The 55,733-nt window shown below is 64.3% G+C and carries 56 protein-coding genes (2 of these 56 cut by a window edge); 20 read left to right on the forward strand and 36 right to left on the reverse strand.

The annotated features are described in order from the left end of the window. The 3 genes in view from HNO88_RS09900 to HNO88_RS09910 are tightly spaced (each overlapping or abutting the next) and all read right to left on the reverse strand, a layout consistent with a single transcriptional unit that may run on beyond the window. On the reverse strand, positions 1–1,068 hold the 5' portion of the coding sequence (locus HNO88_RS09900) for a DUF3526 domain-containing protein (protein WP_184244603.1). Its footprint begins 192 nt before the window's first position; 1,068 of the gene's 1,260 nt are visible here — the first part of the coding sequence; it begins with the start codon at positions 1,066–1,068; its stop codon lies off the left edge, out of view. Beyond that, positions 1,065–2,504: an ABC transporter permease gene (locus tag HNO88_RS09905; protein ID WP_184244605.1), complete on the reverse strand. Its 1,440-nt coding sequence runs from the start codon at positions 2,502–2,504 to the stop codon at positions 1,065–1,067. Before HNO88_RS09905 ends, HNO88_RS09900 begins: the two co-directional genes overlap by 4 nt. Continuing rightward, positions 2,501–3,283 (reverse strand): ABC transporter ATP-binding protein, encoded by a 783-nt coding sequence (locus HNO88_RS09910; RefSeq protein WP_376768767.1) that lies wholly within the window; start codon positions 3,281–3,283, stop codon positions 2,501–2,503. The genes HNO88_RS09905 and HNO88_RS09910 overlap by 4 nt, the downstream gene beginning before the upstream one ends. Positions 3,284–3,422: 139 nt before the next feature. On the opposite strand from HNO88_RS09910, the gene HNO88_RS09915 reads away from it, so the two are divergent. The 5 genes from HNO88_RS09915 (at position 3,423) to HNO88_RS09935 (ending at position 8,960) form a co-directional block, all read left to right on the forward strand. Then, positions 3,423–5,573: a TonB-dependent siderophore receptor gene (locus HNO88_RS09915; RefSeq protein ID WP_221419932.1), complete on the forward strand. Its 2,151-nt coding sequence runs from the start codon at positions 3,423–3,425 to the stop codon at positions 5,571–5,573. Positions 5,574–5,585: 12 nt separating this feature from the next. Further along, a complete protein-coding gene (locus HNO88_RS09920; protein ID WP_312857045.1) occupies positions 5,586–7,394 on the forward strand; it encodes a M14 family metallopeptidase in 1,809 nt (602 codons plus the stop codon). An 85-nt stretch (positions 7,395–7,479) separates the two neighbouring features. Beyond that, complete coding sequence (ubiA, locus tag HNO88_RS09925) at positions 7,480–8,379, forward strand: 4-hydroxybenzoate octaprenyltransferase (protein ID WP_184244607.1); 900 nt, start codon at positions 7,480–7,482, stop codon at positions 8,377–8,379. Between the two features lie 98 nt (positions 8,380–8,477). After that, positions 8,478–8,693, forward strand: coding sequence for a hypothetical protein (locus HNO88_RS09930; protein WP_184244609.1), 216 nt, complete (start codon positions 8,478–8,480; stop codon positions 8,691–8,693). Between the two features lie 24 nt (positions 8,694–8,717). Further along, positions 8,718–8,960: a hypothetical protein gene (locus HNO88_RS09935; RefSeq protein WP_184244611.1), complete on the forward strand. Its 243-nt coding sequence runs from the start codon at positions 8,718–8,720 to the stop codon at positions 8,958–8,960. 60 nt (positions 8,961–9,020) lie between these two features. Here HNO88_RS09935 and HNO88_RS09940 read toward each other — a convergent pair whose 3' ends face one another. The 5 genes from HNO88_RS09940 to HNO88_RS09960 all read right to left on the reverse strand — a co-directional run bounded on the left by HNO88_RS09940 (position 9,021) and on the right by HNO88_RS09960 (position 15,818). Next, positions 9,021–9,692, reverse strand: coding sequence for a TadE/TadG family type IV pilus assembly protein (locus HNO88_RS09940; RefSeq protein ID WP_184244613.1), 672 nt, complete (start codon positions 9,690–9,692; stop codon positions 9,021–9,023). Further along, entirely contained in the window at positions 9,689–10,279 is a 591-nt protein-coding gene (locus tag HNO88_RS09945) for a TadE/TadG family type IV pilus assembly protein (protein ID WP_184244615.1), read from the reverse strand. Before HNO88_RS09945 ends, HNO88_RS09940 begins: the two co-directional genes overlap by 4 nt. Continuing rightward, positions 10,276–11,931: a TadE/TadG family type IV pilus assembly protein gene (locus HNO88_RS09950; protein WP_184244617.1), complete on the reverse strand. Its 1,656-nt coding sequence runs from the start codon at positions 11,929–11,931 to the stop codon at positions 10,276–10,278. The genes HNO88_RS09945 and HNO88_RS09950 overlap by 4 nt, the downstream gene beginning before the upstream one ends. A gap of 432 nt (positions 11,932–12,363) precedes the next feature. After that, a complete protein-coding gene (locus HNO88_RS09955; RefSeq protein ID WP_184244619.1) occupies positions 12,364–13,179 on the reverse strand; it encodes a hypothetical protein in 816 nt (271 codons plus the stop codon). Then, on the reverse strand, positions 13,179–15,818 hold the full coding sequence (locus HNO88_RS09960) for a TonB-dependent receptor (protein ID WP_221419933.1): 2,640 nt from the start codon (positions 15,816–15,818) through the stop codon (positions 13,179–13,181). The genes HNO88_RS09955 and HNO88_RS09960 overlap by 1 nt, the downstream gene beginning before the upstream one ends. Before the next feature lie 135 nt (positions 15,819–15,953). On the opposite strand from HNO88_RS09960, the gene HNO88_RS09965 reads away from it, so the two are divergent. Further along, entirely contained in the window at positions 15,954–17,501 is a 1,548-nt protein-coding gene (locus HNO88_RS09965) for an alkaline phosphatase D family protein (RefSeq protein WP_184244621.1), read from the forward strand. A 75-nt stretch (positions 17,502–17,576) separates the two neighbouring features. On the opposite strand, the gene HNO88_RS09970 is transcribed toward HNO88_RS09965, so the two are convergent. After that, positions 17,577–17,831: a hypothetical protein gene (locus HNO88_RS09970; protein WP_184244623.1), complete on the reverse strand. Its 255-nt coding sequence runs from the start codon at positions 17,829–17,831 to the stop codon at positions 17,577–17,579. Between the two features lie 116 nt (positions 17,832–17,947). On the opposite strand from HNO88_RS09970, the gene HNO88_RS09975 reads away from it, so the two are divergent. Further along, entirely contained in the window at positions 17,948–19,378 is a 1,431-nt protein-coding gene (locus HNO88_RS09975) for an MFS transporter (RefSeq protein WP_184244625.1), read from the forward strand. 39 nt (positions 19,379–19,417) lie between these two features. Here HNO88_RS09975 and HNO88_RS09980 read toward each other — a convergent pair whose 3' ends face one another. The 6 genes from HNO88_RS09980 to HNO88_RS10005 form a co-directional block, all read right to left on the reverse strand. Then, positions 19,418–20,275: an alpha/beta fold hydrolase gene (locus HNO88_RS09980; RefSeq protein WP_184244627.1), complete on the reverse strand. Its 858-nt coding sequence runs from the start codon at positions 20,273–20,275 to the stop codon at positions 19,418–19,420. A 94-nt stretch (positions 20,276–20,369) separates the two neighbouring features. Beyond that, complete coding sequence (locus HNO88_RS09985; RefSeq protein ID WP_184244629.1) at positions 20,370–20,786, reverse strand: isocitrate lyase/phosphoenolpyruvate mutase family protein; 417 nt, start codon at positions 20,784–20,786, stop codon at positions 20,370–20,372. Continuing rightward, positions 20,737–21,567: an aldehyde dehydrogenase family protein gene (locus tag HNO88_RS09990; protein WP_184244631.1), complete on the reverse strand. Its 831-nt coding sequence runs from the start codon at positions 21,565–21,567 to the stop codon at positions 20,737–20,739. Before HNO88_RS09990 ends, HNO88_RS09985 begins: the two co-directional genes overlap by 50 nt. A 41-nt stretch (positions 21,568–21,608) precedes the next feature. After that, on the reverse strand, positions 21,609–22,766 hold the full coding sequence (locus tag HNO88_RS09995; protein WP_184244633.1) for an FAD-dependent monooxygenase: 1,158 nt from the start codon (positions 22,764–22,766) through the stop codon (positions 21,609–21,611). 4 nt (positions 22,767–22,770) lie between these two features. Then, a complete protein-coding gene (locus HNO88_RS10000; RefSeq protein WP_184244635.1) occupies positions 22,771–24,087 on the reverse strand; it encodes an MFS transporter in 1,317 nt (438 codons plus the stop codon). A gap of 687 nt (positions 24,088–24,774) precedes the next feature. Next, the gene (locus HNO88_RS10005) at positions 24,775–25,146 is read right to left on the reverse strand and encodes a winged helix-turn-helix transcriptional regulator (RefSeq protein ID WP_184244638.1); all 372 of its coding nucleotides are present in this window, start codon (positions 25,144–25,146) and stop codon (positions 24,775–24,777) included. A gap of 143 nt (positions 25,147–25,289) precedes the next feature. Between HNO88_RS10005 and HNO88_RS10010 the strand changes: the two genes are divergently transcribed. The 3 genes from HNO88_RS10010 (at position 25,290) to HNO88_RS10020 (ending at position 27,358) form a co-directional block, all read left to right on the forward strand. Next, the gene (locus HNO88_RS10010; RefSeq protein WP_246381519.1) at positions 25,290–26,192 is read left to right on the forward strand and encodes an NmrA/HSCARG family protein; all 903 of its coding nucleotides are present in this window, start codon (positions 25,290–25,292) and stop codon (positions 26,190–26,192) included. Positions 26,193–26,291: 99 nt separating this feature from the next. Next, positions 26,292–26,822 (forward strand): VOC family protein, encoded by a 531-nt coding sequence (locus HNO88_RS10015; protein ID WP_184244640.1) that lies wholly within the window; start codon positions 26,292–26,294, stop codon positions 26,820–26,822. A gap of 95 nt (positions 26,823–26,917) precedes the next feature. Further along, positions 26,918–27,358, forward strand: a complete 441-nt coding sequence (locus tag HNO88_RS10020; protein ID WP_184244642.1) for a nuclear transport factor 2 family protein — start codon at positions 26,918–26,920, stop codon at positions 27,356–27,358. Here the strand turns inward: HNO88_RS10020 and HNO88_RS10025 are convergent. From HNO88_RS10025 to HNO88_RS10055, 7 genes are all read right to left on the reverse strand, one after another. Next, complete coding sequence (locus HNO88_RS10025) at positions 27,355–27,687, reverse strand: winged helix-turn-helix transcriptional regulator (protein ID WP_221419935.1); 333 nt, start codon at positions 27,685–27,687, stop codon at positions 27,355–27,357. The genes HNO88_RS10020 and HNO88_RS10025 overlap by 4 nt on opposite strands. Before the next feature lie 219 nt (positions 27,688–27,906). Continuing rightward, entirely contained in the window at positions 27,907–28,599 is a 693-nt protein-coding gene (locus HNO88_RS10030) for a CPBP family intramembrane glutamic endopeptidase (protein ID WP_184244644.1), read from the reverse strand. Next, the gene (locus HNO88_RS10035) at positions 28,596–28,991 is read right to left on the reverse strand and encodes a hypothetical protein (RefSeq protein ID WP_184244646.1); all 396 of its coding nucleotides are present in this window, start codon (positions 28,989–28,991) and stop codon (positions 28,596–28,598) included. The genes HNO88_RS10030 and HNO88_RS10035 overlap by 4 nt, the downstream gene beginning before the upstream one ends. A gap of 83 nt (positions 28,992–29,074) precedes the next feature. Further along, a complete protein-coding gene (locus HNO88_RS22845) occupies positions 29,075–30,382 on the reverse strand; it encodes a sensor histidine kinase (protein WP_184244648.1) in 1,308 nt (435 codons plus the stop codon). After that, on the reverse strand, positions 30,379–31,053 hold the full coding sequence (locus HNO88_RS10045; protein ID WP_184244650.1) for a response regulator transcription factor: 675 nt from the start codon (positions 31,051–31,053) through the stop codon (positions 30,379–30,381). The genes HNO88_RS22845 and HNO88_RS10045 overlap by 4 nt, the downstream gene beginning before the upstream one ends. 114 nt (positions 31,054–31,167) lie before the next feature. Then, a complete protein-coding gene (locus HNO88_RS10050; RefSeq protein WP_221419936.1) occupies positions 31,168–31,860 on the reverse strand; it encodes a CPBP family intramembrane glutamic endopeptidase in 693 nt (230 codons plus the stop codon). A 92-nt stretch (positions 31,861–31,952) separates the two neighbouring features. After that, entirely contained in the window at positions 31,953–32,348 is a 396-nt protein-coding gene (locus HNO88_RS10055) for a RidA family protein (protein WP_184244652.1), read from the reverse strand. Between the two features lie 108 nt (positions 32,349–32,456). On the opposite strand from HNO88_RS10055, the gene HNO88_RS10060 reads away from it, so the two are divergent. After that, the gene (locus HNO88_RS10060; RefSeq protein ID WP_184244654.1) at positions 32,457–33,047 is read left to right on the forward strand and encodes a TetR/AcrR family transcriptional regulator; all 591 of its coding nucleotides are present in this window, start codon (positions 32,457–32,459) and stop codon (positions 33,045–33,047) included. 142 nt (positions 33,048–33,189) lie between these two features. On the opposite strand, the gene HNO88_RS10065 is transcribed toward HNO88_RS10060, so the two are convergent. Continuing rightward, the gene (locus HNO88_RS10065; RefSeq protein WP_184244655.1) at positions 33,190–34,197 is read right to left on the reverse strand and encodes a zinc-dependent alcohol dehydrogenase family protein; all 1,008 of its coding nucleotides are present in this window, start codon (positions 34,195–34,197) and stop codon (positions 33,190–33,192) included. A 216-nt stretch (positions 34,198–34,413) separates the two neighbouring features. Between HNO88_RS10065 and HNO88_RS10070 the strand changes: the two genes are divergently transcribed. From HNO88_RS10070 to HNO88_RS10080, 3 genes are all read left to right on the forward strand, one after another. Further along, a complete protein-coding gene (locus HNO88_RS10070; protein ID WP_221419937.1) occupies positions 34,414–35,325 on the forward strand; it encodes a LysR family transcriptional regulator in 912 nt (303 codons plus the stop codon). Between the two features lie 75 nt (positions 35,326–35,400). Next, the gene (locus tag HNO88_RS10075; RefSeq protein ID WP_184244657.1) at positions 35,401–36,453 is read left to right on the forward strand and encodes an NAD(P)H-dependent flavin oxidoreductase; all 1,053 of its coding nucleotides are present in this window, start codon (positions 35,401–35,403) and stop codon (positions 36,451–36,453) included. 18 nt (positions 36,454–36,471) lie between these two features. Next, positions 36,472–37,488: an alpha/beta hydrolase gene (locus HNO88_RS10080; protein WP_246381495.1), complete on the forward strand. Its 1,017-nt coding sequence runs from the start codon at positions 36,472–36,474 to the stop codon at positions 37,486–37,488. Between the two features lie 278 nt (positions 37,489–37,766). On the opposite strand, the gene HNO88_RS10085 is transcribed toward HNO88_RS10080, so the two are convergent. From HNO88_RS10085 to HNO88_RS10105, 5 genes are all read right to left on the reverse strand, one after another. Continuing rightward, a complete protein-coding gene (locus tag HNO88_RS10085) occupies positions 37,767–38,663 on the reverse strand; it encodes an SDR family NAD(P)-dependent oxidoreductase (RefSeq protein WP_184244659.1) in 897 nt (298 codons plus the stop codon). Positions 38,664–38,735: 72 nt separating this feature from the next. Beyond that, positions 38,736–39,152 carry an EthD domain-containing protein gene (locus HNO88_RS10090; RefSeq protein ID WP_184244661.1) on the reverse strand — a complete coding sequence of 139 codons (417 nt, stop codon included), beginning with the start codon at positions 39,150–39,152 and terminating at the stop codon, positions 38,736–38,738. Between the two features lie 33 nt (positions 39,153–39,185). Next, complete coding sequence (locus HNO88_RS10095; RefSeq protein ID WP_184244663.1) at positions 39,186–39,680, reverse strand: nuclear transport factor 2 family protein; 495 nt, start codon at positions 39,678–39,680, stop codon at positions 39,186–39,188. Next, entirely contained in the window at positions 39,667–41,028 is a 1,362-nt protein-coding gene (locus tag HNO88_RS10100; protein ID WP_184244665.1) for a hypothetical protein, read from the reverse strand. The genes HNO88_RS10095 and HNO88_RS10100 overlap by 14 nt, the downstream gene beginning before the upstream one ends. Further along, positions 41,025–41,489: a nuclear transport factor 2 family protein gene (locus HNO88_RS10105; RefSeq protein ID WP_281384003.1), complete on the reverse strand. Its 465-nt coding sequence runs from the start codon at positions 41,487–41,489 to the stop codon at positions 41,025–41,027. Before HNO88_RS10105 ends, HNO88_RS10100 begins: the two co-directional genes overlap by 4 nt. Positions 41,490–41,580: 91 nt before the next feature. Here HNO88_RS10105 and HNO88_RS10110 point away from each other — a divergent pair, with 91 nt between their 5' ends. The 3 genes from HNO88_RS10110 to HNO88_RS10120 are packed head-to-tail and all read left to right on the forward strand — an operon-like array spanning position 41,581 to position 45,781. Next, positions 41,581–43,263, forward strand: coding sequence for an ABC transporter transmembrane domain-containing protein (locus HNO88_RS10110; RefSeq protein ID WP_184244669.1), 1,683 nt, complete (start codon positions 41,581–41,583; stop codon positions 43,261–43,263). Further along, complete coding sequence (locus HNO88_RS10115) at positions 43,260–44,324, forward strand: efflux RND transporter periplasmic adaptor subunit (protein ID WP_184244671.1); 1,065 nt, start codon at positions 43,260–43,262, stop codon at positions 44,322–44,324. Before HNO88_RS10110 ends, HNO88_RS10115 begins: the two co-directional genes overlap by 4 nt. Positions 44,325–44,326: 2 nt before the next feature. Continuing rightward, positions 44,327–45,781, forward strand: coding sequence for a TolC family protein (locus tag HNO88_RS10120; protein WP_184244673.1), 1,455 nt, complete (start codon positions 44,327–44,329; stop codon positions 45,779–45,781). A gap of 696 nt (positions 45,782–46,477) precedes the next feature. On the opposite strand, the gene HNO88_RS10125 is transcribed toward HNO88_RS10120, so the two are convergent. Genes HNO88_RS10125 through HNO88_RS10140 form a run of 4 tightly spaced genes read right to left on the reverse strand, consistent with a single transcriptional unit; the run spans position 46,478 to position 49,473 of the window. Next, positions 46,478–47,032, reverse strand: coding sequence for a nuclear transport factor 2 family protein (locus tag HNO88_RS10125; protein WP_184244675.1), 555 nt, complete (start codon positions 47,030–47,032; stop codon positions 46,478–46,480). A gap of 13 nt (positions 47,033–47,045) precedes the next feature. Beyond that, positions 47,046–47,642 (reverse strand): carboxymuconolactone decarboxylase family protein, encoded by a 597-nt coding sequence (locus tag HNO88_RS10130; RefSeq protein ID WP_184244677.1) that lies wholly within the window; start codon positions 47,640–47,642, stop codon positions 47,046–47,048. Positions 47,643–47,697: 55 nt separating this feature from the next. Continuing rightward, positions 47,698–48,564: an SDR family NAD(P)-dependent oxidoreductase gene (locus tag HNO88_RS10135; protein ID WP_184244679.1), complete on the reverse strand. Its 867-nt coding sequence runs from the start codon at positions 48,562–48,564 to the stop codon at positions 47,698–47,700. A 3-nt stretch (positions 48,565–48,567) separates the two neighbouring features. Then, positions 48,568–49,473, reverse strand: a complete 906-nt coding sequence (locus tag HNO88_RS10140; protein ID WP_184244681.1) for an SMP-30/gluconolactonase/LRE family protein — start codon at positions 49,471–49,473, stop codon at positions 48,568–48,570. A 108-nt stretch (positions 49,474–49,581) separates the two neighbouring features. On the opposite strand from HNO88_RS10140, the gene HNO88_RS10145 reads away from it, so the two are divergent. Continuing rightward, positions 49,582–50,850 carry a cytochrome P450 gene (locus tag HNO88_RS10145; protein ID WP_184244683.1) on the forward strand — a complete coding sequence of 423 codons (1,269 nt, stop codon included), beginning with the start codon at positions 49,582–49,584 and terminating at the stop codon, positions 50,848–50,850. Here the strand turns inward: HNO88_RS10145 and HNO88_RS10150 are convergent. From HNO88_RS10150 to HNO88_RS10165, 4 genes are all read right to left on the reverse strand, one after another. Then, entirely contained in the window at positions 50,847–51,794 is a 948-nt protein-coding gene (locus tag HNO88_RS10150; protein WP_246381498.1) for a cytochrome P450, read from the reverse strand. The genes HNO88_RS10145 and HNO88_RS10150 overlap by 4 nt on opposite strands. Positions 51,795–52,122: 328 nt before the next feature. After that, on the reverse strand, positions 52,123–52,932 hold the full coding sequence (locus tag HNO88_RS10155; RefSeq protein ID WP_184244687.1) for an SDR family NAD(P)-dependent oxidoreductase: 810 nt from the start codon (positions 52,930–52,932) through the stop codon (positions 52,123–52,125). Between the two features lie 150 nt (positions 52,933–53,082). After that, entirely contained in the window at positions 53,083–53,838 is a 756-nt protein-coding gene (locus HNO88_RS10160) for an SDR family NAD(P)-dependent oxidoreductase (protein WP_184244689.1), read from the reverse strand. Between the two features lie 5 nt (positions 53,839–53,843). After that, positions 53,844–54,611, reverse strand: coding sequence for an SDR family NAD(P)-dependent oxidoreductase (locus tag HNO88_RS10165; protein ID WP_184244691.1), 768 nt, complete (start codon positions 54,609–54,611; stop codon positions 53,844–53,846). 189 nt (positions 54,612–54,800) lie between these two features. Between HNO88_RS10165 and HNO88_RS10170 the strand changes: the two genes are divergently transcribed. Further along, complete coding sequence (locus HNO88_RS10170; protein ID WP_246381500.1) at positions 54,801–55,328, forward strand: TetR/AcrR family transcriptional regulator; 528 nt, start codon at positions 54,801–54,803, stop codon at positions 55,326–55,328. A gap of 212 nt (positions 55,329–55,540) precedes the next feature. Then, a protein-coding gene (gene cysD, locus HNO88_RS10175; RefSeq protein WP_184244693.1) for a sulfate adenylyltransferase subunit CysD crosses the window boundary here: on the forward strand, positions 55,541–55,733 show its beginning. 710 nt of this gene lie beyond the right edge of the window; 193 of the gene's 903 nt are visible here — the first part of the coding sequence; the start codon lies at positions 55,541–55,543; the stop codon falls past the right edge of the window.

Below are 55,733 nucleotides of genomic sequence, written 5' to 3' on the forward strand. Positions count from 1 at the left end.
TGGGAGTATCCAACCTGTCGCTCGCGCCGCCGCATCCCGGGCTTCCAGTCCCGCGCGGTAGGCACGTACGCGCCCGGCCACGCTCTCGTCGCCGTTCTGGTGGAAGGCCAGGTACCACTTGTAGTGAAACTCGGGGCCAAGAGGCGCCGAAGGGCTCCACTCGGGATGACGGGCGTAGAAGCGCCGCATCGTATCCTCCCGCGGGATGTCCCACGCCCGGTTCACCTCCTCGCGGTGAGCCAGCGCGATCTCGGCGCCCTGGTCGATCGGCAGCGCCGCGTTGATCGCGACGTTCGCCAGGGTCGGGACGATCAAGACAAGAAGCAGCCAGGCCGACGCCAGCACCGCCGCGTTGGTGACCGAACTGCAGCGCAAGCGGCTGACGAGAGCCGCTACCCCTGCCCAGAACAGCAGGTAAGCCATGGCCACGGCGAGCACGGCCAGGATCGCGCCGACCGCCACTTGCTCCCATGCAGCCGCAAGCATGAACGGGAGCGCCAGGGCCGCCCACAGCAGCGACAGGCGCAGGGCACTGCGCCGCCGCCACAGGCTCCGGCCACCGCGCGGAAGGGCGTCCAGAGTGCGCTGGCGCCCAGCCTCGCGTTCGCCCGAGACAAGATCGTGGAACAGCGCGATCACGAACAGAGGCGCCAGAAACACGAGCACGAAGGCGAAATCGAACCTGCCCGGTAGCGCCAGTTCCGGATTGAACGTGTCCCCGTCGTAGATCTGCGCCTCGAGCCCCAGCGCCCGGACTCGCAGGATGTAGGGCGAGACGTCGCGCATCCCGAGCGCGGCGAAGGCCAGCGCGGAAGGGGCGTCCCAGGTCGGGTGGAAGCTGTAGTAAGCGGCGCTGCCGGCGTCCTTGGTGCGATCGACGTAGTCCGCGACGGCGGCGATGTCCTCGGCCTGCGCGGCAGGGATCGCTGCGATCGCGTCACGTTGCCGCTGCACCTCGCTCATGCCCAGGATCAATGAGGCTGCGGAAAGTGTCGCCAGCAAGGCAAGCGCCATTACCGAGAGGCGTTGGCGCAGCAACAGTCGAAGCTCATGCGCAAGCAGGATCATCGGCGTGCCCCCAATCGGCGGGTGACGAGGCCCAGCGCAGCCAAGGCAAGGACCAGCCAGCCCAGCACCACGGCAAGGCCGGGCAGGGCCGCCCCCGCCAGTGTCGCACCGTCCGGCGCGACGAAACGGAAGTCTGGCGCCGCCTGCCAGTGAGAGGCCGAGACGCGCTTGCGGCGATCGGCGTCGGCATCCGTGGCGGTGTCGTCGGCGAACCTGACGGCTTGCGCCTGCATCGCGTTCAAGCGCTGCACCAGGGCGTAACGGTACGCTTCGGCCTGGTCGAGGAAGCGGCGATGCCCTTCAAGGTCCGTGCCCGCTGCCGCCATCGACAAGGAGCGCAGCGCGATTGCGGGGCTCAGCAAGCCGATCCGGTCGACGTAGGCATTCTGCCGTGCCTGCGCGGCGTGACTCGCGGCGGCGTAGCGATTGAACAGAGACGACGTCATGCGCTCGCCCTCGATGGCGACGATGCCCTTGTAGTTGAGCGGCAGGTCTTCGACCCGGCTGACGCCATGACGATCCAGCACCGATTGCTTGAAGGCGGCGAAGTGCGGGTCGTCCGGGTTGTGGCTATCGCCCATCGCCCGCAGATCGCGGGCGATGGCGACGTCTGATTGCAGGCGGTTCGCCAGCGGTACCGCGGCGCTCGCCAGGTCGGCCGCGGCACGCGGCAGCAGGATGGTCGAGACCGTCCACAAGGCGGTCAGCGCCAGCAGGGCATCGCGGCCGCGGCGAACGAAGCCCGAGACCACGACGATCAGGATCGTCCAAAGCGCCAGATAGGCGGCGTAGCCGGCTGCGATCGCCAGCATCGGCAGGGTGAGAGCTCCAGGCTGGCGCGCCATGGCGACCAAGCCGATCATCGCCGGCGCACCTGCGATCAGCGCCACCAGGCCCAGCGCCAGCAGCTTGCCGCCAACGACCTGCCAGCGCCTCGCCCCTTGCAGCATCAGCACCCGCAGCGTGCCCTGCTCGGTTTCGCGGGCGAGTACGCCATAGCCCAGGAAGATCAGCAGCAGCGGCGCGATCACCTGCAGCACGAAGGCAGGCGTCAGCTGGCCGAAACGGATCAGCAGCGAGCTTTGCCGCACGTCGCCGAAGTTGGCGGTATTCTGGCGGTGGCCTTCCAGGAACATGCTGTTGCCGGTGAACGCGTCCACGCCCGGGTCGAAAGCGGCGAGCGGGCCGAGCGGGCGGAAGATGAAGGTGCCGTAGTGCACCATGCGATGTGGGTGACGATCCGGCTGGGCGTCGAACGCCGCTTCGGCAGCTTGGGCATGGCGCGCGCGCAATTCGGCGATGCCGCGCTGGTGGGCCCAGGCACTGACCACGGCGGTCAAGGTGAGAAGGAGGAGCAACCCCATGCCGATCATGGCGAGCCGGTTGCGAACCATCATGCGCAACTCGTCGCGCGCGATGAGCCAAGCCGTGCTCATGCCGCGAGGCGTCCGGCGCCGAGCTGGAAGCGCGCATGCAGCTTCCGTACGTCGAACCGCTCCTCACCACTGGCGGCGACCTCGTGTTCGACACGGCCGGCTTCGAGGAATGCGATGCGATCCGCGATATCCGCAGCGGAGAGCAGGTCGTGCGTGACCATCAGCACGGCGGTGCCACGCGCTCGGACCTCGGCCAGCAACGCGTTGAAATCCGCCGTGGCGCGCGGGTCCAGTCCCGAAGTCGGCTCGTCGAGCAGCAGAACCGGGACTTGCCGCAGCAGCGCGACGGCTATGGCGACTTTCTGCCGCATGCCCTTGGAGAAGCCGCCGAGCCGCCGATGCCATGCCCGGTCCTGAAGTCCTGCGGCCGACAAGGCATCCTCGATCGTGCCGCGCTTCGGACGCTCTCCGGAGAGCGCCAGCAGATAGTCTGCGTTCTCGAATGCCGAGAGATGATCGTACAGTGCCACGTTCTCGGGCAGATAGGCGATGAGACGGCGCGCTTCGTCAGGGTCGGCAGCAGGATCGATCCCGCACACCGTGATCGTCCCAGTCCGTGCACGCGCAAAGCCGAGGAGAGCCGACAACGTGGTCGACTTGCCGGCTCCGTTGCCACCCAGCAGCGCGGTGATGCTGCCCGCCGGCACGGCGAGCGACAGACCATCCAGAACCGTATGCGTGCCGTAACCGAGCGTCAGGTCGCTGATCAGGATCGGGTCTGTCGTCGGCATCGGTACCTCGCGTTGCTCGCCTGCGGCAGGGTCATGGTCGTGACTCATGGCGACCCCTGTGCCGGATCCCTCTGGCGGATCTCAGGCGATGTAACAAGATATCATTGACGATGTTATATCATCACGAGCATAGGCGCGTCGCGGCACCCGGCGTCGCTGCTCAATTCCATCGCCGAAAGGAAGCACCTTGCGATCGTCACCTCGCACCGGCCCGGCCACCGTGGCCATTCCGTTGTTCCTCGCACTCACCGGCTCGCCCGCGCAGGCCGAGGCAGAGGAAGCGGAGCAAGCCGATCGCGGCGAAATCATCGTCAGCGGCGTGCGCCAGCCCTATCGCGGGAACTTCGAATTGCGTGAGATCCCGCAGGCCATCGCCACCATCGACGGCGCCGAGATCGAGAAGAACGCCATCCTGCGCCTGACCGACGCGCTGGACCTCAACGCCTCGGTCGTGCGGCAGAACACGCTGGGCGACCTCTGGGACAGCTTCGCCGTGCGCGGCTTCGCGGGCGACGAGAACCTGCCGAGCGGTTACCTGGTCAACGGGTTCAACGCCGGGCGCGGCTTCAGCGGACAGCGCGACGTTGCCGGGATCGAGCGGGTCGAGGTGCTCAAAGGTCCCGCAGCCGCCGTGCTCGGCCGGGGCGAACCGGGGGGATCGATCAACCTGGTCACCAAGCAGGCCCAACTGGGCAGCACCTTCGGCAGCGCATCCCTCCAGTTTCGCAGCTTTGACACTGTCCGCGCCGAGGCCGACGCGAACCTGGCGGTGACCGGCAAGCTCAGCGCCCGGCTGATCGGCTATGCCGAAGCAGGCGATACGTTCCGCGACACCGTGCAGCAAAGGCGCTGGGGCATTCTGCCGTCAATCGGCGTGTCGCTGGGCACCGCGACCCGGCTGACGTACGATTTCGAATGGACGCGGGTGGAAGTGCCGTTCGACCGCGGCATCGTGGCGCTGAACGGCGATTTGCGAGCCGTTCCCCGGTCGCGGTTCCTGGGCGAGCCTGCCGACGGAGACACCGTAGCACGGGCGACCGGGCACCAGCTGCGTTTGCAGCATGATTTCAGCGATCGCTGGAGCCTCCTGGTAGGCGCCAGCCACCGCGACACGCTGCTGACCGGCGCATCGTCCGATGCCGAGACGGCGCGGGCTCGCCAGAAGCTCTATGTCGATGGCCGCTCGCTGTCTCGCCAACGGCGGACCCGGCGCTATACGTCGGAACACAGCGTCCTACGCGCCGAGCTCACGGGCGAGTTCGCGACCGGCCCCTTGCGCCATCGCGTTCTCGTGGGGGCCGACTTCGATGACTTCGCCACCGACCAGTTCTTCACCCGCTATCGTGGTCCGGTGGTCACGCCGACGACGAGCGACCAGGCCGGCTACGTGCTCGATCTGCAGAACCCCGTGTACGGGCGCTATCCGGTGCCTGTCACTGCCCCGATCACCAACCGCCTCGACGTACAGCGCGCGATAGGCGCTTACGTGCAGGACCAGATCAGCCTGACCGACCGCTTGCAGGTCCGCATCGGTGGACGCTTCGACGACTTCCTGCTGCGTGTCGACAATCGGCTGACGAACGTACAGGGCCGTCGCAAGCGCAGCCGGTTCAGTCCGCAAGCCGGGATCGTCTATGAGCTGAGCAAGCCGCTTTCGCTCTACGCGGCCTATGGCGAAGGTTTCCGCGCGAACATCGGCGCCGATGCGTTCGGGGAGGTGTTCGAGCCCGAGACGAGCAAGTCGATCGAGGCGGGCGTGAAGCTGACCGCGCTTGGTGGACGGCTGACGGGCACGCTGGCGGTCTATCAGCTGGAAAAATCGAACGTGCTTGCCACCGACACGCTCAACCCCGGCTTCTCGGTCGCCATCGGCAAGGCGCGCAGCCGCGGCATCGAACTCGACGTCATGGGCAAGCTGCCCGGCGGCTTCGATGTGCTGCTGAGCTATGCCTATACCGATGCCGAGGCCCGATCGCGCGTTCTGGACCCGAACTTCTCGTTCCAGATCGAGCCGGGCGATCCCCTGATCAACATTCCCGATCATAACCTCAACGTCCAGGCCACCAAGGGCTTCTCGATCGGCAACCGCAAGGCGATGCTGGGCGCCGGCGTCCAGTACGTGGGAGAGCGCAACGGCGAGACCGGGACCGATTTCCAGCTTCCCTCGCACACGCTGGTGCGCGTTTTCGGGCAAATCGATTTGATCGAGGATGTCGCGCTGTTCGGTTCGGTAACGAACCTGTTCGACACGCATTGGTATGCCAACAGTTATTCACCCGTCTGGGTTCAACCCGGCGCGCCGCGCACCGCCTCCTTCGGTGTGCGCGCCAGCTTCTGAAGCAAGGACCTCATGCGATTTCTACATTCCCTGAGTATGGTGGCTTTGCTCACCGCGTCCGGCGCCATCGGCCAGGCGACCACGATGCTGCCGGACATGCCCGCTGCGGCACTGCCGCCCGCGTTGCCTTGGTCCGGTGCGAGCGAGCGGTTGATCGCTGCACCGGAAGATCCTTGGATCACGCCGGCCGAACGGGCCGGGTTCGTCACCACCCCTCGCTATGACGAGACGCGCGCCTGGCTCGAGCGCCTCGATACCGCGTCGCCGCTCATCACGATGGAAACCTTCGGCTCCAGCGGAGAGGGCCGCGATCTGCTGATGGTGCGCGCCAGCAAGGGGGGAGCGGCCAAGCCCGTCGTGCTGATCCAGGCCGGCATCCATTCGGGCGAGATCGACGGCAAGGATGCCGGGCTCATGCTGCTGCGCGATATCGCCATGCGGGGCAAGCACGCCCTGCTCGACCGGGTCGATCTGGTCTTCGTGCCGATCTACAACGTCGACGGGCACGAGCGGATGAGCCGCTGGAACTTCCCGGCCCTGCGCGGCCCGTCTGAAAAGGGCACCATCGGCAACGCCCGCAACATCAATCTCAACCGCGACTACGCCAAGGCGGACGCGCCGGAGACGCGTGCGATGATCGGCCTCCTGCGCCGCCTCGACCCCATTCTCTATATCGACTGCCACGTCAGCGACGGCTTCGACATGCAGTACGATGTGACCTTCACCTACGCCGGATGGGGCCGCTACGCCTACCATCGCGCCACGGCCGACTGGCTGATGGAGCGCTTCGGGCCGCACGTCTCGAAGGCCTTGGCAGGCGCGGGCCACGTTCCGACCATCTACCCCAGTCCGATCGACACGCGCGCACCCGGGAAGGGCATCCGTCAGGCTCCCGAAGGCCCGCGCTACTCCACCGGCTACGGCGACTTCATCGCGGTCCCGACCGTGCTGGTCGAGAACCACATGCTCAAGCCATACCGCCAGCGCGTGCTTGGCACTTACGTGCTGATGGAAGCGGCCCTCAAGCTGGCAGCGCAGGATCGGGATCGAATCCAGGCGGCAAAAGCTCGCGATCGTGGCAGCCGGCCCACGACGATGCTCGCGAGCTGGAAGCCGTCGCCCAAGCCGATCGGCTGGATCGATGACTTCAAGGGCATCGCTTTCGAGACATACCGCTCCCCCGCAAGCGGCCGCCTGGAACAGCGCTGGACCGGCAAGCCGATCAGCATGCGCATGCCGATCATGGGGCAGGATCCGGTTACGACCGTCGCGCTCCCGAAGGCATGGTGGGTGCCCCAAGAGCAAGCCGAGGTCGTCGATCGCTTGCGTCTGCACGGGATCCGCTTCGACACGCTGGCGGCGCCACGAACCATGACGCTCGATCGCGTCCGCCTGCGCGATGCGACGGTGCAGCGCGCGCAGGACGGCCGGATGCCGCTGAAGGCATCCTTCGTGCACGAGACCGTGCGCCGGACGCTACCGGCCGGAACCATCCGGGTGGAGTCGGACCAACCCCTCGGCCTGCTGGCGGCGGCGCTGCTCGAGCCCGAGGCGCCGGACTCGTTCCTCGCATGGGGCTTCTTCCCGGAGTTGCTCTCTGCGCCATCCTCGGCCGAGGACTTCGTGCGGGCGCCGACGGCGGACGCTCTGCTGGCGAGCGATGGAGCGATCCGCAGCGCCTTCGAGGCGAAATTGGCAGCCGAGCCCGCGTTCGAGGCAGACGCGCAAGCGCGGCTCGCCTGGCTTCTCGCTCATGTGCCCGGCGATCAGGGGCATGCCGCGACCTATCCCATCCTGCGAGAGACAGAGACCGACCGCTGAGATGTAACGGCTACGATCCGGGTCCTCCGCTGCGGCAAGATCGAGAAGGTGGCGCACGGGGCCCATGCCCGCTAATCACGCCGCCATGTCTCAGATCGTTCCCGACACCCAGCATCGCGGGCTGGTCGCCGCGCTGCCGCCGACCTTGCGGGATCTGGCGCTGCTCGCGCGGTTCGATCGGCCGATCGGGTGGTGGCTGCTGTTCTGGCCGGGCGCATGGGGCGTGCTGCTGGCTGGCGGCGAGGGACGCTGGGGCCTGATCGCCTGGCTGCTGCTGGGCGCCATCGTCATGCGCGGGGCGGGCTGCGTCTACAACGACATCGTCGATGCCGACATCGACCGGCAAGTGGCGCGCACCGCCGCCAGACCGGTGGCGAGTGGCCGGGTGAGCGGCAAGACGGCCTGGGCCTGGCTGGTCGCGCTGTGCCTGGTCGGGCTCGTGGTGCTGCTGCAGCTGCGATGGCAGGCGCAGCTGGTGGCGCTGGGGAGCCTGGCGCCGGTCGCAGCCTACCCCTTCATGAAGCGGATCACCTGGTGGCCTCAGGCCTGGCTGGGGCTGGTGTTTTCCTGGGCGGCGCTGGTCGGATGGGTGGAAATGCGCGGCGATGCCTTGGCCACGCTGGCGCTGCTCTATGCCGGCTCGATCGCCTGGGTCGTGGGGTACGACACCATCTACGCGCTGCAGGACCGCGAGGACGATGCGCTGGTAGGTGTGCGCTCCTCTGCGCTGCGGATGGGCTCGCACGTGCGCGGCGGCGTCGGCGCGTTCTACGTGCTGGCGGTGCTCTGCTGGGCCGGCGCGTTCTGGCTGCTGCGGCCGGATTGGCTCGCTCTCGCGGCACTGCTGCCGATGGCGCTGCATCTGCTGTGGCAGGTGGCGACCCTGAACCTGAGCGGCGAAGGCAACGCGCTCGATCGGTTCCGCTCCAACCGCTTTGCAGGCTTGCTGATGACGCTGGCGTGCTGGGTGGTCGGGAACGCCTGACCGCCGGCACGAGCCAGGGCGGACGATAGCCGGGATCAGCCGACCGGCACTTTCCGGCGGTTCCATGCGTTGCTCCTGCTCAACACCAGGAGTGAAGCATGCTCGTCAAACTCGCTGCCCTCGGGGCACTCGGTTATGCCGGATACCGTTACCTGCAGAAGAACCAGGCCGTACAAGGCGGCGGTTCCGGCAGTACGGGCCATGTCGCCCTGGCCGGCGGCCCGCTGAGCGACCAGGCCCGCATTCAGTCGGATCCGGACGCGCCGCCCGCCAGCTCATCCGCCGCAGCCGATGTCCTGCGTACGATGCCCTGACGGCGAAAGGCCAGGAACAACGCAATGGCGCAAGACAAGCCCAGCGACGGGGCGCCTCAAGAACCGACCGCGGCACCGGACGACTTGCCCGAGCACGTAAGCGACGATCTTGGCGGTGTGCAGGGCGAAGGGCCCGACGAACGCTCCGAAGATAGCATCGTCGCCAGGCCTCCGGTCGGCGAACCCACTTCCGAGCCCGTGCCGGATGCAGGCGAGATCGAGTGGGCGGGGCAGGTCGTCAAGAAGCCGCCGACGCCCTCGACGTGATGGAACCGCCGCCTCGGAGTTGATCCGGGGCGGCGACCTATCCGGTCGTTCCGCTTGCGATCATGCGACCGCGTTGGTGAACTTGTTGCAGGTCATCGACGGGCTCGCAGGCGTGGTCTGGTACAGCTGGCTGATGTCGCGGCTGGCGCGCACCGTGAACGAGGAAATCGAAACGAGCTTGGGCGTGCCGATGAAGGTCGCGCTGACGAGCGGCAGGTAATCGTACTGCACCTCTACGAACATCACCGCTTCCTTGTCGTCGAGCGCGTAGACCTCGTTACCCATCGGACCCATGCCGACCGCACGCGTGTCGCCCTGGACACCATAGCTTGAGGTGACGTTCTTCTTGCCCAGGCACCGCTGCCAGTGAATGTACTGCTGGCCGGTCGTCTTCTTTTCCAGACTGCTGATGATGATCCGGCCGCGATTGAACAGGTCCATCTGCGTTCCCGCCTGCAGCCCGGCGCCGATCAACAGGTCGTCGATGTCGCTTTCATAGACCTTGCGGTTCTGTAGCTTCGAGTAGTCGCCGATGCGCGAGGCGTTGTCGGCGATCTGGGCCGCGAGCTGGCCCACGCGCATGTTCATGTACGAATAGTTGGCCAGCTCCACGCCCCACAGTCCGGCGGTGAGGAAGAACGGCATGATCAGCGCGAACTCGGTCATGGCGAGGCCGCCGCGGTCGCCGCGCAGCGCTTGCAGGCGGCGCTTGATGGTGCGCAGACGGCTCACGTGCAATTCCTGACTGGCGGCGCCTTGACCACGTTGGTCCAGGGCTGGTTGGTGAGCACGGTCTTGGACGCGAGAGTGTACGTGGACGGCGCGCCGAGCATGCTGGCGATGGGGAATGGGCGCGGGTAGGTGACGGTCACCAGATAGACGACCACGTCCCGCGCGCCGCCCAGGCCGACGCTGCCCTGGTCGGCATCCCATCTCGAATTTTCGTTGACGTCCTCGTATGGTTCGCCGTTGTCGCATTTGTTGTTGTGGTTGTTGTCGTCGTAGTCCTCGGGCTTGCCGGTGGACGAGAACGAGGGATAGGCGGTCCGCTGGAAGGCGATCGTCGCCTTGGGCGCGATGTCCTGCACCGCCTTCGTCACCGCATCGTCGATCGCAGTCGCTTTGGACGAGGCGTTCTCCAGCGTGGAGCTGCGTGCGGCGGCCTGGATCGCGCCTTCCAGGATGGACGCGGTGTACATGTTGTAACCCAGGTCCAGCAGCCCGAGCAGCGCGATCAGCAGCACGGGTGTCAGCAGCGCGAACTCCACCGCGCTGACGCCGCGCCGGTCACGCTGGAGATTGCTCAGCCGGCGGATCATTTGATGATCCGCAAGTCGCCGATCGAAGCGGCGATGGCTGCGAAGGCATTGCTCAGCTGTGTTGAATTGGCCGCCTGGAACCAGTGTCCCGAGCCGGCGCAATCCTTCATCAGAGTAGGAACCGTTGTGCCGAAGCCGATCACCCAGACGGTAACGTTCTTGTTCTTCACCTGATTGCAGGCGTAGCTGAAGCGCTTCTCGACCGTCTGCGTCAGGTTGTACGGTGAACTGGAGTTCCAGCGCCTCTGCGACAGAGGCTCGATGCCGTATGTGCCGTAAGAGAAATCCGAGGGTGCAGTCTGTCCGTCCGTCAGAAAGATCAGGTGGCGGCTGGACGGGCGGCCATTCACATCGCCGTTCTCGGATGCGAAGATGCCCGTCGGCGAGATCAGGCGACCTCCCCAGATCATGCCGATGTCGTGGTAGGTGCTGCCGGCGGGAACCAAGCCATCGACATATGTCGCCACTTGGCTCGCAGTCATCTCGGCGAGCTTGCGTGACTCGGCCGGGCAGGCGGCAAAGCCGTAATCAGCGGCGTTCACGTAGTCGGAGCTCGATTCAACGGCGCTGGGCGACCAGTATCCACCCCAGGAGTTGACTGCCCGTAGATAAGACACGTCACGAAGCATAATGTGCCACTGTGTATCGGGTTTGCTGCTATCGGGAACCGCATCGATATCGAGATCGCGAGCCTTCGTCAGGTCGACGTTGTTGTAATCATTAATGACGTAAGTCTTGCGCTCTTCGATGCAGCCCTCGAACGGGACGGCCACTTGGGAAGGGGATGCAGCCGTGCCGCCGATCTTCATGTTCAGCGATGTACCTTTGGGCAGGTTACTGCTGGCGCCGGACTTGAGGCTGCTCACGTTGACGGTTTCGGTTTGGTAGCGCCACTTCGCATTCCAACCCGAGTTTACCGCCGTGCGGCTCTCCAGATCGGTTGAGTCCGCTATCCAACCCGACTTGAGCAGGTAGCCGACATTGACGTTGGTCGAGTAGGGCACGAAGCCCCAACGGATTCGCGTGCCTTGCGTCTTGTTGCTCTCGATCGAGGCGTAGAAGTCCTTCACCGTCTGGCGCAGAACCGAGATCTTGGGGCTGGTGTCGCCAGTGTTGGTTTCGTTCATCGAGCCGGTGACGTCGAGCACCATCATGATGTCCGTGTTGGCGTAGTGAAACTGGGCCGAGCACTGGACGGTGACCGGCAGGGCATCCACGGCGAACAGCTTCATCACCGAAGTGGGCACGCTGACGCTGGCTGTACCGTTGATCGTGTAGTCCGGCGACAAGGTCATCGCGAAGGTGCGGCCCGAGGTGCCGTAGGCCCCATCCTGAAAGTTCAGGTTGAAGAACCGCGTGCCCACGGCATTGGCATCGGTCGGGATGACCTGATTGGTGATGACGGTGCCGCCGATCTTCTTGCGCGTCGCCAGCACGCCCGCGTCGCAGGCCTGCTGCAGGCGTGTGCGCGACAGGTACCCGCGGCTGATATCGACGCCGCCGCCCACAACCGCCAGCATCGGGATGATCGCGGCCGCCACGATCAGGAACGTGTTGCCGCGCTGGTCTCGCGCCAGCCGGCGCAGCCATCCGCCGATCCGGAATGCGGAACGGGCGCGGCGTGCGGAAACAGGGTTGGTCACGCGAGGCATGAGGGGGGGTGCGACTCCGATTTTTCTATGGCACTGCAATACGCGCTCAGGCGTAACCGGCAGTGCAACGGCGATGGTAAATTTCGGCCAACCATCGACCTGCGCAAGAGCCGCAAGGCACTGCGATTTCCAGGGAGAGCCTGCCCCGCTATACCGCTCGTCCCGTTGCCTTTTCCCGGCACAAGCGCGAAAGATGGATCGCTGGCGTTGAGGTCCGCGATAAGCGGCTCGCGCGAGTGCGTGGGCGACAGGGTCTACGTAGTCGACATGACGGATCAAGCGCTGCTGGCTGCGATCGCGGAGGGTCAACCGGCGAGTGCCCGGTTGCTCGTCGATGTGATCCGTGCAGCGCCGATGCCGTTGTTCGTATTGCTGAGGGCGCCCGGCTCAGCCTTCCTTTAATCTAGGTCAATCATCGATTGATAAGCCTAGTCAATTCGCGAGACGCATCTCGATCATCTCGCCGCCTTTGCGGGCGATCCCCCACAAGTGCCACGGTGCGCTCTCGTCCCAATCGATTGCCTGGCCTTCCGCGGCCATGGCATATGTGCCGCGATAATCGAGCGTGGCACCGCCCTTGGGCAGGGTCACGGCGTAAAGCTCGGGCAAGTCGTGGCCGCTCAGATACAGCCTTCCATCGGTCCCCCAGCCACCACCGGAAATGCTCATGGGTGCGATACGCTCGAGGATCTGGCGCGGCAGCGCCCAACTTTCGGTGCGTCGCCAGGCATCGTCGAAGCGGACGAGCTGGGTATGGCGATGGTCGCGCGGCGGCTCGCCGCCCTTGCCGTCGTAGTTGGCGAACATCGCCCACCAGGCGCCGTCGCGGCGGTCGACCCAGGTCAGCGAGCCGATCTGCATGCCGAGCGAGACCGAGCGCTTGTGTACCAGGGACTGCGGATCGAAGATCTCGACCGAGCTGGTCTGCGGGACTTGCGGGAAGTTGGAGGCGGCGCAAACCAGCTCCCTGGCGATCAGGGCGCAGCTGTTGATGTGGGGGAAGCGTTGCGGATCGCCGGCCCAGGCTGCGCGCTTTTCGCCCGTGCGCTTGTCGTAGCGAGCGATCCGGTAATTGGCGATGGCCCAGACATCGTTCGGCCCTACCGCCACGCCTTGCCGGGCTTCCGGAGCGGGAATGCGACGCAGGGTTTCGGCGGTGCCGGCGACCATGGGCATGGAGCTAGGGGGTTTGGCAGGGGCAGCGGCCGATGGCGCCGCCGCGAGCATGAGCAGGAGCGCGCCGAACATCAGAAGCTCGCCGTCACGCCGAAGAAGAAGGTGCGTCCGTACTCCGCCGATTCCTGCAGGAAGTCCTGGTTAGGCCCTACCAGCTCACGCCGGCCGGCATCGGACAGGTTCTGGCCTTCCGCGTAGATCGTCAGCTGCGGCGTGATGCGATAGCTGATGTTGGCGTCGAAAGTCGTGCGTCCCTTCCAGTACTGGTCGGCGTTGGGGATCGTGTCGTTGATCGTCTCGAGAAAGCCGCCGATGTAGTTGTACGACACCCGACCTTCGAACTTGCCGCGCTGGTAGTAGATCGAGGCGTTACCGGTCACGTCCGGTTGCAGGTACAGTCCGGTGACACGTGGCCCGGCCGAGGTCAGGAAGGTGAACCTGGAATCGATCAGCGTCACGTTGCCGCTGACGCCAAAACCGTTGAGAGGGTCGGGCAGGAAGGTGAGGGCCTGCTGCACGCCCAGCTCGATGCCCCGAATGCGTGCGGTCTCGGCGTTGCGCGGGGTGGTGACGAAGACCTGCTCGGCACCGCGACCCACGTCCAGCGTCTCGACCGCGGTGATCGAGAAGATCTCGTTGCTGATCGACTTGGAGAACACGGCCACCGAGACCAGGCCGTCCGGCGGATAAGCCTCGAAGCTGAGGTCGAAGCCTTCGCTCTTGCGGGGGCGCAGGCCGGGGTTGCCGCGGGTCAGACGAGCCTGGCTGCCGTCGAACGTCAGGCTCTCCGAAGCCGCGAGCGAGCCGTAATCCGGTCGGCCGATCGTGTTGGTCCAGGCGGCACGGACCAGGAACTGCGGGTTCACGTCCCACCGCAAGTGCACGCCGGGAAGCCAATTGTCGTAGCTGCCGCCATTCTCGACCGGCGTCAGCGTGGCGCCTTGCGCGCGGATGCCGGTGGAATCGATCTTGGTATGCTCGTAGCGCAGACCGCCCAGCAGGGTCAGATCGCCGAACTTGACGCTGCCTTGCAGGTAGCCCGCGTAGACGTCCTCCTCCACGCGATAGGCGCCGCTATCGGGTCGCACCGTGGTGGTGAAGCGGCCCTGGTTGGCGGCGAAGAAATCCTGATACTCCTCAACGCCGATGCGCGGATTGATCCGGTAGCGGCCGCGGATCAGCTTTTCGGGACCGGGTACGTCGACGGCGTCGAGCGAGTAGGCAAAGCCGCTGCCGGCGGTGTAGTCGGTCTGCAGGTTGCTGAACGTGCGCCGCGTGGTGCGATACACGCCGCCCGTCTTGAGCTTGAGCGCAGCGCCATCATCCCACGCCACGTTGAGGCGGAACTGGTTGCTCTTCTCCAGCGTGCGCAGTTCCTGGCTGCGCTGCTGCTGCAGGAAGAAGTTGGCTGGGTTGCGATTGGCCGCCTCGTTCGCCGGCGTGAACACCGGGTAGAAGCCGGACGTGTCGTAGCTGAAGGCGTAGTTGCCCGCCTGCGCGTCGCGCGTGCGAAACTCGATCGACTCGTTGGGCACTCGCAGCCGCCCTTGCGAATAGATTGCGTCGCCATCGATGGTGAACTGGTCCTTCGGCTTCCACTCCGCCTCGGTGCGACCGATCAGGATACGGCGCTTGGTGATCGGCTGGTTCAGCTGAATGATGTTGCGACCGCCGGTGAAGCTGCCACTTGTCGGCGTCTGATTGCGCACAGTGCCGAACGCGCCCGAGGTGAGCGGCTCGGTGCGGAACTCGATGCGCTCCTCGTCGTCCTCGGTGCGCGCGAAGATACCGCTGGCACCCCAGCGGAAGGTGTCACCGCGATACTCGATCTTGGCGTTGGCGCCCGCGCGTTGCTTGGTGTTGTTATAATAGAACAGGCGCAGCTGCGTGGGCACCTGGATGTCGTTGCCACGCGGATCGCCCGAGTTCACCGGCGCACCCGCGGCCGTGTATTCGCGGACGGAGGGACTGGCGACCTCGATCTGCGGGATGTCGTAGTCGAGCTGCTCGAAGCTGGCGCCGATCACCACGCCCCATTCGCGATCCGCGCCGAAGCGGCCGCCGCTGGCGAAGGCGAAGCGCATCGACGGCTTATCGTTGCGGACGTCGCCATGCTGCTCGTAGATGCCGTAAGAGCCGATACCGTTGAAGAAGAAGTCCTTCTTCGCGTCGAAGGCGGAGCGGGTTTCGATGTTGATGATGCCGCCGATTGCGTTGGCGTCGTTCTCGGGCGTTACTGTCTTGATGACTTCGACCCGGCCGGCCATCACCGATGGCACGATGTCGAGCGGCACCGTGCGCCCGCTCTCGTCCACGCCGGAGACGATCGCGCCATCGACAGTGGTGCGGTTGTAGGTGGAGGACAGACCACGCAGGACCGGGAAGCGTGGCTCGCCCTGGTCTTCCTGCACCGAGACGCCCGGGATACGGCGCAGGGCGGCGGCGGTGTTGTGATCGGGCAGCTTGCCGATGTCGTCCGACGAGATCACGTCGGAGACGACGAAGGCGTCGCGCTTGGCTGCACGGGCGGCGCGCTGCGCCTCGCGCTGGCCGGTGACGACGATATCCTCGGCCGGCAGGTCCTTGTCTGCACCCGGTACCGCGTCCGGCGACATCGCATCTTGCGCGTGCGCCTGGCTGGCGAGCATCGGCGCATGGCAGACACCGGCCATCATCAGCGCCATCGCGCTGCGGACATATGCAGATTTCATCGGATCGCCCCCTGTCGTGGGGCGCCTCTAAAAGCAGGCTGTGACGGGATCGCGTCATCTTGATGGCAGATCGATGACCGGCACGCTGCTGCAAGCGTCACGATCCTGAAATGCCGTTCGGCCAGGCAGTCCGGCATGCTCATCCAACGCCGCACCACTCTTGCCGGGCTTGCCGCCGCGCCAGCCCTCCTTGCGTTCGGACGCGCTTTCGCGCTGGGCAACGAGGCGCTGTTCAGCTTCGGCGTCGCCTCAGGCGAACCTGGGCCGGATGGCATGGTGCTATGGACGCGGCTGGCGGCAAGGCCGCTCCAGGCGGACGGAGGCATGCCGCATCGCCGGGTGCCGGTCCGCTGGCAAGTCTACGCCGACGAGACCGCGCGCCGCGTCGTGCAGGCAGGTGAGGGCTATGCCGAGCCGGAGTGGGGCCATTCGGTTCATGTAGAGGTCTCCGGCCTCGAACCCGACAGGCACTACTGGTACCGTTTCTTCGTTGAGGGACAGGCCAGCGCGATCGGCCGCACCCGGACAGCACCGGCGCCTGGAGCCGCGGTCGATCGGCTGCGTTTCTGCTTCGGCTCGTGCCAGAAGTACGAGAACGGCTTCTATGGTGCCTGGGCCAATGCTGTCGCCGAAGATCCCGACCTTATCTTCTTCCTCGGTGACTATATCTACGAGGCCAAGCCATCTGTCGGCACGATCCGGGTGCACATCAATCCTGAGTGCATGGACCTTCCGGGCTATCGCATCCGCTACGCCACGTACCGGCTCGATCCGCAGCTGCAGGCCGCGCATGCGATCGCGCCATGGCTGGTGACCTGGGACGATCACGAGGTAGCCAACGACTATGCCGACCTGCTGGACCAGGACAATGGCGATCCTGCCCAGTTCGCACGGCGGCGCGCCGCTGCCTATCATGCCTATTACGAGTTCATGCCGCTGCGCCGCGCGTCGCGTCCCGATAGGGCGGCCATGCGTTTGTACCGGCAACTCGATTGGGGGAGGCTGGCGCGGTTTCAGATCCTCGATGATCGGCAATATCGCTCCGCGCGCGCCTGCCACCCGCTCGGGCTGCTCACCGCGCATCGCCGCGGGCCCAGCATCGTCGCGCCATGCCCCGAACTGGGCGATCCGAGCCGCACGATGCTGGGCAAGGCGCAGGAACAATGGCTGGACGCCTCGCTGGCAGGTTCGCCCGCCACTTGGAATGTGCTGGCACAGCAGACCCAGATGACACCCTATCCGCGCCGCGATCCGGAAGCGCCTTCGTCCCCCCGCCGCCTGCAGACGGTGGACACCTGGGACGGCTACGACGCCACCCGCGACCGCATCCTTGACGCGTGGCAACGCCACCGGACCAGCAACCCTCTGGTGATCGGCGGCGACATACACGCCTTTGTGGCAAGCGAGCTGCAGCATCAGGGCCGACCGATCGCGCCAAGTTTCATCGGCGGCTCAATCACAACCTTCGCCGGCGACACGTTGCTGAAGGCCAACACCGCCGAGAACCCCCTCTACCGGTTCGCCGACAACACCGTGCGCGGCTACGGCCGGGTCGACTTGACAGCGAAAGCCGCGGACGTGACCTTCAGGGCCATCGTCGATCCCAACGATCCCATGACGTCAGCGTACGATCTGGCTAGGTTCCATGTCGGTGCCGGCACACCGACGCTATCCATGACATAGCGAACGGGTGTCCTGGAAGCACACCTTGCCGAGATCCTGCACGGTGCCGGCGATGGCGGGCAAACCGAACCACCATCAAAACCTGGCGCTCACGCCGAAGTCGGCGTTGATACCATAGGTTTCGCGCGAGTACTTTTGCCGCCGGGTGGTCTGGTAGTAGGCCAACGGCGCATCGGCGATGTTGGAGACCGAGCCGAATACCTCAACCCCTTCCAGCAGCTGATAGCCTAGCCGCGCATCCAGTCCGGTGCGGCCCGCCTCGTAGATATCGCCGGCCGTACCCTGCGCCGGGCTGCCGACGTTCTCGATGTAGCCGGTGCGGCAGGCCACGGCAATTCGAGCGGCGAACGGGCTTTTCTCGTCAGGTGGTCATTCAGCTGATCTCGGTCCGAGATCGGACTGGGGGGTGTGATGCTGCCAGGATATCGAACTAACGAGAGTCGCGGATGACAGTCAGCGTTGCGCATACCGGCGGCAAAGTGCCTTTGCCGACCGTTGCCGGGTACGGTGTCGGACAGCTCGGCGCGCAGATCTTTCGTGATACGCCTGCAGTGCTGCTGCCGGTGTTCATGACGACGATGCTGGGCGTGCCGGCGTGGTTGTCGGGGATCGTCATCCTGATCCCCAAGCTATGGCTGATCGTCTGCGATCCGCTGGTCGGGGTGTGGTCGGATCGCGTAAAGGATCGGCGCGGGCGCACGCCGTTCCTGCTATGGGGAGCGATCCTGACGAGCCTGGGCTTCCTGGCGCTGTTCACCATCACCGACTATGGTGGTCCATACCTCGCCGCGGCGGGCGTGTGCGTGCTGTTCTGGATCGCCTCGACCGCGTTCAGCCTCTACTCCGTGCCCTACCTTGCTGTTGCCGCCGAACTGTCGCCCGACACGCATGAGCGGACCCGTATCCTGACCTTCCGCATGATCGCGACCATCGGCGGCGTGATCCTGGGGGTGGGCGTAGCGCAACCGCTGGTGCTCTCGCTGGGCGGCGGTGCGAGCGCTTGGCACACCATGGGCGCGATCTTCGCGGCTGTGTGCCTGGTCTCGATGATCATCCCCGCTCTCGCTCTGCGCAACCAGCGCCTGCTCCCCAGTGGCGAACCCGCGACCGCGCTCATGGCCCAGTTTGGGCCCGTGTTCGCCAATCGGCCGTTCCGCATCCTGCTGACGACCGCGTTCGTGCAGGGGATCGGCCAGGCTTCGGGCTATACCGTGATCGGGTACTTCTACCTGTATGCGCTGGGTGACGTGACGATCATTCCCAAGTTTATCGTCGTCATGGCGGCGGCGAGCCTCGTCAGCCAGCCGATCTACTATTACCTGTCGCAACGCTTCGGAAAGGTCCGCGTCTACTGGGCGGCGTCGATCGCGTGGACCCTGATCACAGTCACATGGATCTTCGTGAAACCGGGAAGTCCCGTGCTGGTATCCCTGCCGCTGCTGGGCACGCTGACGGAGCAGGGAGCGCTAGTGCTGGTGCGTGCCGTGCTGATCGGGTTCACCAACACCGGGTTCCTGCTGCTCGGCCTATCGATGCTGACCGATGCGGTCGAGCATCAGCGCCGATTGACCGGCATCGCAAACGAGGGCGTGTTCTCGGGCATCTGGTCGGCGGCGGAGAAGCTGGCCTTCGCCATGGGACCGCTCATCGGCGGCTTCGTCATGAGTGCGTTCGGCTATCGCTCGTCGCAGGGTGGCGCGGTGGCGCAGAGTCCCAACGCGGTGCTGGGCATCATGCTGCTCTATTCGCTGATCCCGGCCGCCACGCAGGTGCTGAGCCTGGTCGTATTCTCCCGCTACAAGCTCGACAGCGGCAGCGGCGTGGCGCAGGATGGGGCGCTGGCGGTCGAGGGTTCGGAGGCCGGACTGCACGCCTGAGGCGTTGTCCGGCCCGGCGCCGCAGCATCTGCCGAAGGGTCAGGCCTTTACCAGCGCCCCCACGCCTACCGCGTTCAGGAAGCCGGCGACGATGTCCGCCCAGGCTTCGGGCTGCTGGTCGACGATATCGACACCGCCGCCCTCCAGTGCCGCGAAGGCGAAGTCCGGTCGAATGCCGTGTGCCGCTTCGGCGTGCGGATAGATCTCGTCTCCGGTGTTGGAGAATATCAGCGTCGGCTGCGTGATCAACGGCAGGCGCTCCGCCTGGTCGTACATGTAGGCGGCGTGATGGCCATGCCAGAACGCGCCGCGGCCGATCATGGCCTGGACCACATAGTCGCTGAGGCGGTCGTATCCAATCGAGCCGGCTGCCATGTGGTCGCGGATATCGAACAACTGGACGAGGTGAGCAGCGTGTTCCTGCCCTCTGAAGCCCTGTTCCCAGTCGTTCATGCCGCCTGGTGCCAGGAACTTTGCCCGGTCCTCGGACGAAACCAGCAACGGACCGTTGAGGATGAGAGCAGTGATCCGCTCGGGAAAGGCGATGGCTGCCTCGTTCGCCGCGAGCGCGCCAGTGTGGTGGCCGAGCAGCGCCGCACGTTCGATCCCCAAGGCGTCGAGCACGGCAGGTACGACTTGGGCGAAGTCGGTGACGGTGGGCACGCCCGGCGCCGGGTCTGACATGCCGAAGCCGAGCATGTCGATGCCGATCGCCATCAACCCGCGCTCCGCGAGCGGGGCATAGCCGCTATCGAACTGCCCGGATGTCATCGGTGCCTGGTGCAGCAGCACCAGCGGCACGCCTTTTCCCAGCACCTGGAAGTGCACCTGCCCGAACGGCCCGTCGGCATAGTGGCGGCGCGGGTAGGGTGGATGGCTTGGCGAGATGGCATTCATCGGGCGTCTCCTGTGGCGGCTTGATCGAGCGACTTGCAACCGTGGCTCGGCCGCCATGTCCTTGGTTCGATGTAATTCCGGGGTGAGAGCAGAATCATGCTGCTCCCCCGTACTTGATGCTCAACGCGTCCCACTCGGCGGTTCGTACGAGCCGCTGCCGCTCGTCAAAGGTGGCGAGGTGGTCCTCGATGCCGGACAGCACACCTTGGTCACGCAAAGCGGTGAGCACCGTCTGCATTCCCGCGATCGCCGCCTGTAACGCGGCATTGGCGTAGAGCACCAGGGCATAGCCCATCACTCCGAACTGGCTGGCCGTCAGAGGAGGTGTCTTGCCCCCGTGCACCACGTTCACGAGGTGCGGCAGTCGGTTGCGCGTCGGTGCGTCGCGAAGCTCCGTCTCTCTCGTCAGCGCTTCGACGAAGAGAATGTCGGCTCCGGCCTCGGCATAGAGCCCGGCGCGCTCAATGGCCGCTTCGTAGCCGTCGATCGCGCAGGCATCCGTGCGCGCCATGATCAGGGTGTCCTGGTCGCGACGGGCATCGACCGCGGCTCATGGGGCGAAGGTATTCGGCCGACTTTCGAGCGATGGCCAATCCGGTGCGCGTCGAGCCGGTGAACGAGACTTTGTCGAAGCCGGGATGGGCCACCATCGCGGAGCCGATCGCCCCGCCTCCGCCAATGATGTTGAGCACGCCATCGGGCAGGATTCCGCGCGAGATGCGGCCAAGCTCCATGGTGCCAAGCGGCGTCAGTTCGGATGGCTTGAGCACGACTGCGTTGCCCGCGATCAGCGCGGTCGCGATCTTGATCGTGCCGAGTATCAGCGGGCCGTTCCATGGGGCGATCGCGGCGACCACGCCCAGCGCGTGCCACCGCTCGGTGACCTTGCGTCCGGGCTCGTCGATCAACACGCAGTCCTGCGCGCGCGACGCCGCGATCGCCCGGATGCGCGGCGCGAGCCCGGAGACGAACAGGTCCGAGGTCGTGAGCGGCATGCCCTGTTCCATCGTCTGCAGCGTCGCCAGCCAGCCTCGCTCCCGCTCGACCGCGTCGGCGAAGGCGCCGAGGAGCCGCTCACGCTCATCCCAGCCAAGCGCCTCCCAGCCGGGCTGGGCCCGCCGGGCGGCGGCGACCGCCCTGTCCAGTTCGTCCGGCGTCGCGACAGGGGAGCGCTGAAAGGGGGTGCCGATCGAGGGATCGATGACGTTCTCGAACGCGCTGGCAACCGGCTGGCCGTCGATGGTCTGGGTGAAGTGTGCGGCGCGCGCGGCCGCGACGTGATCCGTCGACATGGTGCTCGATCTCCTGAAAAAGCGGCCGGGAGGGGAGACGGTCAGAGCGGCACGGTGGCCGGATCGTACCGCATGCGCTCGCCATGCGTGGTCTGCGTGCGCGGCACGGCACCGCCGGGCCCCTCGCTGAAGGCTTGGCCCTGCCGGCGCGATTCCAGCAGCATGAGCCCAGCGCGATCGGCTCGGGCATGCTCGTAGATCGCTAGCGCCTCGGGCACCTCTGTGCTCTGGCCGAAGGCGCGGCCCAGTACGACGGCATCCTCGATGGCCATCGCCGCGCCAAGCCCCAGGAACGGCAGCATGGGATGCGCCGCATCGCCCAGCAGCGCGACCCGCCCCTGGACCCAGCTGTCGAGTGGATCGCGGTCATAAAGCGCCCACTTGGCCGTGCCTTCCGCCGGTGCGTTGCGCGCAAGACCCTGCACGTCGGGGTGCCATCCATCGAACAGCGCCTGCAATTCCTCGACCGAGCAGCGCTCCGACCAGCTCTCCCCGGTCCATGCATCGGTCGTCACGAAGGCGGCGCAGTTCACCAGCGTCTCGTGACGAATGGGGTAGCGCGTCATCAACCGGCCCGGTCCGACGTAGGGGCCCGATGGGCTCGCCGTCATGTAGGGGCGGGCCTGCTCCATCGGCACCAGGAACCGGTAGGCGACCTGACCGGTAAAGCGCGGGCTCTCCGCCCCGAACATCTGTGCGCGGACGGCCGAGCGCACGCCATCGCAGCCTATCAACGCCGATCCGTGCGCCACATGGCCGTCCGCGAACCGCACGGTGACCTTTCCGTCTTGCTGCTCGAAGGCCTCGAACCGGCGGTTCAAATGCAGGGCATCGGGCGCAAGGTCGAGCACGGCCCGGCTCAGGATGGTGAAGAGATCGGCGCGGTGGATCATGTGGGTGGGGCCGAAATCCTCAGCCTTCCACTGGCGGTCCTTGAATGCGCCGCCCAGCACCTCGCCGGTCTGGTAGTGCAACGCCGCGGAAGCACCCTGCGGCCTGTCTCCGGCAGTCTCCAGCGCCGTCTGGAGCCCCAGCGAGTAGAGACCGCCGCTTGCGGTCGGGCCGATGCTGATGCCGGCGCCGACCTCGCCCGCGATCCGCGCCGCTTCGTGCACCTCGACCTCGCAGCCCTGGCGCAGCAGCGCCAGTGCCGCGGTCAGGCCGCCGATGCCGCCGCCGACGATGATGATCTTGGTCATGGATTCATTCTCCCGAACGCAACGCCGCTCGCCGCGCCAGAGCAAACAGGATCGAGGACAGGACCAGCGCCGGGATCGTGACGATGGCGATGGAATAGCCCACCATCGCCGGGTCGGCCTTGTTGGTCTCGGTGATGGTGGCGACGAGTACGGGGCCGAGCGCCGCGCCCAGCAACGTGTTGAGCAGGCCTGCGAGCGCGATGGAGGTGCCTCGCATGTCCGCCGGCATGATCGTCTGGAACATGGCGAAGACCGTCGTGCCGACGATCGGGAACACGCCGCTGCTCCACGCGACCAGCAGCATTGCGATGCCGGGCGAGGGAGAGAATACCGCGAGGCTGGACGGGATCACGAACAAGGGCGCGACGATCAGCATCGTGTACTTGGCCTCGGGCCGACCGCGCCGTGCGAAGCCATCGATCAGCGCCCCGCCGATCAGCGGGCCGGCAATGGAGAACGCCATCGAGAACGGGCCCAGCCATGTTCCGAGTGCAGCGGGCGTCAGCTTGAAGCTGCGCAACAGCATCGTCGGCGTCCAGGCGGCAGCGCCGTAAGCCGCCATGAAGCAGATCGCAAAGCCAAGGTACAGCGGCACCAACAGCGCGGCGTTGCGCCGCAGGAATGCCAGTTTGTCGCCGATCCGCGGCATGGCTGTCGCGCTGCCGGCGTTCGCCTTTCGCGAGGGCTCGGTGGTCGTGAGCATGAGCACCGCCACCAGCAAACCCAGAAAGCCGCAGCCGATGAACGCCACTCGCCAGGGTGCCGCTCCCGACAGCAACGGCACGCCCGCGAAGCGCCCTTGCGCCGCCGCCGTCACGAGAAAGCTCGTGATAGAGATCGCCAAGCCGTTCGAGATCGCATTGCCTGCAAGATAGATGCTCAAGGGGCGGCCACGCCGGTCCGGCGGGAACAGGTCGGCGATCAGCGAGATCGCCGCGGGCCCAAGCGCGGCTTCGCCCAGACCGACCAGCAGGCGAGCGGCGAAGAGTTCGCCGAAGCTCTCGGCCAGACCGCCGCCGATGGTCGCCAGGCTCCAGATCAGCGCACCGCCGGCAATCAGCAGCCGCCGCGAGGCGCGGTCGGCCAGGAGGCCAAGGGGAATACCGACGATGGCATAGAACAGCCCGAATGCGAGCCCTTGAAGCAAGCCGATCTGGATGTCGCTGAGTCCGAGGTCATGTCGGACTGGATCGACCACAACGTTGAGAATGCCACGGTCGACGATGGAGACCACCGACGCGACGAACAGGGCGGCAATCGACCACCATGCCGTACCCGATCTCGGATACCCTGGCGCCGGGGTGGGCTCGACGGGGGGCATGACCCGGACAGTGTCACGTGCTGAGGAGGAAAGAAGAGGCAGGCGCACCTAATCTTGCCTCCCAGAGTCTACCTGAGATCCAGGCATCTTGTGCGAACGCTTCATCGGGTATGTCATTACCCTTGCCCTTCCATGGTCAGCAGCAGTCAGGCTGCAAGACGCCGAGACGATCGCGCCCGGATCTGGGCTGGAGGATTTCGGTACGACCATCCGGGTTCGGCCGCTCGATGGAACACGAGCGCTGACTACCACGCGAGTACCGTCGGCTCAGCCGATCAGCCAACACAGCGCTGCCTGTCGACGCCACTCTTGTGCAAAGGGAGCATGACCGCGCGCTGGGCGGTACATCCGACGCCGTGCGTGAGCGCGACGAGTTCGAGCTCTGGCGGGCGATGCTGCCGCCTATACCGGCAGCCTTGCTCACCGCACTGGCGGCGGGGCATGTTCGGCAGCGCCTCTGCAACAGCGGATTGCAAAGCGGTGACGATCGGCGACGACGCCGACGATGTGCGCAGCCGGGTCTTGGTCATCCGGATCGCGACCGGTGCAAGATGCGTCTGGGTTCTCGGGCATTCGGAAGGGGCCCTGGTCGCTCTCACAGCGGTGCCGCGCTCGCGAAAGCACCGGGCTGTGCATCACACCCCGCGCCGTCTCGCAACTGCTCCGATCCATGATTGTCTGCACGGCCTACAAGCTGTCACGGCCCTCGCGCCCACGGGAGGCCTGCCTGGCGGCCAGGATAGCCTCTCGATTCCGCAACGACCAATCCAGAATGCCGCTCGTATGTGGTTCCAGCGAGGCGCCCAGTGGCGTGACTTCGTACACAACGGCGACGGGCGCGGTGCTCACGACGGTACGCAGGATCAGCCCGGCCGCCTCGAGCCGGCGCAGGCACTGCGTCAGCGCCTTTTGCGAGATGCCCGGATTCGCGCGCTTCAATGCGTTGAAGCGCGCAGGACCGTCGCACAGGACATTGAGCACCAGCAGCGCCCATTTTGCGGTCAGTTCCTCCAGCACCGAGCGGATGAGTTCGAGGTCTTCAGTCTTCTTGGCAGACATGCCGGGATACTCCGGGTGACTTGGTAGCTTCCAGGTGCCTTATTGCATGCAGGTATAATTTGTATACCTGCATCTGCATCGTGATGGATGAAGGTAGCATGATGCAGAACAACGATGATCGGGATGGTGTAAAGAACGAGCGGATGGTGCTTGTCCTCGGGGCCACGGGCAAGCAGGGTGGCGCTGTCGCACGCGCGCTCCTTTCCCGATCGCGCGGTTCCCGATCGCGAGGTGTTCGCGCCATGGTTCGCGATCCCGCATCCGCTGCCGCCAAGGCGCTGGCGGCGAGCGGCGTGGCCGTGGTCCCGGGCGATCTCGGCGATGCGGCGGCGCTCCGCTCGGCCATGATCGGCGCTGACGGCGTCTTCAGCATGCAACCAAACTCCGGCGATCCAACGTCGGGAATCACCGATGCAGAGGAGGTGCGGATCGGCCGGCTGGTGGCGGACAGCGCGGTGGAAGCCGGCGTGACCCACCTCGTGTACTCCTCGGCCAGCGTTATCAGCCGGGGGCCAACGGGGATCGCCAATCTCGACTGCAAGCTCGAGATCGAGGATCATGTCCGCAGCCTTGCCATCCCGACGACGATCGTGCGGCCGGCAACCTTCATGGAATTGCTGGCACAACCGGCGTTCTGGTCGGATGCGGACGAGCTGGTGTTCTTCACCAGCCCAGACCAGCCTGTCGAGCTGATCGCGGCGCAGGACATCGGCACGATTGTCGCAGCGGTTCTTGCCGATCGTGATCGCTTTGCAGGACTGTCGATCGACATTGCCGGGGAAGAGCTTGCCGGTGCGGATATCGGTTCCGCAATCAGCCGGGCACTGGGCCGACCAATCAGCTATCGGCGCTTTCCCGATGCGTTGCTGAAGCAGCAGCCTGCTCTCGACAGGACGGTGCGGATGTTCGCATCGGGCGTCGCAGCCGGCAATGCCGATATCGCCGCGCTCTCACGGGAGTTCGGTCCGCTGACGGGGCTTGATGCGTGGCTGGCTGGAAGCGGACATGCCCTGATCCGATCCGCGGCGCGGGGCACCAAGACATAAGACCCCCGACCCAACCTTCAGGCACTTACCAAATGGTGCGTACTGGACAAGAAGACAGTAAGCATCATGATGGTCCGCGCCTGACAACGAGGTTGTGGAATGACCGGAAGACCCCTGCGCGGTATCAATCATGTCGGCGTCACCGTCCCTGACATCGAGGCCGCCACCACCTTCCTGATTGAGGGACTGGGTGCCCGGGTGATCTACGAATCCTTTTCTCCGGATCAGCCTCCGCAAGGTAACCCGGACCTGGATCGCGAGCTGAACCTTGCGCCCGGCACGCAACTGGTGGCGACGCGCATGATCCAGGTGGGCACCGGCCCCGACATCGAACTGTTCCAGCTGAAAGCCGACGACCAGCGCCCGGCTGCCCGACCGAGTGACTTCGGCCTGCAGCACCTCGCCTTCTACGCCGATGATATGGACGAGGCGATCAGGCGCTTCGAGACTGCCGGCGGCACGATGCTGTCCCGACCGAAGCCGTTCCTGTTTCCCATGGAACAGGGGGAAGGCAACCTGTTCTGCTACGGCCAGACCCCGTGGAGAATGATGATCGAGTTGATCACCGTCGGCTCCCCGATGGCTTACGAGCACGAGACGCCGCTGCGCCGCTGGCATGCGCACAGCTAGTCAGGGCCGGACCGACTGTCGCCTTCGATGCGGCGCAGCAAAGCGCATTCACCGGCACTTGAGCACACCAAGGTGCGAAGCATAAAGGGCATGACATGACGACGAACGAAGACATCATCAGGGAGCTTTATGCGGCGGCCGAGGCGAACGGTCAGGACGTGGACCGGTTCGCCGCGTTCTTCCATGAAGACGGCTACTTTCAGGACGAGGCGTCCGGCCAGCAATGGTATGGAGACAATGTCCGCCAGCCGATCGAGGCTTTGGGCGTCGCCTTCCCCGACATGCACCGCGAGCTGCTGCGCTTCTATGCCACCGGCGACACCGTCATCGTGGAGCTGAAGCTGCAGGGCACGCACAAGGGCGATTTTCCCTCCCCGATCGGCACGCTCCCGGCCACCGGCAAGATTTTCGATGTCCCCTGCTGCGACGTGTTTCACCTTCGCGACGGCAAGGTCACTGCGTTTCACTGCTACAACGAGGCATTCGTCTGGTTGCGGCAGCTCGGCGCGTTCGATGATGTGAAAGGCGGCAGCTAGGCTTGCGTGGTCCGCCGGGTCCGGGCCCCGGCGAGCCCCTCGATTGCCTGCATGTGCCGTTCGCCCCATTCGCACATCGGTTGCATGGTGTCGCACAGATCGGCGCCAAAGCTGGTTGTCTCGTATTCGACATGCGGCGGGACGGTCTGATGATCGATACGCCGCAGCAGGCCGTCCGCGACCATCTCCTTCAGCTGCTGGCTCAGCATCTTCTCGCTGACATTGCCGACCATCCGGCGCAACTCGCCGAACCGCAGCCTGGCACCGCGCAGATGGTACAGGATCAGCATCTTCCATTTGCCGCCGACCAGATCGAGCGCGGCTTCCATCCCGCAACGATAGCGAACATCAGACATCAGGGCACCACCATCCAAGCTTACCTTAGTTCGGGTACCGGCTGATATGATTGCGCCATCAGTCTGACGCAATGTCCGCTCTCCAGCAGCACACGCCAGGCGACTGCCGCTTCATGGCATTGCCGGCTCAGAGTGGACATGATGACGGACAATGACGCTGACGGCCCGGCATGGCCGGAACTCCTGACCGGATCAGGCACCGCTTGTCAGGACCAGCACCGGGACGGTCGGCAGATTGCAGATCACATGCACGATCACGCCCGGCCAGAGCGATCCGGACCGACGGTAGAGCTCACCTGCCACCAGCCCTTGCAGCACGGCGACGGGGAACACGATGCTGATCCCATGCAACAGCGCGAACAGCAGCGCACCGCCACCAACGCCGATCCGGGCGCCGTAGCGAAGCAGGACGGTGGTCACCAAACCCCTGAACAGCAGCTCCTCTCCCAGCGGAACGAAGATGCCGATCAGGAACGTGGCCGTGACCAGCGAGAGCCACCCGCCGCTACCGCCATCCGCATAGACGCCCTGCGGGCTGTCACCGATACCCGTGACAGCGGTAAATGCCATGACGACAAGGCCCTTCGCCACGAAGGTGAGCACACCGGCGCCGACGCCAAGGAACAGCCATCGGCGCGTGGTCGCCAACACCCCGAAGGTTGCCAACGGTCGTCGCCAAACCATCCAGGCGGCGCCGAACCCTGCCAGACAGGCTAGGCCCGACCATCCGGCAAGCACCAGGCCATGGGCCATGGGATCTAGCCCAAGCCGCTGGATCTGCGATCCGACCCCGAAGCCGACGAGCGCGAGCACGATGATGCCGACCGCCAGCTCAGTCCAGCCGGGTCGGCCGGATGGATGCCCTTGCGTTGCCTCGATGCTCATCGGCCAACCTCAGCGAGCCCGCTTGTGCTGCAGGCTGATCCCGTGCCTGACGGGATGGCGGCGATCATCGTATCGATGTCGGCAATTTCGGCAGCGGTGAAGCCGGCGGCGACCAGACAGGTCGGAGGAATCTCGTGGCCCGACGGTAGCATCACGCGCCGCAGTTCGGCATAGGCGCGCAGTGCCTTCAGCCTGGGTGCGGCCGTATGCGACCGCCGCACGTCCATGAACAGCGTGAGCACGCCAAACGGACCGGATCGTGCAAGCGCGGTGTCACCCGCCCGCACTCCGGCGTGGATCGCCTGGCGCTCGGACAAAGGCAGCGCGGTGGCGGCCAAGTGTCGCCTGAACCGTGCGTTCGGCATTAAAGCCGGGAGAATGGGATCGTTCATCGGTCGGTCCTTTGCTTTGGAGGCGAGGGTTCACCGACCGGAAAGCAGGCCTGCATTGCGCGAACATGGGCCCGAACGGCATGTCAGGGCCGTGGCAGTTCGACGCGGACGACCGTGCCGCCGCCAAATGCGCCATGGATCGACACCCGCCCGCCATGCCGCTCCACCACCTGCTGCACCAGGTTCAGCCCAAGACCGCTTCCGGTGGAGCGCGGACGCAGCCGGTGGAATGGCTCGAACACGCGCTCCCGCTCCTCCGGCGGGATGCCGGGGCCATCGTCCTCCACTTCGAACCCGGCGCCGATCACACGGACGGTAACATGGCGCCCGCCGTGCTCGATCGCGTTCTGGACCAGGTTGGTCACCACCCGCTCCAGCGCGGCACCGTCCCCCCGACAAGGCTGCACGTCGTCGACCTGCACCTCGATCGTCCGGTCGGAGGCGATCAGCAATGGCGCAAGGTCGCCGACGACCCGCCGCACGAGAGCGGGAAGATCCAGTTCCTGGTCGGTCCGGTCCGTGTCGAGCCGCTGCAGGTCGAGTAGCTGTTCGGCCAGGGTCCCCAGCCGCTGCACGTCACTGCCGAGCCTGCGGGTCGACGCCTCGGGTGCGGCTTCGACCTTGGCGCGCAGGATGGCGATCGGTGTGCGCAGTTCGTGCGCTGCGGAGGCGATGAACCGCCGTTGTCGTTCGTAGCCTTCGTCAAGCCGGCGCAAGGCATCGTTCACGGCGCTGACGAGCGGCGCGATCTCCGATGGAACATGCTCCTCGCTCAGCCGCCGTCCACGTCGGTCGGTATCGATCTGCTCAGCCTCGCGCGCGATGCGGGAGACGCCGGACAATGAGCGCCGCACGATCCACGGAGTGACGATCAGGGAGGTAAGCGCGAGCAGCAGAAAGATCGGGAGAATGGTTACATTGGAGGCCATGACCATCATGAAGCTCAATTCGGTCGGACTGCCGTGGCCTAAAATCGTTACCGGCCCGGCAGGCGCGGTTTCCCGCCGGATCACCGCAGCGAGATCGAACGGAGCCTCACGATCACGGATCTGAGCATAGGCGAAGTCGCCCAGTCTGCCGACCAGCGACACATATTGCGGCGGCACGCGCCCAAACGAAATGCTGCGGCCGGCGTCGTCCTCGGCCACGAACCACAGGTTCGATGCCTCTGCACGCATCTCCGGCGTCATGCGTACCGCCAGGCTGCCATCGCCTTGCCGCACGATCGCGGGCGCGATGATGCGGGTGATCCGTTCATCGGTGTACACGCCGCCGCTGTCGAGGCGCAGCGCCACGGCGAGGATGATCCCGAAGGTCACCAGCAACGTCGCGAAATGGAAGATCATCGGCAGGATGATCAGCGGACGCTTGAGAGACGACTGCCGCTTCACATCGCTTCGCGCAGCAGATAGCCTACGCCCCTGATCGGGTGGATCTCGACACCGGCCCCGGCGTCGGCGAGCTTGCGGCGCAGCCGGGAGACATGCGAGTCCAGCGCGTTGGACTGCACCTCGTCATCGAACCCGTAGACCGCCTGTTCCAGCGTCTCGCGCAGCACTGTCCGCCCACGGCGCTTCACCAGTGCCGCCAGCACCCGCAGCTCCCGGCGCGGCAGGTCCAGCCGGTGGCCTGCAATCGACGCCTCGTCACCCGCAAGATCGTAGACGAGCGCGCCGGCGCGGATTTCTTCCCCGGCAAGTTCGGTCGGCCGCCGGCGGATCGCGCGGATGCGGGCGAACATCTCGTCGAGCGAAAATGGCTTGATGAGGTAATCATCGGCCCCTTCGTCCAGCCCGGCGATCCGGTCGGAGATGTCGCCGCGCGCGCTCAGCACGATGACGGGAAGCCCCGGGTTACGGGCACGCAGGTCCGGAAGGAGCGACAGCCCATCCCCGTCGAGCAGGGTGCGGTCCAGCAGGACGAGGTCGAAGCGGCCCTGCATCGCCGCCTCCCGCGCGATCGTCAGTCGATCGGCATGGTCGACGATAAATCTCTCTCGCTCCAGCGCGCCGCGCAGCGTCTCGGCAAGCTGGAGTTCGTCCTCGATCAGCAGAACTCTCATCGATGCACCTTCTGTCGGCAGGGCAATTGAGATCCCGAACCGTTCGATCTGCGCAGGGACACACGCTTTGACGCGCATACCGGCGCCATGCCTGCACGCGGCAGCTTGCCGCGATCACGCATAGCGGCCGAGGTACAGCATGCCGATGCCATAGGTGTCGACCAGCGCATGGGCGAGGATCAACGCCCACAGGTTCCGGCCTGACCGGAACCAGGCCCATCCGAAGATGATGCCGACCAGACCGGTGTTGAGCACGCCCAGCGGCCCCTGGATTGCATGGGCCAATCCGAAGATAACGCCGCCTGTCACAATCGTGATCCACCGGGCGGCGCTTCCGTCACCCAGGACTCCAGATAGCTGGTGCAGCAGGAAACCCCGGAACAGGATCTCCTCCCCGATTGCAGCGCTGACCAGCGCAAAGGCGAGCAGACGCAGCGCTGCTTCGGCGTTGCCGGCCAGCGCGCCATATCCGCTATAGTCGCTCTGCATGCCGAATGCCCGTTCGATCACTGGCTGGACGATCTCGCCAAAGGCAGTCACCGCCACCGCAATCCCGACGCCCCAAAGCAGAGTCAGGCCTGGTCGTTTCCGCCCCAGACCGATGGGCTTCAGGTTGCGGGCTTCCAGCCAGGTCCAGACCAGCGCCCCGCCAGCCAGCAGCACGACGCGAAAGGGGATCGAGGCCGGCAGGACAAGAAGGCCGAGGAACAGCATGATCACCATGCAGCGGCTCAGGGGGCGCTCCAGCAAGGTCTTGGGCGCATTCCCGGCCTTGCGGTTCTGCCCGCGATACGTGACAGCTGACATGGCACTCCCCAGGCACTGCGGCCTCTTCGTTCCCGGTTGCAGGTGAGGGGCGGACATTGCGGCGACATGGCGTCACCGCATCGAGCCCGCGGTTAGGCCGCCGGAATGCGCGCTATCACCTTGATCTCGAAATCGAACCCGGCAAGCCAGTTCACGCCGACGGCTGTCCAGTTCGGGTATGGCGCCTTTGCGAAGATCTCCTGCTTGACGGCCATCACCGTGGGGAACTGGGTTTCGGGATCGATGTGAAACGTCGTCACGTCGACGATGTCGTCGAAACCGCACCCGGCGGCGGCCAGAGTCGCTTTCAGGTTGGCGAATGCCAGGCGGACCTGCGCCTCGAAGTCGGGCTCGGGCGAACCGTCTTCCCGGCTGCCGACCTGTCCGGACACGAACAGCAGGTCGCCGGACCTGATCGCGGCCGAATAGGTGTACGTCTCATACAGGTCCTGTCGACCGGCGGGGAAAACAGCATCATGGCTGGCCATGGCAAACCTCCACTTCAAACGCCTCGGCGGATCGGCGATCCATAACATACGAGGCGTATGTGAAATATGTCATACGTGGCGTATGTCAATGGGCCGGGATCGGTCTATATGAAGAGAGTGAAACGCGCAGAGCTCATCAAGCAGACCCGCGACAAGCTGCTCGCCGCCGGCCGCAAGGCCTTCGCGCGCGATGGCTATCACGCCGCCTCGATGGATCAGCTGACGGCGGATGTCGGCCTGACGCGGGGTGCCCTGTATCACCACTTCGGCAGCAAGCGGGGGCTGATGGAGGCCGTGGTCGAGCAGATCGACACCGAAATGGCGGGCCGGCTGCGCGATGCGCTGAAGGATGCGACCGATCGGCGCCAGGCGCTGATCGACGAAGGAGTCGCCTACATCAAGCTCGCGCTGGAGCCTGAATTCCAGCGGATCGTGCTGCGCGACGGTCCTGCGGTGCTGGGCGCACCGATGCACTGGCCCAGCCAGAACGCATGTCTGGCTGGCACCATCGAGCGGATCCAGCACCTAGTGGACACCGGCGAGATCGCGCCAGTCGACGCAGAAGCGGCGGCCCGGTTGCTGGACGGCGCGGTTCTGGATGCCGCCATGTGGATCGCCGCGGCGGACGATCCGGCGGCCGTGGCGCAACGCGCGATCGACGCATTCACCCGCCTCGCAAGCGGACTGGTCGCCCGCTAGTCTCGCGAAATCTCGGGAGAAGCGGCGTCTCATCCCCTGGGAGGCCAAGGTTGGTGCTGGATGCGGGGTGCTGGACGATTTGCGTCGCCACCTCGCATGACGAGCCACCCGTCGCGGGATCATCCGCGCAGGCCGGACACGGCTACCGACGTCGGCGGGGAAGCACCACGGTGTCTCCCGCCACGTCGATCGCGACCTTGCCGCGAAGTTCGTAAGCGCTGCCGTTCTCGAGCAGTTCGTGCGCTTCGCCCATTCTCGCGAGCGGCAGCGTCGCGCCGATCACCGGCTTGACGAGGCCGCGCTCGATCAGATTGGTGAGTGCGTCGAGCTTGCCCCGGTTCTGGCGGGTGAAAACGAAATGATAGGCGGCGTTCTTGCCCCACGCCGCGGCCAGGTTCTGCGGCTGCGCTATGTCGACCAGGCTGACGACGCGCCCCAGATCGGCCAGCGCCAGCGGGCTCCGGGTCAACGTGTCGCCACCGATCGTATCGAAGATGACGTTGGCGCCGGTCCCGCCGGTCAGCCGCGCGACTGCATCGACATAGTCCTCTGCGGCGAAGTCGATCACGTCGTCCGCGCCGAGCGAGCGCACGAAGTCATGATCGTGCCGGCGCGCCGTGGTGATCACGCGCGCACCGATTGCCTTGGCGACCTGGATCGCGATAGTCCCGACGCCGCCCGCGCCGCCATGGATCAGGATCGTCTCGCCGACCAGGAGTTGCGCCCGGGTGACGAAGGCTTCCCAGACCGTCCCGCCGACCAGGGTCAGGCTTGCGGCTTCCAGATGGCTGATATTCGCGGGCTTGCGGCCGACCACGTCGACATCGACCACGTGCTGTTCGGCATAGGAACCCGGGCCCTGGAAGATCTGCGGCGTGTAGTAGACTTCATCGCCGATCCCGAATTCGGAAACGTGCGAACCCACCTCCGCCACGACGCCGGACACGTCGTGCCCGATGATCGCGGGCAGCGGCACGTGGTCGGTATAGTCCCCGCGGCGGATCTGATAGTCGAGCGGATTGACCGCCGTGGCGTGAACCTGCACCCGTACCTGTCGCGGCCCGACAGGCGGGACGGGAACGTCACGCAACTCGAAGGCGTCGGCGCCGCCGAAGCGGGTGAGTACAATGGCTTTCATCGTGTCGGTCATGTCGGTTCTCTCCATGATCGCGTCGCCTTGGAGGCATTGTGGCGAAGCGAGTGTTGTACGTCTGCGATGATCTGGTTTTCTCTCCGTCAAGGCGGTAGTCACGCCTCGACAGGATAAGTTTCAAGAATGTCTTGAAAGTCGCCTGGCGTGCCTGGCGCTTTTACTGTCACGCTGCGGGTGCATGGGGGTCCATGCGCGCTTCCTGGAATTGGTGAGATGATGGATATCAGCGACCTGACCCTGTTCGTGCGGATCGCCCAGCTGAGCAGTATCAGCGCCGCCGCCCGCGATCTTGGGATCACGCCCGCTGGCGCAAGCGCGCGGCTCGCATCCTTCGAGCGGGAACTCGGCGCGCGTCTCCTGCATCGCACGACGCGGGCGGCGACATTGACCGAGGATGGGCGCGCTTTCCTGCCCCATGCCGAGCACCTGCTTGATGCCGCTGCGGTCGCGCGCGCGGCATTGGGACGCGAGCAGGCCGCACCACGCGGCACGCTCCGCATCGCCGCGCCCGCATCATTTGCACGCATGCATATCGTGCCGGGAATGCCCGACTTCATGAGCCGCTACCCCGATCTCACGCTCGACATGCGCATCTCGGACAATGTTGTCGACCTTGTCGAGGGTGCCTTCGACATCGCCGTCCGCTATACCGATCTTGGTGACTCATCCTTTGTGGCGCGGCGGATCGCACCCGACCGCCGTGTCCTGGTCGCGTCGCCCGATTACATTGACCGATGCGGCCATCCCGCCGGGCCGGATGACCTCGACGGGCACACCTGCCTCGTCGTCGGGACGCTTGACCTGTGGACCTTTGCGGGACCTGACGGGAAGGATATCGTAAAGCGCATCACCCCGGCGCTGCGGATCAACGATGGCGGGGCGGTGCGCGATGCAGCATGCGCCGGACTGGGGATCGCGCTGATGGCAACGTGGTGCGCGGCCGACGAGCTTCGCTCCGGAGTGCTCATCCCCGTGCTGGGCGATCATTCTCTGGTGTCGACGCAAACGCTGTGGGCGATGTATCCAAGCTCACGCGAACTGGCGCCGAAGGTCCGCGTCTTCATCGACTGGCTGGTCGCGCGCATCGGACCCGTTCCCTACTGGGATCAGGGCTTGCCGATCTGAAGACAAGCGCCCGATGCGGTTGGAGGAGCGTCCACCGGCTTCACGGATATCAACGCAGAGGATTCCCGTCGTCTCATGACCATCCTTCAGCAGCTCGGCATGACATGTCCGATCGTACAGGCGCCCATGGCAGGCGTCTCCACACCAGAAATGGCAGCGGCTGTTTCCAATGCAGGAGGGCTGGGCTCGATCGGGGTCGGCGCCACGGACGCGGTCGGCGCTCTCGCGATGATCGAGGCAGTCCGTGTCCGAACCGATCGCGCCTTCAATGTGAATGTCTTCGTCCACGCGACGGCGCGCAGCGACGCCGCCCGCGAGGCGCAATGGCTCGAGGCACTACAACCCTTGTTCGCGAGATACGGAGCCACGCCGCCTTCGTCGCTACGCACCATCTATACTAGCTTCGCCGACGACGATGACATGCTTGCCATGCTGGTGAGCACCGCTCCGCCGGTCGTCAGCTTCCACTTCGGTCTGCCGGCGGCCGATCGCATCGCCGCCCTGAAAGCGGCCGGTTGCGTCCTGCTGGCGTCCGCCACCAGCCTGTCCGAAGCGCGGCTGATCGAAGCGGCAGGCCTGGACGCGATCGTGGCGCAGGGATGGGAGGCCGGAGGGCATCGCGGCGTCTTCGACCCGGCGGCACCTGACGACGAACTTGGCACGATCGCGCTGACACGGCTGTTGGTGACGGAAACGCGATTGCCGGTAATCGCGGCCGGCGGGATCATGGACGGAGCAGGCATCCGGGCGGTGCTGGCGCTTGGAGCAAGCGCGGCACAACTCGGGACGGCGTTCATTGCTTGCCCGGAGAGTAGCGCGGACGAGGCATATAGAAGCGCGCTTGCTGGACCCGCCGCCCATCACACGGTGATGACCCGCGCGATTTCCGGCCGTCCGGCGCGCTGCCTAGCCAACCGTTTCACCCGATGGGGTGCCGACACGCCTTGCGATGCGCCCGACTACCCCATCGCCTACGATGCGGGAAAGGCGCTGAACGCGGCGGCAAAGGCGGCTGGGGAAGGTGGGTACGGCGCGCAATGGGCCGGGCAGGGTGCGCCGCTTCACCGGGTCATGCCCGCCGGCAGACTGGTGGAGCTTCTATGGCAGGAAGCGTCTTTCGACGTCTAGCATGGGCGACTTCAGAATATGACGGATGACAACGACATGAGCGATCGGAAGCATGGTGTAGCAATACCGGCCCGCCTGGTTCCATTCCCTGCGTCCGTAAGCCCGGAAGCGCGGGCCAGTCTTGCTCGCTTGGTGAGCGAGGAGGGCGAACCGCTGAACGCGTCTTACACGATGCCCCTGCCAGAAGACCATGCCGGTTGGATGGCGGTGAAGGCGGTGGCCGATGGGCAATATGCGACGGCCGTGAAAGGCCTTGCTGGAACGCTGCGATCGAGCGTCGAGACGATCCAAAACGGCGACGTCACCATCCACGTCGCCACGCCCGAAACCATGCTGAAGGCGGATTTCGCCTATATCGATTTCCATGGCGGAGCGCTGGTGTTCGGCGGAGGGGATGCCTGTCGCGCCCAGGCGCGGATGCAGGCAGACCAGCACGGGGCGGTCTGCTACGGCGTCGATTACAGAATGCCGCCCGAGCATCCTTATCCGGCAGCACTGGACGATGCGATGGCGGCATATCGCCATGTTCTGAAGAGCCATGTCCCGTCGCGCATCATCGTCGGTGGTCGATCGGCGGGCGGCAACCTGGCAGCTGCCATGCTGCTGCGCGCAAAGGCCGAGGCGCTTCCGATGCCTGCGGGGTTGATCTTGTTATCTCCCCAGGTCGATCTGACCGAGTCCGGTGACAGCTTCCAGGTGAACCGGACGGTCGATGTGGTGCTGCCCGGCTCGCTGATGCGCAACAATTTGCTTTATGCCGGCGGGGCTGACCTGTCGCATCCCTATCTCTCGCCACTGTTCGGGGATCTGACCGGCCTTCCGCCCACATTCCTGCAATCGGGCACTCGTGACCTGTTTCTATCGAACACGGTGCGAATGCACCGCGCCCTTCGTCGAGACGGCGTCGATGCCGAACTGCATGTATTCGAAGGAATGCCCCATGGAGGGTTCATGGGCAACACGCCCGAGGACCGTGACCTCGCCGAAGAGATATTTCGGTTCGTCAGCAGAATTTCAGGCGAGGCAAGCCGGTAAGAGCTTTCCATCGATGCTGAGCGAGCGTCCGAAGTTGGGGGGCTGGGAGTGTGCCCTGAACGTCCGAGACTGGGTCGGGTCTGCCGCGACTCTGTTGCGACCTTGAATGCTCCCACCAAGGGCCGTCAGCCGGTCCATTAGACTAAAGAGAGGACGGGGTTCCTGCATGAACGGATGGCAGAAGTCGGGAAGCGAGGAGGGCTGTCTGAGTGGCCGGTTGTCGGTCGTGCGACATGCTGCAAGGGACGGCTATCCTCTGCGGTCGATCCTGACGGCCCTCATCTATTGCCGTCGACTGCGAACATCCGTGCCACTGTGGAAGACCTTTCGGCAAGATCGGTAGGATAGAAGACGTCCTGCTGCGCTACGACCTCGGGCATGGCCATTGCTACGGCTTCGATCGAGTCTTCGTGGCTCATGGCTCCCCGGCTTTCTCCAAGGACCACGCGTGCGATCCGTCCGCCACCAATTGCGAGTATCTCACCGTTGATCGCGCACGTGTCGTGCATCAGATACGCTACCGCTGCGGCGACCTTTTCGGGTTGCATCGTCTGGTGGAACCACTGGGCATAGTCGCTGACCAGATGACGTTCGGTCATGCGTGTACTGGCCGAAGGTGCGACGGCGTTCACCATGATGCCCGCCGCGCGCCCTTCTACCGCAAGGCAGCGCATCATCCCGATACTGGCTGCCTTTGCCGCGGCGTACGACATGTTGCCTTCCGCCCCATAGATCGCCGCCGACGAAGTAAGGACCATGCGGCCGTAGCCGCGCTTAACGAAATGTGGCCAGGCTGCGCGTGCCAGCCAAAGCCCGGCGTGCACGTTTATGCGTAGCACGAAATCCAGGTCCGGGGTCGAGAGCCGGTCGGGTCCGGCGAGCTCCGGTACAGTGCTCGCATTGTGGATGATGCCGTCGATCCTGCCGAAAGCATCGAGAGCTGTGGTGATCGCTTCGCCAGCGCCGGCTTCCTGCGCCAGATCTGCGGTACAGGATATGGCGCGGCCGCCGGCAGCCCGGATCGCGGCCGCGACATCGTCGGCCGGCGCCGTGGCCGTGCTCTCCCCTCCCATCGTCGAGCCGTTGTCGGCGACGATCACGCTGGCGCCGCGCTCTGCCAGCAGCGTGGCATACGCCTTGCCCAACCCGCGTCCGGCGCCGGTGACCAGGATCACGCGATCGTCAAAGAGCAAGCGTTTCTCAGGCATGCGTGGCCCCTCTTCGTTCTGGTCGGATCAAGCCTGACGTCACGTGCCGTGGATGACTTGCACGCGCGTCGGCTCGCCGCCTGGGCCCATCGGCGAGTCTCCCTCGTACAGGATCGAGCAGACGGGATTGGCATGGCTGGCGAACAGCCGGGCTTCATCCGCCTTGGTGAACGGCAGCCGCTCGGGATCGGCGATGACGCGCTGCGAGGCCTCGAAATCCTCGCGGCTGTTCCACCATATTTCCATGATGCAGTCGAATCCGGGGTCGTGGACTTCGCCGGTCACCCAATTGCGCTCCGGCTGCAGATAGCGGCGCACGTAGCGCTCGGCATTCGCGATCGCGGGCTTGAGGTTGGCCTTCCTGGCTACTTGCGAGTGCTGCTTCTCGTAGTAATCGAGGAACTCGTCGAGCGTCATGTCCTCGCGCTTCCTAAAGAAGAAGATCTGCTTGAACATCGGTCTTTCCTCTACCCTGCCCCAGTGGCCGGATCAGCTCGGCTTGCCCATCAGGCTTGCCCTGGCGAAATCTTCGCCGCCGAGCAGCACCGGGGTGCCGTAAAAGCCGTGGACACGCCACACGCCGTCCGCTTCGCGCCGGCAGTCCATGCGCGTGTCCGAGATAGCGACGGGAAGTGTGGCGTCGAGTACGGGAGGACGACCGCCCCCGCCGAAGGTGACGATCAGGAACGAGAGCGTGGCGCTGGCAGTATCATGCAAGACGATCTGGAGGTTATGGTAGACATGACGTGTGGTGCGCACGCCGTCCTTCTGGTCCCGCGCGATCTTGGCTGCCCGATCGGCATAGAACTGCCGCACACCATCGTGCCCGGTGAACTTGATGGCGCCGAAATCACCGATCACGTCCTGGGTGAAGTAGTCGACTGCCCCAGCGGCACCATTGAAGTCCACTTCGCGCCAGTAATCGACCAGCATCTGTTCGAGCACAACCATCGTCAGCGCGGCGTCGGCATCAATGTTTCGCATGGTTGAGAACTTCCGTGTCGGGCCGTTCGGGCCGGGGATCAGCTTGGGAGCGAAGAACGTCGTCGATGACGCGGTCGAAATCGTTACGGGACCACAGGTCGAGGAACATGGTCAGAATATGCAGCTGATTGCGCGCGCTATCGTGTTGGCCGAATGCCGGATCGCGTGGGCCGCTCGCATCCGCGATCGTCGGGAACTGACGCAGGATACGGTCGGGGCTCTGGAGAAAATAACCAAGCCCCATCAAACCGACGTAGCTCAGCAGATGCAGGCGCAATGCCTCTCGCTTCAGCAAGGGACCGCCGCTTTCGTGCAGCACGGTCATGAACCGCTCTATCAGACTATCGAGATGGATCTGCCAAACATCCTGGTGCGCGGCGCTGATCGAGCCCCACAGCGCGAAGGCGACGTTCATCTGGCCCGCGTGTCCCCAGTCCAGCAGCCCGCATTTCAGCTCGCCGGAAGGGTCGCGCCAGAACCATGCGTTGTCGATATTCGCGTTCCAGTGGCACATCGCTACGAACTGCGGATCGCTCTGCAGGAAGCGGGCAATCGCATCCTGGTGAGCATGGAAGCGAAGGGCCTGCCGTGCAAACCTGGACAGGAACATCGGTGAGCGCAAGTGTGTCGGCACAAGCCGCGGATGCTCCAGGACAAAACTCTTGAGCGCGACGATGTCCCGCGCGAGTTCCGAACTGTCTCGGCCGATGCGCGTGGCGGCAATGGACGCTTCGCGATCGTACGGAAAGAGTGCTTCAACCTGCGGGGAGAGGAGCCCGGCGCGATGCGTGCCAGAAAGTCGCGCGAGGTTGGTCACGATGGTGTGGTAGTAGGCCTCGGGCGATTCCAGTCGGTGATCCATGCACTTGGGATAGTGCGGCTCCACCTCGCCTTCGCCGAATGGGATGCATTGCGTGATCAGCAGGCCGGTCTTGCTGGTTGCCTGATAATCGGCGAAGTACGGGCGGGGCACGGCGATCGGGAATGCGTCCAGCCGAGAGAGCTCCGCAAGGCGGATTTCCGTCTGCATCTCGTACTTGCCCCGCGTGTCTCGTACGAGGTCGGTGAAGTCACGAGAGAACTTGACGAACAGGTTCTGGTGCAGGTGAGCACCCGGATGCAGGTATTCGACATCTAGCAGCAGCTTCTGCCCGGTGCTTCCTCCGGGGCACGCCCGGGCGGAAAGGCGGGTCACGCGGTTGTCGGCCTCCAGCGCGCCGAACGCTTGGAAGCCGCGCGTGAGAAAGTCGACGCCCATGTCCAGCAAGGCTTGCGGATGAGCGGGGATGACAAGCCCGGTCTCGTCTCCCCGCACGGTATCGATCCAGGATGAGGTGTCAGCGGTCATGAGGGGTGATCTTGGTCCACAGCGTGAAATGGAGGGCAATCGCCATGAGCCCAGGCCATGCGTCCGCTGTCAAACAGGAACGGCCGTAACTCGACGATCTTGCCATCGCGCAGCCGCCATAACTCAAGCACCTGCATCCCGAAGCTGCGCCCGGTACGCGCGCCAGCGCCGCTCAGGTAGATGTGCACGATGACCTCGTCTCCCCCGGCGGCATAATTGACGATGGTGAAATCAAGGTCTGCCCAGGTGGCCAGAACGCGCACCAGTGCCTTGCGGAATGCCGCTTTGCCACGATAGACGCCGCCGTAGGGCAGAGACTGCGGCTCGTGCAAAGTGCAGTCCTCGGCCAGGAGTTCGTCATAGTAGCGACACCCAGTCGCGCGATGAAGAGCTGCGCGAAGCTTTGCGCGACGCCGCCCAGCGCGGCCAAGATTTGCCTGATCGAGTATGTCAAAGACCAAGGTGACGAAATGTTGCGCCGCAGCATAAAGGGATTGTTCGAAGGAGCACCTTGTTTGTAGGTGTAACTGTCGAATTCATGGGGTCGCAAGATTGGCGGGAGAACGTTCGGGCTTGCGGCATGCCGCCGCATGGCTGGGTGAGATAATCGGGCCCGACAAGGGCTATATCAAGGTTGGCATCGTCTATACGACTGCCATAACGCTCCTCTCGCTGGCGACACCGATTTCGGTTCAGTTGCTGATCAACTCAGTCGCACGCACAGCGCTCGCCGCCCCGCTGTGGATTCTTTCGGGGGTGCTGCTCGCCCTGCTGCTGCTGGTTGCCGGCCTGAGTGCCTTGCGCATCTATCTGCTGGCGATGTTCGAGCGTCGGATCTTCGCGCGGGTGGTCGCCGAGGTCACCGTGCGGGCAGTCCACGCGCAAAACCCGTTTTTCGCCGATGACAGCAGGGGCAGCCTGTTCAATCGCTATTTCGACATGGTCATCGTCCAGAAGGCGGTGCCGAGCCTGGTGATCAACGGCTTCACCATCATCCTGCAAGGGGCGGTCGGCCTGATCGTCACCAGCTTCTATCATCCCTTTTTCCTGGCATTCAATCTTGTCCTGATCACAATCTGCCTGCTGATCTGGATCGTCTGGCGCCGCGGCGCGATCACGGGTGCGGTAGGACTCTCGCATGCCAAGCATGAGGCGGCGCAATGGCTGGAAAGCGTCGGTGCGTCGAACGGCTTCTACAAATCGGCGCGTCATCTCGATTTCGCCATGGACAGATCGGAGGCGGTAACCGCCAACTACATCCGAGCCCATCGCCGTTACTTCCGCTACAGCTTTGCGCAAGCGCTGGGATACTTCCTGGTTTACGCCTTCGCCGCAGCGGCGTTGCTTGCCCTGGGCGGCAGCCTCATTCTGGCCGGACAGTTGTCGATCGGTCAGCTGGTCGCGGCCGAACTGATCATGTCCGGCGTCTTCTACGGGATCTTTCAGCTGGGCTGGTACCTCGATACGTTTTACGATCTGGTGGCAAGCTCCGAGGAGCTGTCGCAGATCTTCGCCATTCCCCAGGAACCGGTCGGCCTCAGCGGGCAGGCGCCGCCCGACGGATCGGTCCGTTTTCGTGGTGTACACCGCGGCACATCGCGCTTCGACTTCGCGGTGGGCGACGGCGAGCAGACTGCCATCGTCGCCGATGCCGGCGTCGAAGGCGAAGTGGCACTGCTGCTCAAACGCCATGCCCATCCCGACAGGGGGCTGGTGACGATCGGCGGGAGCGACCTGGGCAGCTTCGATATGTACCTGCTGCGGTCCGCCGTGATGGTGCTGAACCGGCCGACGATCGTCGACATCACGATCCGCGAGTATCTGAAGCTTGCGGCGGGAGGAAACGACGATGGTGCCAGCATCATCAGGGTGCTGGAACAAGTCGGCCTCGGAGCGCGCATCTCCAGCCTGCCGGAAGGTCTGGACACGCAACTGGCAAGCTCGGGGTCTCCGCTTTCGATCGTGGAGGTCATGCAGCTGAAAGTAGCGGCTGCCCTGCTCAGCCGGCCAAAGGTGCTGTTGCTCTCCCAACTCTATGACATGGTGCCCGCCGCGCCGCTGCAAGACACGCTGAAGGCATTGCGCAACCACGGAACGACCGTCCTACTGTTCACTGCCCGCCCGGATGCCCTGGAGGTCGACAGCTGCATGTGGCTGGGGGCACAGGCGCAGCATCGCTTCAAGGACCACGCCGAATTTGTGCGCTTCCTCGAAGCGCAGGAGGGCAAGGCGTGACGATCAGCCAGACGCAGCTCACGCATTTCCCGTCTCTGGCCGGGCTGAGGCCGCCGCGGGTCGTCATCGTCGTGACGTGGCTGATCGTGATCGGCCTGTGCCTGGTGATCGCCATCCTCTTCGTCCCATGGCGGCAAACGGCGCAGGGCGGTGGTCAGGTCATCTCGCTCGACCCGGAGGACCGGCCCCAGCAGGTCACCTCACTGATCGAGGGCCGCATCCAGCGGTTCTTCGTGCGTGACGGCCAACTCGTGGAAGCCGGCCAGCCGATCGTTCAGGTCGTGGATGTCGATCCGAATTTCTTGGAGCGCATCGCCGCTGAAAAGGCCGAGCTCGTGGCGCAGATCGCCGCGATCGAACAGGCGCGGGCGGTTGCCTCCATCGACGTCGGCCGTACCGCCCAGCTCTACGCCGAAGGGCTCGCCGCGCGCAGGGATTACGAGCAGACGCAGATCAAGGTCGCCGACGCGAATGCGAAACTGGCCGAGGCGCGCGCGAAACTGAAGCAGCTCGAGGTGCGCCAGAGGCGGGAATCGGCCCAGTTGGTGACGGCTCCTCGCAGTGGCCGGGTGCAGAACCTAAACGCCGCCGCGGGCGGTGCGCTGATTTCTGCAGGGACCGTGCTGGCGACGATCGCACCCGAACAGATCGAGCGTGCGGTGGAACTCTATGTCGATGGCCGCGACTTGCCGCTGGTCGATCAGGGACGACCGGTGCGGCTGGAGTTCGAAGGCTTCCCGGCCTTTCAGTTCAGCGGCTGGCCCGCCTTCGCTGTGGGCATCTACGATGGCCAGGTGCGATCGGTCGATCCGACGCCGCGACCCGACGGGCTGTTCCGCGTGCTGGTCGAGCCCAGACCCGGCACTCCAGCCTGGCCAGAGCGGCGCTTCGTGCGCCAGGGCGGCAAGGTGCTCGGCTGGATTCAGGGCGACAACGTTACCGTTGGGTATGAACTGTGGCGCCAACTCAACGATTTTCCCTTGAACTACGGCCAGGACGAAGTTGCCCAGAAACCCCAGGAAAAGGCCGAGAAAAGCTCGATAGAAAAGAAGAAGAAATAGCCATGCGCATCGCGTCGGGATTGGCAGCGCTGCTGATCGCCGCCACGCCCATGGTGGCGTGGGGGCAGCAGGGCACCGCATCGTCACGAGTGGCGGACGCCGATGGTCCGCTGACGTTGCAGGCGGTGCTGCGATCGTCGGCCCGCTCGGCGCCGGACATCATCGCCGCGCTGGCGCGCACGCGTCAGGCCGAAGCCAGGGCATTGACCGCGCAAGGGGCATTCGACACCGTTTTCGCGTTGGAGGGACGCAGCCGTGTCGCTGGCTACTATGATGGTACGGAGCTGGCCGGCAAGGCCGAGCAGCCGCTCATGGGCAACGGCGGCTATGTCTACAGCCAGTATCGCGCCTCTCGCGGCGATTTCCCGATCTACGAGGACAAGGCTTACACCAACCGGTTGGGCGAAGTGAAGATCGGCGCCCTCTATTCGCTGCTGCGCGATCGGGTTATCGATGCGCGCCGATCAGAGTTTCAACTTGCCGCTAACGATATCGATATTGCCCGCTTCGAGACGAAGGCGACCGGCATCGGCGTTCAGGCCCGGGCTGTGGACGCCTATCAGAAATGGGTCGCCGCCGGCTTGAAGCTGAGCGCATACGAGGCGCTGCTGTCGCTTGCACAGGAGCGGACTTACGGCATCGAACGCCAGGTCAGGCTGGGCGCCAAGGCATCGATCCTGCTGACCGAGAACGAGGCCAACCTCGTCAAGCGCGAAGCCCTCGTCATCGAAGCCAGGCAGAGTTTCGACGCAGCGGCGGTAAAGCTTTCGCTCTATTATCGCGATGCCGCAGGAACCCCGATCGTCGTCGATGAATCCCGCTTGCCCGATGACGCGACCGCGCTCGATGGGATCCGGATCGATCCCGCCTTCAATCTGGAAGGCCGCCCCGATTTCGCGATCCTGCTGGAAGAGATCGACAAGGCCACCATCAAGTTGGCGCTTGCGCGCAACGATCTGAAGCCGCGGCTGGATCTGAGCGGTGAGGTGGCCAAGGATGTCGGGCGTGAGGGGCTTGGCGGCCCCAGTCGCACGCCGCTTGAGATGATTGTCGGCGTGACGTTCAAGGTCCCGCTGCAGAACCGCAAGGCGAAGGGCAAGCTGGCCGAAAGCCAGGCCAAGATCGAAGAGCTGACGGTCAAGCAGCAGTTCCTGGCGGAAAAGATACGGGTGGAGGTTATGGCCATCGGCATCGAAGTGGAAACTGCGAACCAGCTTGTGGACACAAGCGCCCGGGAGCAGGTTCTTGCGCAACGACTGGCAGTCGCCGAACGCCGCCGCTTCGAGCTGGGCTCGAGCGATTTCTTCCTGGTCAACCAGCGCGAGGAGAACGCCACTAACGCGGAAGTGAAGCTGATCGAGGCGCAGGCGCGGATTGCCGCCGCGAAAGCCGAGCTCGCCGCCGTGACAGCAGACGAGGACGCTCTGGGTTTGGCCTTCCTCGCCCCTTCCGAGTAAGCAGGACAAAACGTCCTCCCGGGGCTGCCACACCGTTCCCGGCATCGGCAGGGACCTTGGCTCGGCTGGCCCGTGGCGGGAGCCCGGGCGACGCTCCAAATATATCAAGCAGAATCAAGCCGATACGAGCGCCGCTGGCGGAGACGCCGTAATGCAAATAGCATTGAAACTTGAGAAGATATCAGAGATAGAGCAAGCGTGTCATAGATTTAGCCGCAATGTAGATCACGCACTCCGGCGATCGCTGGTGAACCTTCGCGTTGGTTGCTGTCGATCTAGCCGATCAGAGCCTATTTGGTGTTTCTTATGTGCGCCGAGTTGAGCAAGCTGCCGTTCGTTGACGAAACAGCGTCGGAACTGATCGCCCTTCATTCCAATCATCCAGGTGGCACGACGGCGTGCCCGAACGCCGCCGCTCGTTCATCTCAATCTAGTGTGCACAGTTGGCGGTAGCGCGCCGCAGTGGTCAAGGATGCGCGAGCGTACACCTGCTTCACGAGTACGCAACCGACTATTGGATTGCAGAGGAGGCTGATGTCCCTGGGTTTGACGATCCGTGTAGGCCCATGCGGCAGCTTAGTTATCTCAGGTGTGCAAAGTGCTTTAAGGTCGCTGACGCTGGATCGCCCTGACCCGCTCGAGCCGTCGATCAGTTTTATTGGTGCCTTGTTGCGGTTGCTCTCTTGCTTAATAGGCTCACCAGTGCGCACCCGGTCCGCCAATCACAATTGGCCTCTGGTAAGAAAGGTCCTCGCGGTCACGCGTGCCCTTGAGAAAGCCCTTGACCGACTGCGTGTGTAGCCAGGAGGCATCGCCCTGCATAGCGGTCTCGACGGTTGAACGGCGCCACATGATGCGCCATTCGCCGCTCCGTTTCTCCAGCTGATCCATATAGCGGCCGGCCGCGATCGTGCAGGTCAGGCCATCATGTGACAGCATCGTGCCAACGACGTAAGTCTCGCAGTATGCGATTTCGCCGTCGATCTCGCAGGTATGATTGGCCAGGTTGTGTTGGTTCATTCCGAAAGCCGCCGCGTGGCCCTTGTTGGCGATCTCAGGGTATGCAGTTGCGGGAAACGGAACCGGGCCATGCTCGTCCGCGCCCTCGGGCCAGTAGCAGCTCGCGGTGAGTTCGGCATCGTGGCGGTCGCGCCCTCGGGATTCGCGCACGATGACATCCAGGATGTCTTGGCGATCCTTCAGAAGCCGAACGGTCGCCTTCAGCTCAGCTATGTCGATGTCTTCGCTCATGTTCCCTCTCCGATCAGCGCGCCGCCAAGCCCGCATTGTTTGCTTCAAGCCGTAAGCGCAGCGAGTTCTGGAAATAAGCTGTAGCGGTGAATTGCCCAATCAAGATCAGGAGTTCGAACATCTGCTGCTCGTCGAAGCGCTGAGCGAGCCTGTTCCATGTCCGGTCGCTGACCATCGCATTTTCGTGCAGTTCCTCGACCGCTTTCAGGATCGCGCGCTCATGCTCGTCCCATCGCGCAGCGATCGAGCCAGTTGTGGTAGCTTCAATCTCGTCTTCGCTGAAGCCGAGGCGTTTGGCCTGCGCGACATGCTCGCCGAACTCGTAGGGAGCCGCACAAAGCCAACCCGTGCGCAAGATGGCCAGCTTGCGGTCACGCGGCGGCAGGGTACTCGCTGGCCCTTGTAGTGGCACGGTCACGTCCATCACCGCCTGCCACAGCGTGGGAAAGCGGCAAAGCGTGAACATGATTTCCGGGATGGCGTCGACCGGCGGTAGCGGCATGTCGGCGGGGCCGCCAACGCCGACGATCAGCTGCCGGGTGGTCTCCTGGACCTGAGCGGCTGCGACTTGGCGGTCTACGGGAGCAATGCGAGGTGGCTGGCCGAGCACGTCATCGTGACGTGTCTCGATTTGGCGGCGCGTGTCAGTGTCTATGGGCATAATATCAGCGGATGATCGTCGGCTGATAGGTGAACGGCACAGAGCCATGGGTGTCGCGATAGGAGGGCTGCTGGCGGCCCTGATCGGTGACGCCGTACTCCCGGCCCAGTTCGGCACCGATGAAGGTCTTGCCCGACTTCTGCGCCAGTGCAGGATCGTTGAATAGCGCCCAGATGAGATCTCCGGTGAACCCAGGGCTTTCCGATATGCCTTCCAACGATCCAAACTTTTCGCGATCGGAGGCAATGACCATCTTAAGTCTTTCGGTGAGCACGGCACCCATCCAGATGGAAACCGCAGCAACATGGCTTTTGGCCTCGGCGAAATCGACCGACATGTCATGAGCCATTTTGTCGAGACTGGCCTTGTGCGCGCCGTAAGCCGCGCCGAACGAGTAGTGCACCGCGCCTGAGGCTGAGGTGAAGACAATCAGTGCCTTGTCCTGCTTCGTCATGATCGGCGCGGCATACCAGGAGGCGACGTAGCTGCTGCGAATGCCGACATCGATCATGTCGGCAAGCTTCAGCGGCTTTTCCCAGAAATTACCGGGCATGGTCAGCTCGTCATACACCGCCGCCGCATTGTTCACGAGCACGTCAAGACGGCCCTGCTCGTTCTTGATCTGGGCGAATAGCGCTGCGACCTGCGCATCGTCGGCGTGATCGCAAGCCACGCCGATGCCTTTACCGCCGGCTTGGGTCACGGCATCGGCGGTCTCGTAGATCGTTCCCGGTAGAGGGTGGTCGCCTGACGCTTTCGACCGGCCAGTGACGTAGACCGTGCAGCCATGCGCGCCGAGCGCGACGGCAATACCTCTACCCGCACCGCGACTTGCGCCGGTAACGAGAACAACGGGAGCTTGCTCGGACATGGGTTATCCTTTCGACAGATCAAAGCGGGCAGGTGGGATGGGAAGCCCGGGGAAGTCGGACCGGCCGCGCAAGAGGAAGGAGTTTTGCGCGGTGATCTCACCGCCCTCCTTCAAGGTGTCGCCGCCGTCTGCCGGCACCGAGTTGAGATAGAGATCACGCACGTCCGTGCCACCGAAACGCAGCTGGGTAATGGACCCGGCAGGCGTCTCAAAGCGGTCGAGCGTGGTCCCATCGGGCGCAATGCGAGTGCAGAAGTCTGAGCGGAAACCGGTCACCCACAGGTTGCCCTTTGCATCGAGTGCCATGCCGTCGGCATCTTCCTTTGCAAGGAACAGCTGGCGATTGTGCAGCGTCAGGTCGTCCGCCACATCGAACGCCCAGGTGCCAAGGAAAGTATCATTGCAGTAGAACCGGCGCCGTTCGGCATCGTAAGCCATGCCGTTCGTGAAGCCGATCCCGTCGGCGAGTTTGATGGCTCGGCGGTCCGCGGTCAGTCGCCAAATTTCGGTGGGGCGGGTCGGTTGCCCTTCGATTACCATCTCAATGTCGTTGGTGCCGAAGAATATGCCTCCTGTACCGTCGGGGATCATCTCGTTGATGCCGTTGATCGGCTGACCATCTAGGCGGTCGAGCAGCCAGCCGGCTTTGCCGGTCTCGGGGTGGTTCCACATGATCCCGCCTGCGCCCGTCGACAAGACCGCGCCGTCATGGTTCATCATCACGCCGCCGGTCCACATGCGACCTTCGTTGAACGAGCTGACCTTTGTGCCGTCCGGCTTTGCGCCATGGATGCCGCCGGCGATCACGTCGCTGTACCATATGACATCCCGCGCGAGGTCTATTGCCAGTCCCTCAAGATAGAGGCCCGACGCCACTTTATGGAACGCGCTCGTCGCCGCTTCGCTCATGACGTCCTCCCACTCGCCTCGGCATTTACAACCGTGCTAGCTGCCTGCTAACATAATGACGAGCACGGTTGCAACAGGGCATTCCGTGAATAAGAGCCGGGTTTACCCATGATCACATCAGCGCCCGATTTCTTCAGCGATCCAGATGTGATCACTGATTCGAAAAGCTATTTCGACCTCATGCGCTCGCAAGGGCCAATCAAGCGCGAGGTCTATCACGGTACGCTGATGGTCACTGGCTTTGCCGAGGCTCTTGAAATCCTCAACGACAAGACGGGCCTGTTCTCAAACGCCTGCTCGGTGGTCGGTCCGATTCCAGGGCTGCCGTTCACCCCGCAGGGCAGCGACATCCGTAGCCAGTTGGACGCGCATCGAGGCGAACTGCCATGGTCCGATCATCTCGTCTGCATGGACGGTAAGCGCCACCAGGAGCATCGCATGCTGCTGGGAAGCTTACTTACGTACAAGCGCCTGAAGCAGAACGAGGAGTATCTGAACAGCCTGGCCGACCGGCTGATCGATCGGTTCATCAGCACAGGCCAGTGCTCCGTCGTGTCCCAGTATGCGCACGCTACGACCATCTACGCCATCTCCGATCTTATGGGCATTCCTGAGGACGACCGGGCCGAACTGCTCGAGTTAATCGGCGCGCCGCCGAGCCAGATCGACGGCGATGCCGTTCACAAGGTCGGCCCAGATCCGTTGATCTTCATGAAGCCGCGCTTTGATGAATACCTGCGCGATCGGCTCGACAATCCACGAGGCGATCTCATGTCAGATCTCATCCATGCGAAGTTCAAAGACGGGTCGACACCGGATTTCGATATCGTGTCGGGTCTCGCACGCTTCCTGTTCGGCGCGGGTCAGGATACGACATCGCGGCTGATCGCGATGGCAATCCTGATCTTGGGTGAGAACAAGTCGCTGCAGCAGCGCTTGCAGGCGGAGCCCGCGCGCATACCGGACTTCATCGAGGAAGTGCTGCGCTACGATGCGCCAGTGAAGGTCGCCTATCGCCTCGCGCTTGCGGACACGAGGTTGGGTGAGGTCGAGGTGTCCGCAGGCACGATCCTCACCGTCTGCTACAACGCCGCCAGCAACGACCCAACGCACTTCGAGCATCCCGAATGCTTCGACATCGACCGGCCACACGTGCGCGACCACATGGGCTTTGGTCGCGGTGTTCATGGCTGTTTGGGGGCGCCGCTCGGTCGCATGGAAGCACGGATCGCCATTGAGCGCCTGCTGGCGCGGGTAACGGACATTCGCATTTCCGAGGACCATCACGGGCCCGAAGCCGAGCGTCGCTATCGCTTCGAGCCGACCTACACCTTTCGCAGTCTTGCCGAATTGCACATTCAGTTCACGCCGTTTTAGCGCGCCTCTTCGAGACGCAGGTGCAGCTCCGAAAGGCCGCGTAGGACGTAGCTGTTTTCGTAGTGGAACACCCGCGCGCCTTCGGGCCCATGCCTGCCCTCATCGACGGTGATGGTGGCGAATCGTTCAAGAAGAAGTTCAAGGCTCAGCCGCGTCTCGGCGCGAGCGAGCGGGGCGCCGGCGCAAGTGTGCGTGCCACGTCCAAATGCAAGGTGTTCCCGCAGCTTAGGCCTGTCCATGTCAAAGGTGTTCGGGTCTGCGAAACGCCGAGGGTCTCGGTTGACGGCAAGATTCGCGATCCAGACCGTCGTGCCGGCCTGAATAGGATAGCCGCAAACCTCGGTCGAGCGCTGACACAACCGGTGGCTTGCGCGGATCGACCCTTCGTAGCGCAGCATCTCCTCAACGAAATCAGGTACACGCGTCGGCTCAGCGCGTACCTTCGCCTGAAGGTCTTGCCGCTCGGCCAGCAAGCGCAAGGAATTGCCGAGCAGTTTGACGGTGGTGTCTTGACCCGCGCCGAACAGGAAGCATGCGACGCGCGCCGCTTCTTCGAGAGTCGGCTCCGATCCGTCAGGAAAGCGCGACAGAGCAAGCTGGGTGAGCAGATCCTCGCGTGGCTCGGCCCGGCGTTCTGCGATGTAGCCTGCAATCCGCATGCCCATCGCCACTAGTGGATTGTTTGCGATGTCCGCTACCGAGGCGCCGATTTCTGCGGGCGTTCCCTGGCCGAACGCCTCCAGGAAGATCGGCCGATCCTCAGCCGGAATACCGAGCAGTTCGGTGATGATCAGCGTCGCAAGTGGATTGGCGTAGTCGCCGATAAACTCCACCGAGCCGGACGCAGGGAAGCGACCGATCAGTTCGTCTGCCACGGCGCGAAACTTGGGCGCCATCGCCTTGAGCCTGGCCGGTGTAAACAGCGGCATCAGAAGCGATCGCATCGGGCCATGAAGCGGTGCGTCTAGCCCGGCAACCTCCAGCCCGAAGGGGATCTGCGGGCGATAATCGGCGACAGCTCGCGCGATGTCATCGCCGTTGGGTGAGAAGGGCAGGTCGGGGAGGGGGCCGGTCACCGCGTTGACTGACGAGAAGCTCGCCGTGTCGGCGTAGATTGCCAGCGCCTCCTCGAAGCCCGTAACCGCCAGCACGTTTCGATGCGGAAGTCGCGCGATGGGCCCTTGGTCACGCAGATATTCGAAGTAGGCCCAGGGATCGTCGACGAGCGAAACGTCGGTGTAGATATCGGTTTGTGAGAAGTCGGTCATTGGTTCAGGCCACCTCACCAGCATCGGCGAGCAGGGTGCTGCCGGTCATGAAAGCCGCCATGTCTGAGGCGGCAAAGAGGACAACACGGGCGATGTCGTCCGGAACGCCGACGCGACCCAGCTTGGACATTAAGGTCGCGGAGATTTCCTGACGCACACGCTCGGGCAGGGCGGCTAGCGCCGCCGTATTGCCCTCGGTCTCGCAAAAGGTCGGAGCCACGCCGAGCACGCGGATGTCGTGGGGGGCGAGCTCGATCGCCAGTTGACGCACGAGCCCGCGGACCCCGTGCTTCGATGCGACGTAGGCTGCTACGCCTGGTGCCACACCGCTGAAGCCGGCGGTCGATACGATGTTGATCAGGACGCCGCCATTGCCGGCGTCGATCATGCGACGCGCCGCCTCGCGGCAGGAGGCGAACACTCCGCGCAGGTTCACCGCCATTACCTGGTCCCAAGCCTCGTCCGTCATCTCGAACAAGCTGACGTTGGGGTACAGCCCAGCGTTGTTCACCCAGATGTCGACGCCGCCCAGTTCCTGGACGGCCAGCGCGCCCATGGCGGCAATCGAGGCGCTGTCTGTCACGTCGAGCCCGGCTGCGATCACTTTGGTGCCGTAACTCGCACTGAGTTCAACGGCAGCGGTTTCGGCCTGCCCGACCTTGAGGTCGCCAATTAGCACCGAAGCGCCGGCTTCCGCGAGCCTCCGAGCTATTGCCTTGCCCAGCCCCTGTGCACCACCGGTAACGACGGCGCTGCGGCCTCTGAGCGAGATGAGGTCTGCAAGCGGGTGGCTCGAAACATCGGTGACAGCCATCGGCTTAGCCTCCTTGAGCCGAGACGAACGGTTTGACGCGTTTCATATCGGCGATCTGGCCCAGGATATTCTTGGGGCGCCGGATCCCGCGCACGCAGCACACGTGATCGATGAACTTCTTCATGCGTGTTTCTCTCTTGATACTCGCGGTCAAAAGGCGGTGCCGCCGTTCACGCCGAGTAGCTGGCCCGTGACATAGCCGGCGTCGTCCGAGGCGAAGAACGCGCATGCGGCGGCTATCTCTTCTGGGCGCCCGAGGCGGGGGATCGGATAGCTGGCGATGATCTGTTCGTAGGGGACCGGGAACAGATCACCATCGATCGCGCGTCGAGCCATCGGCGTGTCGATGAAGCCGGGTGATACCGAATTGACCGTGATGCCTTGCCGGCCAAGTTCGACCGCCATCGAGCGCGTCATCGAGATCACGCCGCCCTTGGTTGCGGTATAAAGTGCCATATTCGGCGCCCCGACTTGCGCGCCAAAGGCCGACACATTGATGATCCGACCCCATCCGGCAGCGACCATGTCCGACAGGACCGTTTGGATCAGGAGAAAGGCGCCCTTGAGGTTGACGTTCATCAGCTTGTCCCACTCGGCGTCGACAATGTCGGCGACGGGCGCAAAACTTTCGAGCGCAGCGTTGTTCACGATGATCGTGACGGGACCGAGCGTGGCGCGTGCCTTGGCCACCGCTTCCTCGATTTGCCCTCGATCTGCCAAATCGGCCTTCAAGGTGACGGCCTTGCCGCCCGCCCCAATGATATCGGCGGTGACGGCATCTGCGCCATCACCGTCGATGTCGAGGAGGCCCACCGCGTGACCGTCGCGGGCAAAGCGCAGTGCTGTCGCCTTCCCCATTCCGGATGCGGCGCCCGTAACGATGGCAACCCTTGCCTCCATGCTCATGACGGTCAAAGCATCGTCGTCCCGCCTTCGACGCCGATCGTCTGACCGGTCACAAAGGCGGAGTCGTCGCTAGCGAGGAAGATCGCTGTCGGTGCGATATCCTGAGGCTCGCCGAAACGGCCCAGAGCGACCTTGGCCAGTTCCTGGTCATAGGTGCCGCTGTCTTCCAGGTACCAGATCGACTTGGGTGTCAGTGCAGACGGGAGCACCGTATTCACCCGGATCTTGTGTTTGCCCCACTCCTTCGCGGCGGTCTTCGTCAACACGCGGACCGCTTCCTTGGTAGCGGCATAGGCGAGAAAGCCGGGTTCGCAGCGGATCGAAAACCCAGTGCCCATGTTGATAATCGAGCCGCCGCCTTGCTTGACCATGTGTGGCTGGCAAAGCTGCATAAGTTGCAAAGAGCCAAAGAAGGCCGACTGAATGTCGACCATGCAGTTCTCTTCCATTCGGGGATCCTCGATAGGCAGGTAGTCGGTGAAGGTGTGTGCATTGTTGACCAAAACGTCGACGCGGCCCCATTCGGCAATTGCGCGCTCGACTGTAAGCGCTGCATGCTCCTTGTTGCCTGCGAGAGCCGCTACGCCGATCGCTGTGCCGCGGCTGGCTGAGATCTTCGCGACGACCTCGTCCAATTTGCTCTCGGTGCGGCCGGTGACGATCACCTTCGCCCCCGCCGCCGCGAAACCAATCGCAATCGCTTCGCCGATGCCTTGACCTGCGCCAGTGACGATCGCGACCTTGCCGGCAAGGCGCTCCGAATCGTTGCCCATCGCTTTCTCCCATCTTTGTTCGTCATATTGTTAGCAAGCTGGTCGTAGTGTCAAGTGGGGTGGATGTCGCGACCTTTACGCTCGGATGCAGGCAGGTTAGGTCGATGTTCAAGGTAGGGATTGATGACGACGACGAAGCCAGGACCAGCTAGACGTATGGGCCCGCCAGGCTCAGAGGTTTGGAACACGATGCTCGACGGCGCGGAGAATATCCTCCGCGAGGAAGGCCATGCAGAGTTGACCTCGCGCCGCATCGCCGAGCGGATTGGTGTGAAGCAGCGCCTCGTCTATTACTATTTTCACACCATGGATGATCTTGTCGTCGCACTGTTCAAGCGCTCGTCAGAGCGAGACTTGCAGCGGCTGCGCGACGCAAGTGCGTCGCAGCGATCTGTGCGGGAGCTATGGCAGCTTTGCTATAACTCCCACGATGCTCGCCTTATCTCCGAATATACAGCACTTGCGCACCGCATTCCGGATCTCCGGAGTGAAGTCATTAACTTCATCGAGATGTCCCGCCGTATTCAGGTGGATGCGATTACCGCCGCCCTCCCGCCTGCGACAAATGATCAGCGCTTGGCACCGGTAGTTATCGCCACCATCGCGAGCAGCCTCGGTCTATCCCTCAATCGCGAAGAACACTTGGGTGTGCAAATGGGCCATGCGGAGACTATGGCTGTCGTGGACGTATTTCTCGGAGCGCTAGAAGCAATGTGAGTGCTTCCTGTGCGCATTTAGCGCGCGATTGGAGCGGGGCGCATGAACTGGCGAGCCTTGAGCTTGCATGTGCCGGCTTTGCTTTATCGGGACTTTAGCGTCTGTAATCAGCCATCAAAGCAGCTCATGTTTTCTCATACTCCCATTTGGTAGGTCATGAAGCGACGCGTAGCTGTAATGAGCGCCTCGACCGAACAGATCGGAAGAGGCACATGACAACACTGACGCACCTCGATCGTCTCGAAGCCGAGGCGATCCACATTCTTCGCGAGGTCGTTGCCGAAGCTGAAAAGCCGGTGATGATGTACTCGGTGGGCAAGGACAGCGCCGTGATGCTGCACCTTGCGCGCAAGGCGTTCTATCCCTCGCCGCCGCCATTCCCGCTGCTCCACGTCGACACGACCT

The sequence above is a fragment of the Novosphingobium chloroacetimidivorans genome (assembly GCF_014204535.1).
GTDB lineage: Bacteria > Pseudomonadota > Alphaproteobacteria > Sphingomonadales > Sphingomonadaceae > Novosphingobium > Novosphingobium chloroacetimidivorans.

Excerpts from the sequence above, each read along its gene's own strand:
- HNO88_RS09905 (WP_184244605.1), bottom strand. The coding sequence starts at position 2,504 with ATGAGCACGGCTTGGCTCATCGCGCGCGACGAGTTGCGCATGATGGTT.
- HNO88_RS09910 (WP_376768767.1), bottom strand. The coding sequence starts at position 3,283 with ATGAGTCACGACCATGACCCTGCCGCAGGCGAGCAACGCGAGGTACCG.
- HNO88_RS09920 (WP_312857045.1), top strand. The coding sequence starts at position 5,586 with ATGCGATTTCTACATTCCCTGAGTATGGTGGCTTTGCTCACCGCGTCC.
- ubiA (WP_184244607.1), top strand. The coding sequence starts at position 7,480 with ATGTCTCAGATCGTTCCCGACACCCAGCATCGCGGGCTGGTCGCCGCG.
- HNO88_RS09930 (WP_184244609.1), top strand. The coding sequence starts at position 8,478 with ATGCTCGTCAAACTCGCTGCCCTCGGGGCACTCGGTTATGCCGGATAC.
- HNO88_RS09935 (WP_184244611.1), top strand. The coding sequence starts at position 8,718 with ATGGCGCAAGACAAGCCCAGCGACGGGGCGCCTCAAGAACCGACCGCG.
- HNO88_RS09945 (WP_184244615.1), bottom strand. The coding sequence starts at position 10,279 with ATGATCCGCCGGCTGAGCAATCTCCAGCGTGACCGGCGCGGCGTCAGC.
- HNO88_RS09950 (WP_184244617.1), bottom strand. The coding sequence starts at position 11,931 with ATGCCTCGCGTGACCAACCCTGTTTCCGCACGCCGCGCCCGTTCCGCA.
- HNO88_RS09955 (WP_184244619.1), bottom strand. The coding sequence starts at position 13,179 with ATGTTCGGCGCGCTCCTGCTCATGCTCGCGGCGGCGCCATCGGCCGCT.
- HNO88_RS09960 (WP_221419933.1), bottom strand. The coding sequence starts at position 15,818 with ATGAAATCTGCATATGTCCGCAGCGCGATGGCGCTGATGATGGCCGGT.
- HNO88_RS09965 (WP_184244621.1), top strand. The coding sequence starts at position 15,954 with ATGCTCATCCAACGCCGCACCACTCTTGCCGGGCTTGCCGCCGCGCCA.
- HNO88_RS09975 (WP_184244625.1), top strand. The coding sequence starts at position 17,948 with ATGACAGTCAGCGTTGCGCATACCGGCGGCAAAGTGCCTTTGCCGACC.
- HNO88_RS09980 (WP_184244627.1), bottom strand. The coding sequence starts at position 20,275 with ATGAATGCCATCTCGCCAAGCCATCCACCCTACCCGCGCCGCCACTAT.
- HNO88_RS09985 (WP_184244629.1), bottom strand. The coding sequence starts at position 20,786 with ATGGCGCGCACGGATGCCTGCGCGATCGACGGCTACGAAGCGGCCATT.
- HNO88_RS09990 (WP_184244631.1), bottom strand. The coding sequence starts at position 21,567 with ATGTCGACGGATCACGTCGCGGCCGCGCGCGCCGCACACTTCACCCAG.
- HNO88_RS09995 (WP_184244633.1), bottom strand. The coding sequence starts at position 22,766 with ATGACCAAGATCATCATCGTCGGCGGCGGCATCGGCGGCCTGACCGCG.
- HNO88_RS10000 (WP_184244635.1), bottom strand. The coding sequence starts at position 24,087 with ATGCCCCCCGTCGAGCCCACCCCGGCGCCAGGGTATCCGAGATCGGGT.
- HNO88_RS10005 (WP_184244638.1), bottom strand. The coding sequence starts at position 25,146 with ATGTCTGCCAAGAAGACTGAAGACCTCGAACTCATCCGCTCGGTGCTG.
- HNO88_RS10010 (WP_246381519.1), top strand. The coding sequence starts at position 25,290 with ATGGTGCTTGTCCTCGGGGCCACGGGCAAGCAGGGTGGCGCTGTCGCA.
- HNO88_RS10015 (WP_184244640.1), top strand. The coding sequence starts at position 26,292 with ATGACCGGAAGACCCCTGCGCGGTATCAATCATGTCGGCGTCACCGTC.
- HNO88_RS10020 (WP_184244642.1), top strand. The coding sequence starts at position 26,918 with ATGACGACGAACGAAGACATCATCAGGGAGCTTTATGCGGCGGCCGAG.
- HNO88_RS10025 (WP_221419935.1), bottom strand. The coding sequence starts at position 27,687 with ATGGAAGCCGCGCTCGATCTGGTCGGCGGCAAATGGAAGATGCTGATC.
- HNO88_RS10030 (WP_184244644.1), bottom strand. The coding sequence starts at position 28,599 with ATGAGCATCGAGGCAACGCAAGGGCATCCATCCGGCCGACCCGGCTGG.
- HNO88_RS10035 (WP_184244646.1), bottom strand. The coding sequence starts at position 28,991 with ATGAACGATCCCATTCTCCCGGCTTTAATGCCGAACGCACGGTTCAGG.
- HNO88_RS10045 (WP_184244650.1), bottom strand. The coding sequence starts at position 31,053 with ATGAGAGTTCTGCTGATCGAGGACGAACTCCAGCTTGCCGAGACGCTG.
- HNO88_RS10050 (WP_221419936.1), bottom strand. The coding sequence starts at position 31,860 with ATGTCAGCTGTCACGTATCGCGGGCAGAACCGCAAGGCCGGGAATGCG.
- HNO88_RS10055 (WP_184244652.1), bottom strand. The coding sequence starts at position 32,348 with ATGGCCAGCCATGATGCTGTTTTCCCCGCCGGTCGACAGGACCTGTAT.
- HNO88_RS10060 (WP_184244654.1), top strand. The coding sequence starts at position 32,457 with ATGAAGAGAGTGAAACGCGCAGAGCTCATCAAGCAGACCCGCGACAAG.
- HNO88_RS10065 (WP_184244655.1), bottom strand. The coding sequence starts at position 34,197 with ATGACCGACACGATGAAAGCCATTGTACTCACCCGCTTCGGCGGCGCC.
- HNO88_RS10070 (WP_221419937.1), top strand. The coding sequence starts at position 34,414 with ATGATGGATATCAGCGACCTGACCCTGTTCGTGCGGATCGCCCAGCTG.
- HNO88_RS10075 (WP_184244657.1), top strand. The coding sequence starts at position 35,401 with ATGACCATCCTTCAGCAGCTCGGCATGACATGTCCGATCGTACAGGCG.
- HNO88_RS10080 (WP_246381495.1), top strand. The coding sequence starts at position 36,472 with ATGACGGATGACAACGACATGAGCGATCGGAAGCATGGTGTAGCAATA.
- HNO88_RS10090 (WP_184244661.1), bottom strand. The coding sequence starts at position 39,152 with ATGTTCAAGCAGATCTTCTTCTTTAGGAAGCGCGAGGACATGACGCTC.
- HNO88_RS10095 (WP_184244663.1), bottom strand. The coding sequence starts at position 39,680 with ATGCGAAACATTGATGCCGACGCCGCGCTGACGATGGTTGTGCTCGAA.
- HNO88_RS10100 (WP_184244665.1), bottom strand. The coding sequence starts at position 41,028 with ATGACCGCTGACACCTCATCCTGGATCGATACCGTGCGGGGAGACGAG.
- HNO88_RS10120 (WP_184244673.1), top strand. The coding sequence starts at position 44,327 with ATGCGCATCGCGTCGGGATTGGCAGCGCTGCTGATCGCCGCCACGCCC.
- HNO88_RS10125 (WP_184244675.1), bottom strand. The coding sequence starts at position 47,032 with ATGAGCGAAGACATCGACATAGCTGAGCTGAAGGCGACCGTTCGGCTT.
- HNO88_RS10135 (WP_184244679.1), bottom strand. The coding sequence starts at position 48,564 with ATGTCCGAGCAAGCTCCCGTTGTTCTCGTTACCGGCGCAAGTCGCGGT.
- HNO88_RS10140 (WP_184244681.1), bottom strand. The coding sequence starts at position 49,473 with ATGAGCGAAGCGGCGACGAGCGCGTTCCATAAAGTGGCGTCGGGCCTC.
- HNO88_RS10145 (WP_184244683.1), top strand. The coding sequence starts at position 49,582 with ATGATCACATCAGCGCCCGATTTCTTCAGCGATCCAGATGTGATCACT.
- HNO88_RS10150 (WP_246381498.1), bottom strand. The coding sequence starts at position 51,794 with ATGCGATCGCTTCTGATGCCGCTGTTTACACCGGCCAGGCTCAAGGCG.
- HNO88_RS10155 (WP_184244687.1), bottom strand. The coding sequence starts at position 52,932 with ATGGCTGTCACCGATGTTTCGAGCCACCCGCTTGCAGACCTCATCTCG.
- HNO88_RS10160 (WP_184244689.1), bottom strand. The coding sequence starts at position 53,838 with ATGAGCATGGAGGCAAGGGTTGCCATCGTTACGGGCGCCGCATCCGGA.
- HNO88_RS10165 (WP_184244691.1), bottom strand. The coding sequence starts at position 54,611 with ATGGGCAACGATTCGGAGCGCCTTGCCGGCAAGGTCGCGATCGTCACT.
- HNO88_RS10170 (WP_246381500.1), top strand. The coding sequence starts at position 54,801 with ATGCTCGACGGCGCGGAGAATATCCTCCGCGAGGAAGGCCATGCAGAG.